The following is a 57,671-nucleotide window of genomic DNA, read 5'->3' on the forward strand; positions in this document are numbered from 1 at the left end:
AATGGGCCTACCTGCGGCCCTACACCAGCAACGACGAACGCACGGCCGCCCTGGACGACTTCCTCCACGGCTACAACTACCATCGCTGCCACACCGCCCTCGGAGGCCAGCCACCCATCAGCCGTGTGAACAACGCTGCGGGTCAATACACCTAGGCACTACAGCGAGTCGAGGAAGCCGAGTGCCACCTTCCAGGTGGCCTCGGCGGCCTCGGCGTCGTGGTCGGGGAGGTCCGGGTCGGTGTAGAGGTGCCCGGCGCCCGGGTAGCGGTAGATCTCCACGTCGGCCCCGGTTCTCCGCATCTGGAGATACCAGGCGCTCAGCCAGTCGTCCGTCTCGAACTGGTCCGGCTCGGCGACATGCAGCTGGACCGGAAGGTCGTCCACCGACGCGCTCTCGGCGATGTCCGACGTGCCGTGCAGCAGGAGCAGCCCGCGCGCCTTCTCGTCGCCGAGGGCCAGGGTCTGGCCCACCGAGGCGCCCAGCGAGAAGCCCGCGTAGACCAGGCCGCGGTCGGAGTAGGGCGCCGCGGCCAGGACCGCCCGCTTCAGCAGCTCGTCCTTGCCGATCCCCTCGCCGAAGGCCATGCCCTCCTCGACGGTCTCGAAGGTGCGCCCCTCGAACAGGTCGGGGGTCCACACCTCGTGGCCCGCGGCCCGCAGCCGGTCCGCCGCCGCGCGCACCGCGGGACGCAGGCCGTAGGTCGAGTGAAAGAGCATGATGTTCATAAACTCCATGGTGCCAGCCCGCACCGACGACGCCCGGCCGGGCGTGCCCCCGCGGCGGCTCCCTGGGATACCCCGTTCCGGCCCGAGAACACATGTTCATCATGCCGAGGGCCGGTTACGTTCTCAGGCATGGAGAACGTACTGCGCCCGGTGATCGTCGTCGGCGGCTCGGTCGTGCTCACCCTGCTCATCGGATGGTCCGTGGACCGTCTGCTGGGCCGGGCTGCCGACCGGCACAGCGAGACCTCCCTGTGGGGTCTGCTCCGCCGCGGCCGTGTCCCCTTCCAACTGGTCCTGTTCGCGGCCCTGCTCAGAGGCTCCTACGGCCAGGTGCGGGTCCTGGTCGAGCACCGGACCGGCATCGGCAGGACCCTGACCCTGATCCTCATCGGCGCCGCCGCCTGGCTGGTGGTGAGCATCGCCACGGCGGTCGTCGAGACCTCGTACAGCCGCTACGCGAACGCGCACCGCGACCCGGCCAGGATCCGCCGGGTCCGCACCCAGGTCGCGCTGATCCAGCGGGTGGTCACCGCGGTCGTGGGTGTCGTCGCGGCCGCCGCGATGCTGCTCACGTTCCCCGCGATGCGCGCGGCCGGTGCCTCGCTCCTGGCCTCGGCCGGGATCCTCGGCATCGTCGCCGGTGTCGCCGCCCAGTCCACGCTCTCGAACCTCTTCGCCGGACTTCAGATCGCCTTCGGCGACATGGTGCGGCTCGGCGACACCGTGGTGGTCGACGGCGAGTGGGGCACGGTCGAGGAGATCACCCTGACGTTCCTGACGGTCCGGACGTGGGACGAGCGCCGGATCACCATGCCGGTCTCGTACTTCACCTCCAAGCCCTTCGAGAACTGGTCGCGGGGCACTCCCCAGATGACCGGGATCGTCTTCCTGCACCTGGACCACTCCGCCCCGCTGGAGGCGATGCGCGGGAAGCTGCGCGACATCCTGCGCGCGTGCCCGGCCTGGGACGGCCGCGACTACGGCCTCGCCGTCACCGACTCGACGCCCAGCACCATGCAGGTGCGCGCCCTGGTCACCGCGAAGGACGCGGACGACATCTGGACGGTACGGGTCACGGTCCGCGAGCAGCTGCTCCGCTGGCTGGGCGAGCAGCACCCGTACGCGCTCCCCCGCGTCGCCACAGCCGAGGCCGCGCTGCTCCCGGGGCAGGCCCCGCGGACAGGCCGTACGGAGGCGGAGGCGGTGACGGCCCGCACGAACCACGGCCGGCACGCCCACGAGCCGCCCCGCACCGGCCCCGGCCGCGGCTGACCCCCACACCGTCCCTGCCCCGCCCCTGCCGCCGGCGCCGAACCGGGGCCCGGCCGAACCTGCCGGACCCCGGGGCCCGGCAGCGCCACACCTCAGGCGTCACGCCTCAGGCATCAGGCATCAGCGCAGGCTGCGGACGTCGAGATGCCGCAGGACCCGGTCCACGATCTCCGGGTCGGCCCCGGGCTCGCTTCGCGCGGACAGCACCTCGTGCCGGGCCGCGCTCATCATCTCCCCCTGGATCCGCCGCATCCGCTTCATCCGCCGGACCCGCTGCACATGCGCCTCGCGGCGCTCCTCGTCCCCCATGTCGGGACTGATCCGCACACCGATCTCGAAGGCTCGGCGCAGCAACTGCTCGGAGAGCTCCTCCGGCAGCTCCTCGACCTCCTCGATCTCCCGGAGCCTGCGCCGCGCGGCCTTGGCGGCCCGTACCGCGAGCTCCTTCTCGAAGGCCTTCTCGACGTCCTCGTCGGCCCGCACGCCCAGCTTCCTGACCAGCCACGGCAGGGTCAGCCCCTGGAGCACCAGGGTCGCCATGATCACACCGAAGGCGATGAACACGATCTCGTCCCGGTCGGGGAACGGCGACCCGTCGTCCATCTTCAGCGGAATCGCGAGCGCCAGGGCCACGGAGGCGACCCCACGCATCCCGGCCCACCACATGACCACGGTCTCCCGCCACGAGGTCGGGATCTCCTCGTCGTAGTCCCGTTTGGCGTGCAGCCGTTTGGTCAGCCAGGTCGCCGGCAGCAGCCAGGCCAGGCGGACGAACACGACCACCACGACGATCGTGGCGGCCCAGCCGAGCAGCTCGCCCCAGCGCCCCGACGCCGTACGGATCGCGTTGTGCAGTTCGAGGCCGATGAGCCCGAAGGCGACCCCGGTGACGAGCGTGTCCACCACCTCCCAGACGGTCGCCCCGGCGAGCCGGCTCATGACGTCGTCGGCGTCGGTGGCGTACTCGGCCAGGAACAGGGCGGTGACGAGGACGGCGAGGACGCCCGATCCGTGCAGTTCCTCGGCCAGCACGTACGCGGCGTACGGCACCAGCAGGGTGAGGCCGACCTGGAGGGAGGCGTCGCCGACCAGGGTCATCAGCTGGTTCGCGGCCCAGCCGAGTGCCAGCCCGACGGCGAGCGCGACGACGGCGGAGAGAACGAAGTCGAGCCCGGCCCGCCAGGCCGAGAAGCTCCCGCTGACGGCGGCGGCGATGGCGACGTGGTACAGCACGATGGCCGTGACGTCGTTGAAGAGCCCCTCGCCCTCCAGGATCGAGACCAGGCGGCGCGGCAGCCCGAGCTGACCCGCGACGGCGGTCGCCGCGACCGGGTCGGGGGGTGCCACCAGGGCGCCGAGCGCGAAGGCGGCGGCGAGCGGCAGGCCCGGCACGATCGAGCTCGCGACCCCGGCGACGGCCAGCGTGGTGACGAACACCAGGGCCACCGCGAGCAGGAAGATCGGGCGTCGGTTCGCGGCGAACTGTCGCCACGAGGTGCGGCGCACCGCGGCGTACAGCAGCGGCGGCAGCAGCGCGGGCAGGATCAGTTCCGGCGGGATGTCCACGTTCGGGACGAAGTCCAGCACGGCCAGCACCATGCCGAGCAGGGTCATCAGGACCGGCGGGGGAAACCCCCACCGCTCTCCGAGCGGGACGCTGACCACGGCTCCGAGCAGCAGCACGAACAGCAGGGCCAACTGATCCACGGTCAGAGCTCCGACGGGTCTAGACGATCACAGGCGAACCAGACCCCAAGCGTGCCACGCGGCTAGCGCGATCCCCCGCTCACAGCGCCTTGCGCATCGCGCGGTGCGGCATTCCCGCGTCCGCGAACTCCGGACCGTACGCCACGTATCCCAGCCGTTCGTAGAACCCCAGCGCGTGGGTCTGCGCGTGCAGGTCGACCGCGGCCAGTCCCCGCGCGCGTGCCGCGTCCTCGATGGCCCGCACCAGCGCCGCGCCGACGCCGAGCCCACGCGCCTCGCGCGTCACGGCGAGCCGTCCGAGGGAACCGACGGCCGGGTCGCCGCCGACCTTCGCCGTGGCCGCCTCGCCCTCCAGGAGCCGCCCGGTGCCGAGCGGTACGCCGTCCTCGCGGATCGCCAGCACGTGCAGGGCACCGGCGTCGTAGGCGTCGTACTCGATGTCCTGCGGGACGCCCTGCTCGCCGACGAAGACGTCCTTGCGCACCGCGAAGCAGGCCTCACGGTCGCCGGCGTCCTCGGCGACCCGCACGGCGTACACACCCGCCGGGGAGACGTCCGTGTCCGGGGCGCCGCTCACGCGTTGCTCTCCTCGCGCACCTTGTCGAGCGACCGCTGGAGGTCCTCGGGGTAGTCGCTCTCGAACTCCACCCACCGGCCGTCCGCGGGGTGCTCGAAGCCGAGCCGCACCGCGTGCAGCCACTGGCGGGTGATGCCGAGGCGCTTGGCGAGTGTGGGGTCGGCGCCGTACGTCAGGTCGCCGACGCAGGGGTGGCGGTGGGCCGACATGTGGACGCGGATCTGGTGGGTGCGTCCGGTCTCCAGCTTGATGTCGAGCAGGGAGGCGGCGCGGAAGGCCTCGACCAGGTCGTAGTGCGTGACCGAGGGCTTGCCCTCGGCCGTGACCGCCCACTTGTAGTCGTGGTTCGGGTGGCGTCCGATGGGCGCGTCGATGGTGCCGCTGGTCGGGTCCGGGTGGCCCTGCACGAGCGCGTGGTAGCGCTTGTCGACCGTGCGCTCCTTGAACTGGCGCTTGAGCGAGGTGTACGCGTACTCCGACTTGGCGACCGTCATCAGGCCCGAGGTGCCCACGTCCAGGCGGTGGACGATGCCCTGGCGCTCCGCGGCGCCCGAGGTCGAGATGCGGTAGCCGGCGGCCGCGAGACCGCCGATGACGGTCGGGCCCGACCAGCCGGGGCTGGGGTGCGCGGCGACACCGACGGGCTTGACGATCACGAGCACGTCGTCGTCGTCGTGGATGATCTCCATGCCCTCGACGGGCTCGGCGACGATCTGTACGGGGGCGGGGGCGCCGGGCATCTCCACCTCGAGCCAGGCGCCGCCGTGCACGCGCTCGGACTTGCCGACCACCGAGCCGTCGACCGTGACCTTCCCCGCAGCGGCGAGCTCAGCGGCCTTGGTACGGGAGAAGCCCAGCATGCGGGAGATGGCGGCGTCGACGCGCTCGCCCTCCAGGCCGTCGGGCACGGGCAGGGTGCGGATCTCGGGAACGGTGCTCACCCGTCGAGTATGCCGGACGGCTCGGACACCGCCGGACCACGTCCCGAACGTCCGTGCCCGTCCGGAGCCGCCCCGGGGCGTCGTACAGGCCGTGGGAGAGCCGTACGACGGGCCCCGGGCGGGCCCGCGCCGGGGTCAGTCCTTGTGGACGGTGCCGTCCGGGTCCAGGCCGCGGAAGGACAGCAGCACGATCAGGATGCCGCCGCAGACGATCGCCGAGTCGGCGAGGTTGAAGACGGCGAAGTGCTTGGGCGCGATGAAGTCCACGACCGCGCCCTCGAAGACGCCGGGCGAACGGAAGATCCGGTCGGTCAGGTTGCCGAGCGCGCCGCCCAGCAGCAGGCCGAGCGCGATGGCCCACGGCACGCTGTACAGCTTGCGGGCGAGCCGCGCGATGACGACGATAACCGCCGCCGCGATCACCGTGAAGATGACCGTGAACGCCTGGCCGAAGCCGAAGGCGGCGCCCGCGTTGCGGATCGCCTCGAACTTCAGCCAGTCCCCGAGGATGTCGATCGAGTCGTGGTGCTCCAACTTCGCCACCACGATCATCTTGCTGACGAGATCGAGGGCGTACGCCAGCACGGCCACCGTGAAGAGCACGGCGATCCTGCGCCTGCCCCTGGGCCGCTCGGCCGGGACCGGCGCGTCGGCCCCGGGCCGGTCGCCGGACGCCGTGTTCCCGCCGGACCGCTCCGGTTCGGCCCCGGCCGCCCCTGGAATGTCCGGCGTACCGATGATGCGCTCCGCCTCTGCCACGTGAGTGAGTCCCTCGACCTAGGTTCCTGACTGAGGACGAGGGTACGGCACACGCCCGCGGGCCCACGTGCTCAGGATCACTCACGCGCGCGAGGCGGCGCGCCCCCTCGGCGCGCCCCGCCTCGCACCGGGGTGCTCAGTGCCTTCGTTCCTGCTTCTGCTTGCACTCGACGCACAGGGTGGCGCGCGGGAAGGCCTGCATCCGGGCCTTGCCGATGGGGTCGCCGCAGTTCTCGCAGAGCCCGTAGGTGCCCGCGTCGAGCCGGTCCAGGGCGTGCTCGGTCTGCTCCAGCGTCTCGCGCGCGTTCGAGTTGAGCGCCATCTCGTGCTCACGGGTGATGTTCTTCGTACCGGTGTCCGCCTGGTCGTCGCCCGCGCCGTCGCCCGAGTCCCGCATCAGGCCCGCGAGAGCCTCCTCGGACGAGGAGATCTCTGCGCGCAGCCGCAGCGCCTCCGACTGGAGCTCCGCGCGGGCCTCCCCGACCTCCTCCGGCGTCCAGGGGTCCTCGCCCGGCCGCACCGCGAGCTCTCCGGGCTCCACCGCGGCGATCCTCGCCTTCGGTACCGCGGTGGCCTTCTTCGCGGCCGTGGCCGCGCCACGGGTCTTCTTCGCAACCACCGTCGTGGCTCCCGTCGTCTTCGCGGCCTCGGCCGCGCCCTGGGCCGCCGAGGCGGCCGTCTTCCCGGCCCTGCCGGTGCTCTTCCGGGCCGTGCCCGCGCTCTTCGCCGCCGACGCTGCCGGTTTCTGGGACGTGTGCTTCCGCGCCGCCGCCGTCTTCCTGGCGCCGGCCTTCCTGGTGGCCGTCTTCCCGCCCGCGGCCTTCACGGGGACGGTCCCCGAGGACGCCGCCTCCGTGCCCGCCGCCTTCGTCCCCTGCGTCTTGTCGGGCGCCGTCCCGCCGGCCGGTTCGGCCGCCCCGGTGGCCGGGCCCACCGGCTCCGTCCCGTCGGCCGCGTGCGCGCTCTTCGTCCCGTCCATGTCCTTGGCCGCCGCTCTCGTGGATCTGCCCGACGCCGACTGCTGTACGGCGGTCTTCTTCGCCACCATGGCCGCGGCCCCTTCACATATCGTGATCTTGCTCGCGAATCGTGCTGGGACGATAAATCGACCTCCGGCCCGCGGCAACGGGACCCGGCCACGATTCGCCCGCCGCGCGAGCCCCGCGCGGCGAGTCTGCCTGCGTTGTGCCCAGCTCCCCGCCGGGTAATCCGCCGGGACGGGCGTCCCGGGATCCGGACGCGCCCGCCTCGCCATTCGGGTCATCGCGCAGGCCACGGCGGTGACCGGGAAAACCGGTCGGCCGCGCGCCCCGGGGCGCCGTACACTGGGCGCAGCGAGAAGCATGGATGGGGACGAGTAGCGGCGTACGCGGCCAGGAGCGACCCGGGGACGGTGGAAGCCCGGGGGCGAGCGCGACGCGAAGATCACCCCGGAGCCGCCGGCAGAACACCCCTGTGGGGCCAGTAGACCCGGCATCGCGACCCCAATGAGGGGGCTCACCGGCGCGAACGGCGCATCGGGGGGCCAAGGAGGGTGGTACCGCGGGAGCGCGCCGCACACGGCGTCCGTAGCAACACGGCTCTCGTCCCTCCGACGGAAGGCAGAAAGTCCGTTGGAGGAAGCTCGCCGATGACAGCGCCGACGTACCGCCAGGTGCCCGCCCAGGTCGACCTGCCCGCACTCGAGCACGCCGTGCTCGACTTCTGGCGTGAGCAGAAGATCTTCGCCAAGAGCCTGGAGCAGTCCGAGGGCCGGCCGGAGTGGGTGTTCTACGAAGGCCCGCCCACCGCCAACGGCATGCCCGGTGCCCATCACATCGAGGCGCGCGTCTTCAAGGACGTCTTCCCGCGCTTCCGCACCATGCGCGGCTACCACGTGGGCCGCAAGGCCGGCTGGGACTGCCACGGCCTCCCGGTGGAGCTGGCGGTCGAGAAGGAGCTCGGCTTCACGGGCAAGCAGGACATCGAGGCGTTCGGCATCGCCGAGTTCAACGACCGGTGCCGCCAGTCCGTGACCCGCCACACCGACGCGTTCACCGAGCTCACGAACCGCATGGGCTACTGGGTCGACCTCGACGACGCCTACCGGACGATGGACCCCGAGTACATCGAGTCCGTGTGGTGGTCGCTCAAGGAGATCTTCAACAAGGGCCTGCTGGTCCAGGACTACCGCGTGGCGCCCTGGTGCCCGCGCGACGAGACGGGCCTGTCGGACCACGAGCTGGCCCAGGGCTACGAGACGATCGTCGACCCCTCCGTGTACGTCCGTTTCCCGCTCACCTCCGGTCCGCTGGCCGGCCGCGCGGCGCTCCTGGTGTGGACGACCACTCCGTGGACGCTGGTGTCCAACACCGCGGTCGCCGCCCACCCGGGCGTCACCTACACCGTCGTGACGAACGGCGAGGAGCAGCTCGTCGTCGCGCAGCCGCTCGTGGAGAAGGCGCTCGGCGAGGGCTGGGAGCCCACCGGCGAGTCCTTCACGGGTGCCGAGATGGAGCGCTGGACGTATCAACGTCCGTTCGAGCTCATCGAGTTCCCCGAGCCCGCGCACTTCGTGGTCAACGCCGAGTACGTGACGACCGAGGACGGTACGGGTCTGGTCCACCAGTCCCCCGCCTTCGGTGAGGACGACCTCAAGGTCTGCCGCTCGTACGGCCTCCCCGTGGTGAACCCGATCCGCCCGAACGGCACCTTCGAGGAGAGCGTTCCGCTCGTGGGCGGTGTCTTCTTCAAGAAGGCGGACGAAAAGCTCACGGAGGACCTCCAGAGCCGCGGCCTGCTCTTCAAGCACGTCCCGTACGAGCACAGTTACCCGCACTGCTGGCGCTGCCACACCGCTCTCCTGTACTACGCGCAGCCCTCCTGGTACATCCGCACGACGGCCGTCAAGGACCGTCTCCTGGAGGAGAACGAGGGGACCAACTGGTTCCCCGAGTCGGTCAAGCACGGCCGCTTCGGCGACTGGCTGAACAACAACATCGACTGGGCGCTCTCGCGCAGCCGTTACTGGGGCACCCCGCTGCCGCTGTGGACCTGCGAGGAGGGCCACCTCACCTGTGTCGGCTCGCGCGCGGAGCTGTCCGAGCTGACCGCCACCGACCAGTCGGAGCTCGACCCGCACCGCCCGTACATCGACGCGGTGACCTTCCCGTGCCCGCAGGGCGACTGCGGTCTGACCGCGACCCGCGTCCCCGAGGTCATCGACGCCTGGTACGACTCGGGTTCGATGCCGTTCGCGCAGTGGGGCTACCCGTACAAGAACAAGGAGATCTTCGAGAGCCGTTACCCGGCCCAGTTCATCTCCGAGGCGATCGACCAGACGCGCGGCTGGTTCTACACGCTGATGGCCGTCGGCACCCTGGTCTTCGACAAGTCCTCGTACGAGAACGTCGTGTGCCTCGGCCACATCCTCGCCGAGGACGGCCGCAAGATGTCCAAGCACCTGGGCAACATCCTCCAGCCGATCCCGCTGATGGACCAGCACGGCGCCGACGCGGTGCGCTGGTTCATGGCGGCCGGCGGTTCCCCGTGGGCGGCCCGGCGCGTGGGCCACGGCACCATCCAGGAGGTCGTCCGCAAGACGCTCCTCACGTACTGGAACACGGTCGCCTTCCAGGCGCTGTACGCCCGCACCAGCGACTGGGCGCCCAGCGCGGCCGACCCGGCCCCGGCGGACCGTCCGGTCCTGGACCGCTGGCTGCTGTCCGAACTCCACGCGCTCACCGACCAGGTGACGCAGGCTCTGGAGGCGTACGACACCCAGCGTGCCGGAAAGCTCCTGTCGGCCTTCGTCGACGACCTCTCGAACTGGTACGTGCGCCGCTCCCGGCGTCGCTTCTGGCAGGGCGACAAGGCCGCGCTGCGCACGCTGCACGAGGTCGTGGAGACCGTCACGCGGCTGATGGCCCCGCTGACCCCGTTCATCACCGAGCGGGTCTGGCAGGACCTGGTCGTCCCGGTCACGCCGGACGCGCCCGAGTCGGTGCACCTGTCGACCTGGCCCGAGGCGGACCTGTCCGTCATCGACCCGGAGCTGTCGCGCCAGATGCTGCTGGTGCGCCGTCTCGTGGAACTCGGCCGGGCCACGCGCGCGGAGTCCGGGGTCAAGACGCGTCAGCCGCTGTCCCGCGCGCTGATCGCGGCGACCGGCTTCGCGGCGCTCGACCGCGAGCTGCACGCGCAGATCACCGAGGAACTGAATGTGAGTTCCCTCGCGTCGCTCTCCGAGGTCGGCGGTTCACTGGTCGACACCACGGCGAAGGCGAACTTCCGCGCCCTGGGCAAGCGCTTCGGCAAGGGCGTCCAGGATGTGGCGAAGGCCATCGCCCAGGCCGATGCCGCCGCCCTGTCGCTCGCCCTGCGCGAGGGCACCGCGTCGGTCGAGGTCGGCGGCGAGACCGTGACCCTGGCCCCGGACGAGGTCATCATCACAGAGACTCCCCGTGAGGGCTGGTCGGTGGCCTCGGACTCCGGCGCGACCGTCGCGCTCGACCTGGAGATCACCGAGGAGCTGCGGCAGGCGGGTCTCGCCCGCGACGCGATCCGGCTGATCCAGGAGGCCCGCAAGAACAGCGGCCTCGACGTCGCCGACCGCATCGCGCTCCGCTGGACCTCCACGGACCCGGCGGTCCTCGCGGCGCTCGGCGAGCACGCCGGCCTCATCGCCGACGAGGTCCTCGCCACGGACTTCGCCCAGGGCGAGGCCGACGACGCGTACGGGGAGCCGTTCACCGACGAGGGCCTGTCCCTGGTGTTCCGCCTGCGCAAGGCGTGACGCGGACACCCCTCCCGCGCCGAAGGCCCGGGGCCGCCAGGATCTCCTGGTGGCCCCGGGCCTTCGTCGTTCCCGTCCCCGGGACTCCGCTCCCCGAACGCCGGAGGGGCTGAGACCTCCCCGCGCGCGAACGGTGGGCCGGCGGTGCTGAGCCTTTCCCCCCTCGGTTCCGCAGGGCGCCCGTACGGAGTGTCCGGGGCCCTCGGGTCACAGAAGGCCCACGCGACGCCACCGGCGCCTCCTGGGCCCCGTACAGCCCCGTGGCGGGCAGGCAAAAGGGCGGGGCCCCCGGATCTCTCCGGGGGCCCCGCCCTGAATGCCGCCGACGCCTATGGCGTGCGAGCCGCCGTCAGTTGTCGTCCTCGTCGATGAGGAACCCGCGCATCGGCGAGGGCGCCTGCTGCATCGGCGACGGGCCCTGGGGCCGCACCGGAGCCATCGGCTGGGTCATCGCGGGCGACATCTGCTGCTGCCCGCCGTAGGAGGGTCCGCCCTGCGGCGGTCCGCCCATGCCCTGGTTGCCGCCGTAGGACGGCGCACCGGCACCCGCGGGAGCCATCGACGGCGCGGAGGACGCCGGCAGGGAAGCGGCGGCCGGGGTGCGCGGCGGGGCGAGCGAGTCGTCCGCCTGCGTCTCCAGCTGGCGCAGCTGCGACTCCAGGTAGGACTTCAGACGCGTGCGGTACTCGCGCTCGAAGCCGCGCAGGTCCTCGACCTTGCGCTCCAGCGTGGCGCGGGCGGACTCCAGGGAGCCCATCGCGACGCGGTGCTTCTCCTGCGCGTCCCGCTCCAGGGCGTCGGCCTTGGCACGGGCGTCGCGCTCCAGACCCTCGGCGCGGCTGCGGGCCTCACCGACGATCTTGTTCGCCTCGGAGCGTGCCTCGGCGATCGCCTGGTCGGCGGTCTGCTGAGCCAGCGAGAGGACACGGGCGGCACTGTCGCCACCGGGGCCCTGCTGCTGCATCTGCTGACCGGGACCGCCCATGGGACCGCCCATCGGGCCACCCATCGGACCGCCCATGGGGCCACCCATGGGACCGCCCATCGGGCCACCCATCTGCTGCATCTGGCCGGGGCCACCCTGGCCCATGGGGCCACCCATCTGCTGCATCTGGCCGGGACCGCCCTGGCCCATGGGGCCGCCCATCTGCTGCATCTGGCCGGGGCCACCCTGACCCATGGGGCCCTGGCCCATCGGACCCTGACCCATGGGGCCCTGACCCATCGGACCCTGGCCCATCGGGCCCTGACCCATCTGACCCTGGCCCATGGGGCCCTGGCCCATCTGACCCTGACCCTGAGGGCCGCCCTGACCACTGGGACCCGCGGGAAGCGCGGGGGCACCGCTCGGCAGCTGGGGCGGGCCGCCCATGGGACCACCCATGGGACCGCCCATGCCCTGCGGCGGACCTGATATCCCCGCGGGCACAGGAGCGCCGGGCCCGCGCATACCCTGCGGCGGTCCCTGCTGGTCCTGCTGCTCGGGCGGTTTGCGCATACCCTGCTGCTGCTGGTTCTGCGCGGCCGCGCGCGTGGCCGCGGCCAGCTTGGCGCGCAGGTCCTCGTTCTCGCGGAGCAGGCGGGTCAGTTCGGCTTCGACCTCGTCGAGGAAGGCATCGACCTCGTCCTCGTCATAGCCTTCTCGGAGGCGGACGGTCGTGAACTGCTTGTTCCGCACGTCCTCGGGGGTCAACGGCATCTCTTCACCTCAACGTAGTCGTCGGCATTCGGCAAGACCGTATCGTTCACATCGCTCACATCAAGTTCTGCGTAAGTCTGATCAAGATGAAGACGATGATCATCAGCACGAAGAAGGACAGGTCGAGCGCCACGCCCCCGAGACGCAGCGGCGGAATGAACCGCCGCAGAAGCTTGAGCGGTGGATCGGTGACAGTGTAGGTGGCCTCCAGAACGACCACCATCGGCTTGCCGGGTTGCCATGAGCGGGCGAACTGGAAGACGTAGTCCATGACCAGCCGGAAAATCAGCACGATGAGGAAGCACATCAGCGCGATGTAGAAGACCTGCCCGACCACGCTCATGATCCGTGCTTCCCTCTCCCCTGTTTCCTACGGTGTTCCCGGTACTGCGTCTCAGCTCTGGTTGAAGAACCCGCCCTCTGCGATGCGAGCCTTGTCCTCCGCCGTGACATCGACGTTAGCAGGCGACAACAGGAACACCTTCTGCGTCACCCGCTCGATGCTGCCGTGGAGACCGAACACCAAACCGGCGGCGAAGTCGACAAGTCGCTTCGCGTCAGTGTCGTCCATCTCCGTCAGGTTCATGATCACCGGGGTGCCCTCACGGAAGTGTTCCCCGATGGTACGGGCCTCGTTGTAGGTCCGGGGGTGCAGCGTGGTGATCCGGTACGGCTCTCGTTCCGACACGACCTTGGGCATGATCACCGGGGCGTTCTTCTCCAGGCTCTGACGTTCTTGTGTGATGGACGCCACGGGGGCGATACGCGCCGGACGCCCGGACTCCGCGGCGAGCGAGGCGGAATGCGGCACCGGGTCACGAGGCGCCGGAGGCTGTACCACTCGTACCGGTTCGTCCCTTTGGGACGAGTGCGCCTGATGTGACTGGTGCGACGGCTCATGCCGCCGCCGGTCGCGCTCGGGCTCCGGGTCGAGCTCGGGCTCGAAGTCGTCGTCGGGGTCGAATCCTCTGCCGTCGTACCCATCGTCCTCCACGAGGCCGAGGTAGACCGCCATCTTGCGCATCGCGCCGGCCATGCTCTGAGTCCTCCGCTCTGTGGTGGATCGGCTGACGAATTGCCAAGTGCCCGCGATCCACGAGGTCGTTATGCCCGCATTTGGCGGTAATGACCATATTTTCTGCTGTGGTCCGACTTCTTGGCGACGTTACCGGAGGCCGGGTCGGACTCCGAGTACCGCAGTACCGACGCGTACATGTGTCGCTCCGGCCGCCACAGCCTGTTCGAGATCCGAGCTCATCCCTGCCGAGACCATGTTCGCAGCCGGATGGGTCCGGCGCAGGGCAGTCGACAAATCCATCAGCCGCTCGAACGCCTGTCGTTGGTGCCCCGCGTACTCGCCGGTGAGCGGGGCCACGGTCATCAGCCCGTCGAGCCGCAGACCCGGGGAGTCCGCCACGAGTCCGGCCAACTCCTCCACCCCGCCGACTCCCACGCCGCCCCGCTCGCCCCGTCCGCCCTCCTCGGCGTCCAGTGCGACCTGGATGAGGCATCCCACTTCGCGTTCCGCCCGCACCGCTTCCTTCGAGAGGGCGGCGACAAGCCGGGCCCGGTCGACGGACTGCACGAAATCCGCATAACCGACCACAGAACGCACCTTGTTGGTCTGCAATTGTCCGACGAAATGCCACAACAGGGGCAGATCCGAACACTCCGCGCTCTTGGGCGCGGCATCCTGGTCCTTGTTCTCGGCCACGTGCCGTACACCGAGTTCCGACAGGATCCGCACATCGTCGGCGGGATAGGTCTTGGTGACCACGATCAGGGTCACCTCTTCGCGCTTGCGCCCGGCGGTCACACAGGCCGCCGTGATGCGCTCTTCCACTTTCGCCAGGTTCGCGGCGAGTTGCGCCTTACGGTCCGTCATGCCCTATCAGTCCAGCCAGACATATCCCGCGAGCCGCCCCGTGGTGCGGTCCCGTCGGTACGAGAAGTGGTCCTGCGATTCGAGCGTGCACACCGCCGACTGCTCCCGATCGCGCACCCCGAGCCGTTCGAGCTGCGCGTGCACCCCGGCGGTCACGTCGACCGCGGGCGTTCCCCAGCTCGTCACGGCGTACGCCGCGGGCTCCACGGCGGCGACCTCGGCGCGCATCGCGTCGGGCACCTCGTAGCACCGTCCGCAGACGGCGGGTCCGGTGCGGGCGACGATCCTGGCCGGATCGGCGCCGAGTTCCACCATGGCCCGTACGGCCGCGGGAACCACGCCGACGACCATGCCGGGCCGTCCCGCGTGGGCGGCGGCCGCCACTCCGGCGACCGGGTCGGCCAGCAGGACCGGGGTGCAGTCCGCGGTGAGCACCGCGAGCGCGAGCCCCCGCCGTGCCGTGACGACCGCGTCGACGGCGGGGATCTCCGAGGCGCCCCAGGGCTCCTCGACGACCGCCACGTCCGGCCCGTGCACCTGGTTCATCCAGACGACCCGGGCCGGGTCGAGCCCGAGCGCCTTCGCGGCCAGTTCCCGGTTGGCGCGCACGGCGCCGGGGTCGTCGCCGACCGCCCCGCCGAGGTTGAGCTCCTCGTACGGAACGGCGCTCACCCCGCCCCACCTGTCGGTGAAGGCGAAGTGGGCGCCGCTCACGGTGCTCGCAGCGGAGCGCTGTCCTATCACTTCAGGAAGTCCGGCACGTCCAGTTCCTCGGCCGCGCTGTCCGAGTAGGAGCGGGACGGCGGGACCGGCGGGGAGACCGGCAGCTCGCTGACCGGCTCGGGGGCGGGCTCCGGAGCCGGCTCCTTGGGCGTCACGCTGCCGAGCGACCCGAAGGACGGGCGGCTCTCGGCCTGGCGCGCCGGGGCGGGCTCCTCGCGCCGGGCCGTGGCCGAGCCGAGGACGTTCTCCCGCTTGGCCGGCGGCTGCCCGCCGTCGAAGCCGGCGGCGATGACGGTGACACGCACCTCGTCGCCGAGGGCGTCGTCGATGACGGCGCCGAAGATGATGTTGGCCTCGGGGTGGGCCGCCTCGCTGACCAGCTGGGCCGCCTCGTTGATCTCGAACAGGCCGAGGTCGGAGCCGCCGGAGATGGACAGCAGGACGCCGCGGGCGCCGTCGATGGAGGCTTCGAGCAGCGGCGAGGAGATCGCCATCTCGGCCGCCGCCACCGCGCGGTCGTCGCCGCGGGCCGAGCCGATGCCCATGAGGGCCGAACCGGCCTCGGACATGACCGACTTGACGTCGGCGAAGTCGAGGTTGATCAGACCGGGCGTGGTGATGAGGTCGGTGATGCCCTGGACGCCGGAGAGCAGGACCTGGTCCGCCGACTTGAAGGCGTCGAGGACGGAGACCTGGCGGTCCGAGATGGACAGCAGCCGGTCGTTCGGGATGACGATGAGGGTGTCGACCTCTTCGCGGAGCTCCGCGATGCCGTCCTCGGCCTGGTTGGCGCGGCGCCGGCCCTCGAAGGTGAACGGACGGGTGACCACGCCGATGGTGAGGGCGCCCAGCGAGCGGGCGATGTTGGCCACGACGGGCGCGCCGCCGGTGCCGGTGCCGCCGCCCTCGCCGGCCGTCACGAAGACCATGTCGGCCCCCTTGAGGACCTCCTCGATCTCCTCGCGGTGGTCCTCGGCGGCCTTGCGGCCGACTGCCGGGTTCGCTCCGGCCCCGAGGCCGCGCGTGAGTTCACGGCCGACGTCGAGCTTGACGTCGGCGTCGCTCATCAACAGCGCCTGCGCGTCGGTGTTGATGGCGATGAACTCGACGCCCTTGAGACCGACCTCGATCATCCGGTTGATGGCATTGACACCACCGCCGCCGACACCGATGACTTTGATGACTGCGAGGTAGTTCTGCGGTGCTGCCACGTCGAAGGCCTCTCGCCTCGAGTTACGTGTCGTCGCCTCGCACGCTCGCGATCCGACGACTGATGCCGAGTGGGACGGTCCGAACGCCGACCCGAACCCTAACGCTGAAGTTTAGGGTTACCAGTGTGTCTGTTCCTTGGACTCTTCCGAACAGGACACTAAGTCGACAAGTGGCGCGCGTTCAACGAACACGCCGAACCTCCCGTTTTTCTTTTCACCCTATGTGATCAGGCGCGGCACTGCCCAACCAGGGTGCTGGCCTGCGCGGATGCGGGTCAACTGCCCGACGACGCGGGGGCGGTGGGGGCACTCACATCGAAGTGCCGGGCCCCGGAATCGGCTTTCATGAGAGCGAGGAGTGTCCTGGCCTTGGCCGGGCCCTTCTCGACGCTGCCCCACTCGACGGTCCGGCCACCGCTCAACTCCAGGGAGACGGCGTCGTACGAACGGACCCTGACGGTACGGGTGTCACGGGCGACCCGGGCCGGGAGGTCCCCCGCGATCCGCACCGCCTCGCGCACCAGCCGGTCGGCGGGGAAGCGGCTCGGCGCGCTGCTCCTCGGCACCGCCAACTCCAGGACGGGCACGCCCTTCGGGGCGTCGGGCACCGTCGCGAACCGCACGCCGCCTGCGTCCACTTCGACGAACTTCGCGCCTTTTCTGATGATCAGGACGGGAGTCCGTTCGGTCACGTTCAGACCGATTCCGTGCGGCCAGGACCGGACGACGTCGACCGAGTCGATCCGGGGCAGTCGCTTCAGCAGCCGTGCCTCGATCGCGTCCGTGTCGACGGAGACCAGCGGGGATCCGACCGGCACACCGGCCGCCTGCCGCACCTGCGCGTCGGTCAGCACCCGCGTCCCGGAGACGGACACGCGCTCGGTGCGCAGCCAGGGGGAGCCGTAGAGAACCCACATGGCGGCCGCCCCGGCCAACACCAGGGCGAACAAAAGGATGATGAGCCTATGAAGGCGGCGGAGCCGCCCCACGAGGGGCGGCCGGGGCGGGCCGGACTCCAGCTTCTGGCGTTCACCGCGCTCGGCGGTCGACGGTCCGGCCACGCTCCCTGCCTTCCCTCATGCGGTCCTAGGGGCTACCGCTCGGATCATGCGCGCGACGCCGTGAGCCGGGCCGGCCCGATCCGAGCGGCGGACCCTAGCGGTGGCGCGAGGCGATCGCCTCGTACACCATGCCGACGAGCAGGTCGTCGGCGTCACGGCGGCCGAACTCGCTGGCGGCGCGCGACATCTCGTACAGCCTGTGCGGGTCGGCGAGCACGGGCAGCACGTTCTGCTGCACCCACTGCGGGGTCAGCTCCGCGTCGTCGACCAGCAGTCCGCCGCCGGCCTTGACCACCGGCTGGGCGTTCAGCCGCTGTTCGCCGTTGCCGATGGGCAGCGGGACGTAGGCGGCGGGCAGTCCGACGGCGGAGAGCTCGGCGACGGTCATCGCGCCCGCGCGGCAGAGCATCATGTCGGCCGCGGCGTACGCGAGATCCATCCGGTCCACGTACGGTACCGGGATGTACGGGGGCATCCCCGGCATCTGGTGCACCTGCGGCAGTTCGTTCTTCGGGCCGACCGCGTGCAGGATCTGGATCCCGGCCTGCTGGAGGTACGGAGCCGCCTGCTGGACCACCTCGTTGAGGCGGCGGGCGCCCTGCGAGCCGCCCGACACCAGGAGCGTGGGCAGGTTCGGGTCGAGCCCGAACGCGGCGCGCGCCTCGGGGCGTACGGCGGCCCGGTCGAGGGTGGCGATGGAGCGGCGCAGCGGGATGCCGATGTAACGGGCCCCGCGGAGCTTGCTGTCGGGCGTGGAGACGGCCACCTGGGCCGCGTACCGCGATCCGATCTTGTTGGCGAGTCCGGGCCGGGCGTTGGCCTCGTGGATGACGATCGGCACGCCGAGCCGCTTGGCGGCCAGATAGCCGGGCAGCGCCACATAGCCGCCGAAGCCGACGACGGCGTCCGCCTTGGTCCGCTCCATGATCTGCTCGACGGCCTTGATCGTGCCGCGCAGCCGCCCGGGAACCGTGATCAGCTCGGGGGTGGGCTTGCGCGGCAGCGGCACGGCCGGGATCAGCGCGAGTTCGTAGCCGCGCTCGGGCACGAGCCGCGTCTCCAGACCCCGTTCCGTGCCCAGGGCCGTGATCCCCACGGTCGGGTCCTGCCTGCGCAGGGCGTCCGCGAGGGCGAGCGCGGGCTCGATGTGGCCGGCGGTCCCCCCGCCGGCGAGTACGACATGCACCGAAATTCACCGCTCTCCGGACGAACGCGCCGCAGAGGCACGCCGTCTCATCGTGTTCCATCTCCGGGGCCCCGCGGCCCTTGCGGACTCTCTCACCGCACCCCGCTTTCTGCCAAAGCGGGGTTGTCGCAGCGCGAGAGCCGCCCGCGCAGCGGGGTCGTCACGCGCGAAGGCGATCAGCAACCCGATGGCGAACATGGTCGGCAGCAGGGCGGAACCCCCGTAGGAGAACAGCGGGAGCGGGACACCGGCGATCGGCAGCAGACCGAGCACCGCACCGATGTTGATCACGGCCTGGGCCGTGATCCAGGTGGTCACGCCTCCCGCGGCATACCTCACGAAGGGGTCCTCCGTGCGTCCGGCCACGCGGATACCCGCATAGCCTAGAGCCGCGAAGAGGGCGAGCACCGACAGCGTCCCCGCGAGGCCCAGTTCCTCCCCGGTGACGGCGAAGATGAAGTCGGTGTGCGCTTCGGGCAGTTGTCCCCATTTCTCCACGCTGGCGCCGAGGCCGGAGCCGAACAGGCCGCCGGAGGCGAGGGCGTAGATGCCGTGCACGGCCTGCCAGCAGGTGTCGTGCGGCCCCGGCTCGGTCGCCCCGATGCAGGCCAGCCTGGACATGCGGTTGGGGCTGGTCTTGATGAGCACGAAGCCGATCGCCAGGGCGACGGACAGCACGCCCACGAACAGCCGGGTGGGCGCTCCGGCCAGCCACAGCAGGCCGAACAGGATGGCCGTGAGGATGATCGCCGTGCCCATGTCGCCGCCGAGCATGATCAGTCCGAGCAGCATGAAGGCGGCGGGCACCAGCGGCACGAGCATGTGCTTCCACTGGGTCAGCAGCCGCTTGTCCTGCTTGCGGGCGAGCAGATCGGCGCCCCACAGGACGAGCGCGAGCTTGCCGAACTCGCTGGGCTGGATCTGGAACGAGCCGCCCAGGGAGATCCAGTTCTGGTTGCCGTTGACCGAGAGTCCTATCCCGGGCACCTGCACCAGGGCCATCATGAAGACGGCGCCCGCCAGGATCGGATAGGCCAGCGCCCGGTGCAGTCTCACCGGCATCCGTGAGGCGGCGAACAGCAGCACACCGCCGATCAGGGCGGCCAGGAACTGCTTGCGGAAGAAGAACGACCCGGGCAGCGACAGCTGGAGCGCCGTGATCTGCGAGGCCGAGTAGACCATCACGAGTCCCAGCACGGTGATCAGCAGGCTGCCGCCGAGGATCAGGTAGTACGCGGTGAGCGGCCGGTCCCAGGCCTTGCGGGCGCGCAGGTAGAAGCGGCGTACGGGGTTGTCGCCCGGCGCCCCGGCGGCGGGCCGGCCGGCCCGGCGCACGGGAGGGCGGCCGGTGCGGCTAGTCGGCATCGGAGTCTTCGGTCCACAGCGATGTCACGGGTCCGTCCCTCCCAGGTTGGCCCGGCCAGGCAACCGGGTCAGGCGCCGAGTTCGCGGACCGCCTCCGCGAACGCGTCACCGCGCTTGTTGTAGTTGGCGAACATGTCCATGGACGCGCAGGCCGGGGCCAGCAGCACCGTGTCCCCGGGCTCGGCGAGCCTCCTGGCCTCCTGGACAGCCGCGAGCATCGCCCCAGTGTCGGTCCGGTCGAGGTCGACGACCGGTACCTGGGGGGCGTGTCGCGTGAGGGCTTCGCGGATCAGCGCGCGGTCCGCGCCGATCAGGACGACGCCCCTCAGCCGCTTCGCCGACCGTGCGACCAGTTCGTCGAAGGTCGCGCCCTTGGCGAGGCCTCCGGCGATCCACACGATCGACTCGTAGGCCGCCAAGGAGGCTTCCGCCGCATGCGTGTTGGTGGCCTTGGAGTCGTCGACGTAGGCGACCTCGTCCACGTCGGCCACGTGCGCGATGCGGTGGGCGTCGGGGGTGAAGTCCCGCAGTCCGTCCCGAACGGCCCGCGCGGGCACCCCGTAGGCGCGCGCGAGGGCCGCCGCGGCAAGGGCGTTGGCGATGTTGTGCGGGGCGGCCGGAGTGACGTCGGAGACCTCGGCGAGCTCCTGGGCGTTCTTCTGCCGGTTCTCGACGAAGGCGCGGTCGACCAGGATGCCGTCCACGACGCCGAGTTGGGAGGGCCCGGGGGCGCCGAGGGTGAAGCCGACGGCCCGGCAGCCCTCCTCGACGTCCGCGGCGCGCACCAGGTCCTCGGTGGCCTTGTCGGCCACGTTGTAGACGCAGGCGACGCGATTGCCTTCGTAGATACGGCCCTTGTCGGCGGCGTACGCCTCCATGGAGCCGTGCCAGTCGAGGTGGTCGGGCGCGAGGTTCAGCACGGCCCCCGAGTGGGCGCGCAGCGAGGGCGCCCAGTGGAGCTGGTAGCTGGAGAGTTCGACGGCGAGGACGTCGTACTCCCGCTCGCCGAGGACCGCGTCGAGCAGGGAGACGCCGATGTTGCCGACCGCGGCCGTGCGCAGGCCCGCCGCCTTCAGGATGGAGGCGAGCATCTGCACGGTCGTGGTCTTGCCGTTGGTGCCGGTGACCGCGAGCCAGGGTGCCGGCTTCCTGCCGTCCAGTTCCCGCAGCCGCCAGGCGAGTTCGACGTCGCCCCAGACCGGGACGCCGGCCGCGGCTGCCGCGGCGAACAGCGGCTTGTCCGGCTGCCAGCCGGGCGCGGTGACGATGAGCTCGGTGCCCTCGGGCAGGGTCGCGCCGTCACCGAGGCGCACGGTGACGCCGAGTGCCTCCAGGTCGGCTGCCTGTGTCCGGGCCCGTTCGTCGTCGCCGTCGTTGACGACGGTGACGCGCGCGCCGAGGCCGTGCAGGACCCTGGCCGCCGGAATTCCCGAGACGCCGAGGCCGGCGACGGTGACGTGCTTTCCCTGCCAGTCGGTCACTTCTGGGCTGCCCATCCTGCGTAGAAGAGGCCGAGTCCGACGATCACGCAGATGCCCTGGATGATCCAGAAACGGACCACCACGAGGACCTCGGACCAGCCCTTGAGTTCGAAGTGGTGCTGGAGCGGTGCCATTCGGAAGACGCGTTTGCCGGTCAGCTTGAAGGAGCCGACCTGGATGACCACCGACATGGTGATGAGGACGAACAGGCCGCCCATGATGGCCACCAGCAGCTCCGTGCGGGAGAGGATGGCCAGGCCGGTGAGGACACCGCCGAGGGCGAGCGAACCGGTGTCGCCCATGAAGATCTTCGCGGGCGAGGTGTTCCACCACAGGAAGCCCAGGCAGGCGCCCATCAGGGCGGAGGCCACCACGGCCAGGTCGAGCGGATCGCGCACTTCGTAGCAGGCGCCCGGGTTGGTCAGGGTCGTCGCGTTGGCGCAGGACTCCTGGAACTGCCAGACACCGATGAACGTGTAGGCGCCGAAGACGAGCACGGAGGCGCCGGTGGCGAGTCCGTCCAGACCGTCGGTCAGGTTCACGCCGTTCGACATCGCGAGGATCATGAACAGCGCCCAGATCACGAACAGCACCGGGCCGATCTTCCAGCCGAAGTCGGTGATGAACGACAGCTTGGTGGAGGCCGGGGTGTTGCCTCGGTTGTCCGGGAACATCAGGGCCAGCACCGCGAAGGAGATGCCGACGATCAGCTGTCCGGCCATCTTCGCCTTGGCCCGCAGACCGAGCGAACGCCTCTTGACGATCTTGATGTAGTCGTCCAGGAACCCGACCATGCCCATGCCGAACATCAGGCCGAGGACGAGCAGACCCGAGTAGGTCGGCGCGTAGCCGGTGATGAGCTTGCTCAGGAAGTACGCGGCGATCGTCGCCAGGATGAAGGCGATACCACCCATGGTCGGTGTACCGCGCTTGCTGGCGTGCTCGCGCGGGCCGTCGTCGCGGATGTACTGGCCGTAGCCCTTGCGGGCCAGCAGCTTGATCAGCAGCGGAGTGCCGGCCAGGGTCAGGAACAGACCGAGTACACCCGAGAACAGGATCTGCTTCATCATCGGGCGGAAACCTCACCCTCGGTACCGTCGGAGAGCAGCGCGAGCGCCACCCGTTCCAGCCCGACGGACCTGGACGCCTTCACGAGCACGACGTCCCCTGGGCGCAGCTCGCTGCGCAACAGGTCGACAGCCGCCTGTGCGTCGGACACGTGCACCGACTCCTCACCCCACGAACCCTCGTTATATGCGCCCAGTTGCAGCCAGGACGCTTCCCTGCCCCCGACCGCGACGAGCTTGCCGACATTGAGCCGGACGGCAAGCCGTCCGACCGCGTCGTGCTCGGCGAGCGCCTCGTCCCCGAGCTCGGCCATCTGACCGAGCACCGCCCACGTACGACGCCCCTGGCCCATCGCCGCGAGCGCGCGCAGGGCGGCTCGCATGGACTCGGGGTTCGCGTTGTAGGCGTCGTTGACGACCGTCACGCCGTCCGGACGCTCGGTGACCTCCATCCGCCAGCGGGAGAGGGAGCCCGCCTCGGAGAGCGCGCGGGCGATCTCGTCTGCGGACATGCCCAGCTCATGGGCGACGGCGGCCGCGGCGAGCGCGTTCGACACGTGGTGCTCACCGTACAGGCGCATGGTCACATCACTGCACCCGGAGGGTGTGCGAAGACTGAAGGAAGGCTGTCCGCTCTCCGTGAGCCGGACGTTCTCGGCCCGTACGTCCGCTTCGCCGGACTCTCCGAAGAGGATCACGCGTGCCTTGGTGCGCGACGCCATGGCGCGTACGAGGGGGTCGTCCGCGTTGAGGATCGCGGCACCGTCCTCGGGAAGGCTCTCGACGAGCTCTCCCTTTGCTTGCGCGATCTGTTCGCGGCCGCCGAACTCGCCGATGTGGGCGGTGCCGACGTTGAGGACGAGACCGATCCTCGGCGGGGTGAGCTCCGTCAGATAGCGGATGTGGCCGATGCCGCGGGCGCCCATCTCCAGCACGAGGAACTTCGTCTCCGCGGTGGCGCTGAGCGCGGTGAGCGGCAGCCCGATCTCGTTGTTGAGGGAGCCGGGGGTGAAGACGGTCGGCGCCTTGCTCCGCAGCACCTGGGCGATCAGGTCCTTGGTGCTGGTCTTGCCCGCGGAGCCGGTGAGGGCCACGAGGGTCGCGCCGAGCCGTTCGACGACGTGGCGGGCGAGGGCACCGAGTGCCGTCTGCACGTCGTCGACGACGATGGCGGGCACGCCGACGGGGCGGGACGCCAGGACGGCGGCCGCTCCGGCCTCGATCACCGCCTCGGCGTAGTCGTGGCCGTCCACGCGTTCGCCGACGAAGGCGACGAAGAGGCTGCCGGACTCCACTTCACGGGAGTCCCTGACGACCGGTCCGGTGACCTGTAGCTCCGGATCCGGTATGTCGTACGTCTGCCCGCCGACGACTGCTGCGATCTCGGCGAGGGAGAGGGCGATCACAAGTTCATCCCTGGGTCTGCTGGATAGCTTCGCGGAGCACCTGGCGGTCGTCGAAGGGACGCACCACCCCGGCGATGTCCTGGCCCTGCTCGTGGCCCTTGCCCGCGACCAGCACGGTGTCGCCCGGCTTTGCGCGCGCGACGGCCGCGGCGATGGCGGCGGCCCGGTCCTCGAAGACCTGGACCTCGCCCCGCTCGTGGGCCGGTACCTCGGCGGCTCCCGCGAGCATGGTGGCGAGAATCGCGAGCGGGTCCTCGGAACGGGGGTTGTCGGAGGTGAGGACGGCGGTGTCGGCGAGCCGGGCCACGGCCGCGCCCATCGGCTTCCGCTTGGTCGTGTCCCGGTCGCCACCGCAGCCGAGCACCACGTGCAGTTCGCCCTCGGTGACCTTGCGCAGGGCGCGCAGGACGGATTCGACGGCGTCCGTCTTGTGGGCGTAGTCGACGACGGCGAGGTAGGGCTGGCCCTCGTCCACGCGCTCCAGCCGGCCCGGCACCCCGGGGACGGCGGCGATGCCGTCGGCCGCGGTTTGCGGGTCGATCCCGGCGGCCGCGAGGGCGACGATCGCGGCGAGGGTGTTCGCCACGTTGAAGGGGCCGGCGAGCGGCGAGCGGGCGGTGACCCGCTCGCCCTTGGGGCCGACGGCGGTGAACGTCGAGTCCATCGGGCCGACTTCGACCTCCTCGGCGCGCCAGTCGGCGTCCGGGTGGCCCTCGGCGGAGAAGGTGACGACCGGGACGGTGGCCTCCCCGGCGAGCCTGCGGCCGTACTCGTCGTCGAGGTTCACGACGCCGAGCCGGCTGCGCCTGGCCGTGAACAGCTGGGCCTTGGCCTGGAAGTAGTCCTCCATGCCCGTGTGGAACTCCATGTGTTCCGGGCTGAGGTTGTTGAAGACGGCGACGTCGAAGACGCAGCCGTCGACGCGGCCGAGGACCAGGGCGTGGCTGGAGACCTCCATCGCGACCGAGTCGACCCCGCGCTCGCGCATGACCGCGAACAGGGCCTGGAGGTCGGTGGCCTCGGGCGTGGTCCGCTCCGACTTGATGCGCTCGTCCCCGATGCGCGTCTCGACCGTGCCGATCAGCCCGGTGGAGCGGACCGTCTTCAGGCCGCCCTCGACGAGGTAGGCCGTGGTGGTCTTGCCGGAGGTCCCGGTGATGCCGATCTGGAGGAGATCGCGGCCCGGGTGGCCGTAGATGGTGGCCGCGAGCTCGCCCATCGATCCGCGCGGGTCCTCGACGACGAGGACCGGCAGACCGGTGGCCGCGGCGCGGCCGGCGCCGGTCGGGTCGGTGAGCACGGCGACGGCTCCGAGGCCGGCCGCCTGGGTCACGAAGTCGGCGCCGTGCAGCCGGGCTCCGGGCAGAGCGGCGTACACGTCACCGGGGCGCACCGCTCGGGAGTCATGGGTGATGCCCGTGACCCCGGCGTCGCTCCCCGGGTCCTCGGCGCCCAGCTGATCGGCCAGCTCCGCGACGGGGGTGGCGGAGACGTGAACCGGACGCGGCGGCCCCGGATATGTCACAGGAACGCCCTTCTGGGTGGTTTGGGACTGATCAGCTTGTGGCACGGCGGTGAGCGTACCGGGCTCACCCCCGCCGGGGCGAAGCGAGGGCGCGGACGGGGTGCGCGGGGAGGGCTGGTTCCCGGGGTCCGGGGGGATCGTTGTCACGAGTGGTTCCTGGTCCGTTGTGCGTACGTGCTGATCAGGGCGTGCGGTCGGGGACGGTCACGGCGTGAACTCGACGGGCAGCCGGGCCGCGGGTGCTCCGGTGGGCGGGACCTGAAGGGTCTTCAGGGCGAACTCCATCACCTGCTTGAAGACGGGACCGCAGATCTGGCCGCCGTAGTAGCTGCCCTTCGTGGCGTTCTGGATCGCGCAGTAGACGGTGATCCGGGGCTTGTCCGCGGGGGCGAACCCGGCGAACGACGAGGTGTAGCCGTGGTACTTGCCGGTGGCCGGATCCACGCGATTGGCCGTACCGGTCTTGCCCGCGACCCGGTAGCCGGGAATGCGCGCCTTGATGCCGGTGCCCTGTTCGTCGTCCACCACGGACTCCAGCATCTGGGCGAGCGTCTTCGCCGTCTTCTCGCTCACGACCCGGTTCTTCTTCGGCGCGGGCGCCGGGGTGAAACGGCCGTCGGGCCCCTTCGTGCCGCGCACCAGGGTGGGCTCGACGCGGACGCCGCCGTTGGCGATCGTCGAGTAGACGGAGGCCGCCTGCATCGCGTTGATCGACATGCCCTGGCCGAAAGGGATCGTGTACTGCTGCGAGGTCGACCACTTGTCGGCGGGCGCGAGGATGCCCGCCGTCTCGCCGGGGAAACCGAGCCCGGTGTGACTGCCGATGCCGAACTTGCGCAGATACGAGTACAGGACCTGGTTGGCCTGTTTCTGGGTCTTGCCGAGCTGGCCGGTCGCCAGGATGGTGCCGATGTTGCTGGACCTGGCGAGCACGCCGTTGAGCGTGAGGTCCCAGGTCTTGTGGTCGACGTCGTCCTGGAAGAGCCGGTCGCCGCGGTGCAGCCGGTTGGGGACGACGACATGGGTCCTGGGGGTCGCCACGTCCTCCTGGAGGACGGCGGCCATCGACATCAGCTTGGCGGTGGAGCCGGGCTCGTAGGCGTCCTGGAGGGCCGCGTTGCCCATGGCCGCGGCGTTGGCCTGGGTGAGGTCGTTGGGGTCGAAGCCGGGCGCGTTGGCCATGGCCAGGACCTGTCCCGTCCTCGTGTCCTGCACTATCACGTAGCCGCGGTCCGCCCGTGAGGCCTTCACCTGCTGGGTGATGGCGTCCTGCGCGGCCCACTGGATGTCCCGGTCGATGGTGAGCTCGACGTCGGCACCGGCCACGGCCGGTGTCTCGGTGGAGCCCACGGTCGGCACCTGGCGGCCTCCGGACTGGGCGTAGCGGATCTTGCCGTCCTTGCCGGTGAGATCCTTGTTCAGCTGCTGCTCGACGCCGCCGCCGCCCTTGCCGTCGGCGTTGACCCAGCCCAGTATCCCGGCGGCGAGGTCTCCGTTCGGGTACACGCGCTTGCTGGCCGGCACGGCGAGGACGCCGGCCAGGACGTTGACCGTGCTCCGGTCGGTCCCGGCCTTGGCCGCGAGCGTGCTCTTGAGGTCCTTGATCTGCTGCCAGACCTGGGGGGTGCGGCGGTGGGCGAGGAGCGTGTAGCGGGTGTTCGGGGTCCGCAGCTTCCTGGCGACGGTGTCCACGTCCTGGCCGATGATCGGGCCGAGGAGGGCGGCGGCCTGCTCGGGGGCGTCCCCGACCTTCGTGGCCTCGCGGGTGAACATCGTCGGGTCCGCGGTGATGTCGTACGCGTCCACGCTCGTCGCCAGCTCGACGCCGTCGCGGTCGGTGATCCCGCCGCGCTCGGCGGCCAGGGTGCGCCCGACGTAGCGGTTCTGCTCGGCCTTGGCGGCGTAGGTGCCCGCGTCCACGGCCTGCACCTGGAGGAGCCGCACGACGAACGCGATCATCACCAGCGTCAGCGCGAGGCTGACCATGCGCAGCCGGGGGCGGGGGCTGCCGAGGCGGATGACGCGCGGGCCGCCGGGACGGGCCGGGGCCGGGCGGCGCACGGGGCGGCCGCCAGGACCGGGGCGGCTCCGGCCGGCCGGGCGTGCGGGCCTGGCGGGTCCTGGCACCCGGCGGCGCGGCGGTTCCCTGTCGGACACTTCCGTCACCTGCCGTGGGTCGTGGAGGGCTGTGCGGACGGGACGGGGCTCCGGGTCGCGGACGCTCCCGCGGAGGGCTGCCGCGAGGCGGGGGACGCCGCCGGGGCCGGGGTGGAGGGGACCGGGGCGAGGACGTCGGGCGGGGGCGTCACCGGGGACCGCGCGGCGGATCCGGCGGCTCCGGGAACGCCCTTGACCGTGCCGTCGGGACCGAGGAAGGCCGGGTCGCCGCCTGGGACCATGCCGAGTTCACGGGCGCGGCGCTGGAGCGCGTCGGGGGCGGAGTAGGCGTCCACGTCCCGCTGGAGGGCCTGTTCCTCGTCGGTGAGGTTCTTGGTGTCCTTCTGGAGGTCGTCGAGGCGGAACGCGCCCTCGCTGAGGGCCGAGTTCAGCACCAGGAGCCCGATGAGGCCGCCGGCGAGGAGAAGGACCACCAGGAGGACGAAGGGGGTGCGGGCGGCCTGCCTCGCTCCGGACGGAAGGAGCCGCGCGAGTCTGGCGGCCCGCCCCCTGAGTTCGGGTGTGCCGCTCACGCGCCCTCCCTGTGGCTCTGGTGTACCGGTGTCACGGCCGCTCCATGGGTCCGGTTCCCCTACTCACGAAACCATCGCGGATCCGGTTCCCGGACTCACCGAACGGCCGGGCTCCGTGGTTCCCGGCCCCCGCCGCCGTGCGGGCCGGGGAAAGGGGTGCATGGCGTCGCGGGCGTCCGCCTTCGCGCCTCACGTCCCCTCCTTCTCCCCGCACCTCACTCGGCGGATTCCTCGCGGATGCGCTCCGCCCCGCGCAGCCGGGCGGGAGCCGCCCGGCGGTTCTCGGCGACCTCTTCCTCGGTGGGAAGTTCGGCACCGCGGGTGAGGAGCTTGAGCCGCGGCTGGTAGCGCTCGGGCACGACCGGCAGTCCGGGCGGTGCGGTGTTGGCGGCACCGGCCGCGAACACCTGCTTGACCAGCCGGTCCTCCAGCGAGTGGTACGACAGCACGGCGACGCGTCCGCCGACGGCGAGCGTCTTCACGGCCGCGGGGATCGCCCGTTCCAGGACGCTCAGTTCGCCGTTGACCTCGATGCGCAGTGCCTGGAAGGTGCGCTTGGCGGGGTTGCCGCCGGTGCGCTTGGCCGCCTGGGGCAGCGCGTCACGGATCAGTTCGACGAGCCGGGCGCTGTTGGTGAAGGGCTCCTTGTCGCGCTCGCGCACGACCGCGGAGACGATCCGCTTGGCCTGCTTCTCCTCGCCGTACGCCCGCAGGATCCGGACCAGCTCGCCCGGCGGGTAGGTGTTGAGCACCTCGGCGGCACTCATGCCGGTCGTCTGGTCCATGCGCATGTCGAGCGGGGCGTCCTGCGCGTAGGCGAAGCCGCGGTCGGCCTCGTCGAGCTGCATGGAGGAGACGCCGAGGTCGAACAGGACGCCCTGGACACGCGGGATGTCCAGACGGTCGAGCACGTCGGGGAGTTCGTCGTAGACGGCGTGCACCAGGGTGGCGCGCTCGCCGTACGGGGCGAGCCGCTCCCCGGAGAGGCGCAGCGCCTCCTTGTCCCGGTCCAGGGCGACGAGCCGTGCCTCGGGGAACCGGGTGAGCAGTGCCTCGCTGTGACCGCCGAGCCCGAGCGTGCAGTCGACGACCACGGCTCCCGGCTCGGCGAGGGCCGGGGCCAGCATGTCCAGGCACCGCCTGAGCATGACCGGGACGTGTCGGTTCCGTCCGTCCGGCCGCCCGCTGTCACCCTCGTCGGGAAGCGCTTCGCGCCCTTGCATTCCGGGCCCTCTCAGGTCCGGCGCGGCCCTACGCACCGCCGGGTCCCCACCCGCTCGGGAAGGGGAGGCCCGCCGACGCCGGTTGAATGGCGTCGGCCGACCGGGAGCGGGAGGAGGCCGAGCCGTACGTACGCGCCGCGCACGCGGGGAGACTCCGGAAAGTCGCCGGGTCTCCTGGGAAAAACAGTCCATCGGGGAGAGCCTCGCCTCCCGCTTCGCGTCACTTTAGTCCACGGTGTCTCGCGGTCAATCAACCGGCATGCGCGTCGCGGACGGCGCTCGGACCGAAGCGGCGGATCCGGAAGAATCACCCGAACGGGCACGTCGTCACCGCCCGTGTGGATTACCTCACAACAAGACGCGATGACATTCTTTGTCCCCTCTCACAGCAGGACCGCTCCGGGCGTGACCAGTAACGTCATGGGTATGACGACTTCCGCATCTGTTCCCACCGAACCCGAAGACGCCATAGCCCCAGAGCGCACGGTCACCGACCGCCTCGTGGAGTCGAACGGGCAGTACGCCGCCGCCTTCACCGACCCGGGCATGGACGCACGCCCCGTGCTGCGGGTCGCCGTGGTGGCCTGTATGGACGCCCGGCTCGACCTGCACCGCGCCCTCGGCCTGGAACTGGGCGACTGCCACACCATCCGCAACGCCGGCGGCGTGGTCACCGACGACGTGATCCGCTCGCTCACGATCAGCCAGCGAGCCCTCGGCACCCGCAGTGTGGCGCTCATCCACCACACCGGCTGCGGCCTGGAGTCCCTCACCGAGGAGTTCCGGCACGACCTGGAGATGGAGGTCGGCCAGCGCCCCGCGTGGGCGGTGGAGGCCTTCCGCGACGTCGACCAGGACGTACGGCAGTCGATGCAGCGTGTGCGCACCTCCCCGTTCCTGGTGCACACCGACGACGTACGCGGCTTCGTCTTCGACGTCACGACCGGCCTGCTGCGGGAGATCGACCCCGCCTGATCCGCCGCTGCCGCAACCCCCGGTCGCCGGTCCTCCGCAGCTCGTGGGACCCTCGCTTCACAAAAAACCCCGGCCGTCCGGTGCCCAAAGAGCCGTAAGAACTGACATATCGCGGCCACTTGTCCACAGGCGGATGACACGAACCGGTAACGGCAACAAGAATGCGGGTGTGGCGTCACGCGGAACCTTTCGCGCGTGGTGCCCGTGTTTCGGGGTGGGCCGGTCCGCACAGGGCGTCGGCCCGAACGGGCCGAGGAGGGCCGGGTGACGACCTATGACGATCGAGCGAGCCTTACAGATCTGACCGCCACTGCGGAGCGTGTGCGCAGTTCGGTGGAAGGAGTGATCGAGGGCAAGCCAGAGGTCGTACGGCTTTCGCTGACCGTGCTGCTGGCCGAGGGGCATCTTCTGATCGAGGATGTCCCCGGCGTCGGCAAGACCATGCTCGCCAAGGCGCTGGCGCGCTCCATCGACTGTTCGGTGCGGCGTATCCAGTTCACGCCCGACCTGCTGCCCTCGGACATCACGGGTGTGTCCATCTGGGACCAGCAGCGCCGGGACTTCGAGTTCAAGCCGGGAGCGATCTTCGCGCAGATCGTGATCGGCGACGAGATCAACCGCGCATCGCCCAAGACGCAGTCCGCGCTCCTGGAGTCGATGGAGGAGCGGCAGGTCACCATCGACGGGCAGACCTACGAACTGCCCAGCCCGTTCATGGTGGTGGCCACCCAGAACCCGGTCGAGATGGAGGGCACCTACCCCCTGCCCGAGGCCCAGCGCGACCGCTTCATGGCCCGTGTCTCCATCGGCTACCCGAGCGCGGAAGCCGAACTCCAGATGCTGGACGTCCACGGCGGGGTGAGCCCGCTGGACGACCTCCAGCCGGTCGCCCACGCCCACGACATCGTGAAGCTGATCGACGCGGTCCGCACCGTGCACGTCGCCGACCCGGTGCGCCGCTACGCGGTGGACCTGGTGGGCGCGACGCGCAACCACCCCGACCTGAGACTCGGCGCCTCACCGCGCGCCACGCTGCATCTGCTGCGCGCGGCGAAGGCGTCCGCCGCTCTCAGCGGCCGGGAGTTCGCGCTGCCGGACGACGTGCAGGCACTCGCCGTCGCGGTCCTGGCCCACCGCCTGCTGCCCACGGCCCAGGCCCAGTTGAACCGGCGCACGGCCGAGCAGGTCGTCCAGGAGATCCTCCAGCGCACCCCGGTGCCCGCCGCTCCCCAGCAGTCCGGCCTGTCGATGGGCCGGGGCGCGCCCACCTACGGTCAGCAGCCGCCCCGGAGGCTGTGATGACACAGGCGAGCACGGGGCAGACCGCCGAGGACAAGGGCGGGCTGCGCACCGCGCTCGCCGGTCTCACCACGCGCGGCCGCTCGTTCCTGGCCGCCGGAGTGGCCGCCATGATCTGCGCGTACGTCCTGGGGCAGAGCGATCTGCTCCGGGTCGGCCTGCTCCTCGCGGTGCTGCCGCTGGTCTGCGCGATCGTGCTGTACCGCACCCGCTACCGGGTCGCGGGCAGCCGCAGGCTCTCCCCCGGGCGCGTGCCCGCGGGCTCCGAGGCCCGCGTGCATCTGCGCATGGACAACATCTCGCGGCTGCCCACCGGTCTGCTGATGCTCCAGGACAAGGTGCCCTACGTCCTCGGTCCGCGGCCCCGCTTCGTGCTGGATCGGGTGGAGGCGGGCGGCCGCCGCGAGGTGTCCTACCGCGTGCGCTCGGATCTGCGCGGCCGCTACCCGCTGGGCCCGCTCCAGCTGCGGCTGACCGACCCGTTCGGCATGTGCGAGCTGACCCGCTCCTTCTCCGCCTACGACACCCTGACCGTCATCCCGCGCGTGGAGGCGCTGCCGCCGGTGCGGCTGGCCGGTGAGGCGAAGGGGTACGGCGACGGGCGGCAGCGCTCGCTCGCGCTGGCCGGGGAGGACGACATCATTCCGCGCGGGTACCGCTACGGCGACGACCTGCGCCGGGTGCACTGGCGGCTGACCGCCCGTTACGGCGAGCTGATGGTCCGCCGCGAGGAACAGCCCCAGCGCTCCCGCTGCACCGTGCTGCTGGACACCCGGGGCATCGCCTTCCAGGGCGCGGGACCCGACTCGGCCTTCGAATGGGCCGTCTCGGGGACGGCGTCCACCCTGCTGCACATGCTCGAACGGGGCTTCTCGGTCCGCCTTCTGACGGACACCGGCAGCTCCGTGCCCGGCGAGGGCTCCGACGGGTTCGCGGGCGCGAGCCAGGAGTCGGCGGACGCCGCCGGGATGATGATGGACACGCTCGCGGTCGTCGACCACTCGAACGGCACGGGTCTCTCCCGGGCGTACGAGGTGCTGCGCGGCGGCAACGAAGGACTGCTGATCGCCTTCCTCGGCGATCTCGACGAGGAGCAGGCGACCGTGCTCGGCAAGATGCGTCAGCGCAGCGGCGGGGCCGTCGCGTTCCTGCTGGACAGCGAGTCCTGGGTGCGGGAACCGGCCGATGTGCCCGGTCCGCCGGACGAGGGCGCGGACCCGCTGCGCATGCTGCGCGAGGCGGGGTGGACCGCCGTCGCGGTACCGCGGGGGGCGTCGCTCGCCGACCTGTGGCGCGAGGCGGACCGTCAGCGCACCCACCTGGCGTCGACGGGGACGAACACGGGGGGTGAGGGCGTATGAGCGGGCGGGCCCGGCTGGCGCTGTGCGCGGCGGCGGCCACACTGATGACGTCCTGCGCGCTGCTGCCGCTGGTGAACCCGGCGACCTGGATCTTCCAGGCGGCGTTCCTGCTGGCCGTGCAGACCGGTGTCGGCGCGCTGACCCGGCGGGTCCCGCTGGCCCGGCCGCTGACCGTGGCGGCCCAGGCGCTGGTGACGCTGATGATGCTGACGCTGGTCTTCGCCCGGCATCAGTCCCTCGCCGGGATCGTTCCCGGGCCCGAGGCCTTCCAGCACTTCTCGGACCTGCTCCGGGCGGGCGCCGACGACGTCGGCAGATACTCGATCCCGGCCCCGCTGTCGGACGGGATCCGGCTGATGGTGATCGGCGGTGTCCTGGTGATCGGGCTCGCGGTGGACACCCTCGCGGTGACCTACCGCAGCGCCGCGCCCGCCGGCCTTCCGCTGCTCGCCCTGTACTCGGTCGCCGCGGGCCTGTCCGGCGGCGGCGCGGCCTGGCTGTGGTTCCTGCTCTCGGCCGCCGGCTATCTGATGCTGCTGCTGGCCGAGAGCCGGGACCGGCTCTCGCAGTGGGGCCGTGTCTTCGGCGGAGCGGCCCGCGCGCCCGGCCCGGCGCCCGCGAGCGGTGCGGTCGCGCCCGTGCGCACCGGACGGCGGATCGGCGCGGTCGCGCTGGGTGTCGCCCTGTTCGTCCCGCTCGTTCTGCCCTCGTTCGACGGAGGTCTGCTGGACGGCGCGGGCCGGGGCATCGGCAACGGCACCGGAGGCGGCGGCACGATCTCCGCGGTGAACCCGCTGGTCTCCCTCCGCGACAGTCTGAACGTGGACGAGGACCGCACGGTCATGACGTACCGCACGGACACCGCGGACACACCGAACCTGTATCTGCGGATCGTCTCGCTGGACGACTTCGACGGCACGGCGTGGAAGCCCGCACAGCGTCACATCGTGGACGTGCCGAAGACGTTCCCGGCGCCGGTCGGACTGTCGGGCGAGGTCAAGCGGGCGACGATCCGGACCCGGATCGCCGCGGCCGACTGGTACGCGCAGGACTGGCTGCCGATGCCGTACCCGGCCAGCAAGGTGGACATCAAGGGCAACTGGCGCTACGAACCCGTGGGCCGCACCCTCGTGGGCGACCACGGGCAGAACACCCGTGGTGCGCAGTACGAGGTCACGAGCCTGATGGTGGAGCCGACGGCGCAGCAGCTGGCGAACGCCCCGGAGCCCTCGCCCGCTATGAAGCGCGAGTACACCAAGGTCCCGGCCTCGCTGCCCGAGGTGGTGGCGAGAACGGCCCGCAAGGTCACCGCGGGCTCGGCCAACCACTACGAGCAGGCGGTCAAGCTCCAGGACTACTTCGCCGTCAGCGGCAACTTCCGCTACAACACCCAGGTGCGGGCCGGCACCGGCTCCGCCGCCATCGCGAACTTCCTGAAGGAGAAGGAGGGCTTCTGCGTCCACTTCTCCTTCGCGATGGCCTCGATGGCGCGGACGCTCGGGATTCCGGCCCGCGTGGCGGTGGGCTTCACGTCGGGGACCCCGCAGGCGGACGGCTCGATGTCGGTGGGGCTGCGGGACGCGCACGCCTGGCCCGAGCTGTATTTCGAGGGCGTGGGCTGGACCCGCTTCGAGCCGACCCCGAGCCGGGGTTCGGTGCCGTCGTACACCCAGACGAACACGCCGGGCGACACCGAGTCCGCCGCCCCGAAGCCGTCGTTCTCGACGTCGGCGGCGCCTTCGTCCGAGCCGTCGGCGAGCGAGAGCTGCTCGCCCCAGCTGCGGAAGCTGGCGGCCTGCCCCGACCAGTCCTCGGCGGTGGCGGTCGGCCCCCAGGACGACGACTGGCCCTGGACGAAGATCCTCGGACTGACGCTGGCCGGGCTCCTGGGCCTGGGCGTGCCGCTGCTGCCCATGCTGTGGCGGACACGGGTGCGGGCGATGCGGCTCGGCGGCCACGGCCGGAGCGAGGCGGATGTCGCGGCGTACACGCTGGGGGCCTGGGCGGAGGTGACCGACACGGCGTGGGACCACGGGATCGCGCCGGAGGAGTCGCAGACGCCGAGGAAGGCGGCCGAGCGGATCGTGAGACTGGGCGGCCTGGATGCGGAGGCCGAGGCCGCGGTGCACCGACTGGCCGCGGCCGTGGAGCAGGTTCTCTACGCTCCGCACCCCCGGCCGGTGGCGGGCCTCGCGAACGACGCGCGTCAGGTCGGGAGCTCCTTCAGGACCTCCGCGAGCCGGCCCGCCCGGCTGCGCGCTCTCCTCGCGCCGCGTTCGGCCGTCCGGGTGATCTGGATGGCCTCCGCCGCCCGGACGGCGCTGGGAGCCCGTCTGGCGGCCCGTCGACAGGCCCTGTTCCGCCGCCCGTCGGGCCAGAACAGCTGACACGGAACGGCCCCCGCTCCCGCCCCCGCAGGGCTCGAACGTCCCGCGGCCCGGGCGGGGGCCGTCCCGTCCGTCGAGGGTGACCGGACCGGGGCGGCGGCGCCAGGGGCTGTGCTCCGGAGGGGGTGACCGCACATACGCGTGAGGGGGTGTCCACCCGGATCCGGGTGGACACCCCCTCACGTATGTCTGCGGTGGCGACGCCGACGGCTCAGTTGCCGCCCTGCTCGTCGCGCCGGCGCTGCCAGCGTTGTTCGATCCGGTCCATCATGGAACGGCGCTGTCGGCCCTGCCGACGGGAGGCGGGTGTCGCACCCGGCACGGTCGGCTGCTCACCCGGCTTGGGAGCTTTGCGCCAGCCGGTGACGGCGAGCACCGCACAGCCCAGCATGACGAGGAAGCCCACCACGCTCAGCCAGATCAGGACCGCGACCATTCCGGCCATGAGGAGCGCGATACCCACTAGGAAGCCCGCGACCGCTTGGTAGACCCGTCGCCGGGTGTACGTACGCAGTCCGCTTCCCTCAAGCGCTGTCGCGAACTTGGGATCTTCGGCGTACAGCGCTCGCTCCATCTGCTCGAGCATTCGCTGCTCGTGCTCCGAGAGCGGCACGGAGTCCTCCTCATCGTGCAGTCGCCGGGGCGACCGGGGGTCCCCTTCAGGATAGGCAGGGAATCGGCCCCGTGAAACCCGCCCTCTACGCCAATTCACCGACCGAGACCCTTCATGGCGCCCCGATGCGCTGAGGCGTGCATTCCCCAGCGAACGGTCCGTCATGCCGGACGGTCTCCCCCGATCATACGGCGCCGAGCACTCGATCGGGTGGTCTGTGGCGTACTCCATCTGCCGTCGAGCCCCTGATCAGCGGCGCGCCACGGGAGCGACTCCGTCCCGTGAAGCCCCCCGGGCCTCGCCGAGCACATGGAGCTGTGTGGCCACCGAGTGGAACGCGGTGAGCTCGGCCGCCGCCGCCTCCAGCTTCAGCAGTGCCTCCAGGGCCCCCGGCTCGGTGTCCACCAGGACGCCCGGCACCAGGTCGGCGAAGACCCGTACCCCGTGCACGGCGGCGACGTGCAGGCCGGCGCCCGCGACCAGGGAGGTGAGCTGATCGGCGGTGAACCGGTGCGGCACGGGATCACTCTCGCCCCAGCGTCCGTCCGGGTCGTCGAGCGCGTGCCGGGCCTCCTTGAAGTGCCCGGCGAGCGCACGGGCCAGCACGGCTCCGCCCAGGCCCGCGGCGAGGAGGCTGAGGACACCCTCGGGGCGCAGCGCGTCCACGACGTTGCGCACGCCTTCGGCCGGGTCGTCGACGTACTCCAGGACGCCGTGGCACAGCACCGCGTCGTAGCGGCCGCGCTCGACCACGTCGAAGAGGCCGTGCGCGTCACCCTGGACACCCTGGACGCGGTCGGCGACGCCAGCCTCGGCGGCACGGCGCTCCAGGGCGAACAGCGCGTTCGGGCTGGGGTCGACGACGGTGACACGGTGACCGAGGCGGGCCACGGGGACGGCGAAGTTGCCGCTGCCGCCGCCCGTGTCGAGTACGTCGAGCGACTCCCGTCCGGCCGCCTTGACCTGACGGTCCAGGGCGTCCTTGAGGACCTCCCAGACGACGGCGGTACGGAGAGAAGCGCGGGGGCGCATCGGGTCCGACACGGCAGTTGACTCCTCGGCGCGGCACCGCCTGTCGAACGGCGGAGCGATCTTCGAGCCTCCCGGCGGGGAGGCAGCAGGCGCCTCCACCCTATTGCCTCCGCCCCCGTGACCGGTCCCCCGTCTCACGCGCGCCGGAACACCTGACGAGCGGGCGCGGGACGGACGCCCGGACGTGGCCCCTCGCGCGCTCCTGCCCCGGTCCCCCGCCGGTCAACCCGCGTCCGGCACCTCCCCGTCCGCCCCGCGCCCGCCCGGGCCCTCACCCCGGTCCCCGTCCTGGCGGGGCTGGGGCAGGACGGGCTGGAGCAGCAGCATCCGCTCCACCAGGCGCAGGAACATGGCGACATCGCGTATCAGGTCGTCGGCGTCGCGGGTGCTGGCCGCTCCCTGGATGCCGGCCTCGGCGCGGGCGCGGCGGGTGGCGCCGGAGGCGAACAGCGCGCTCCACTCGGTCAGTTCGGGCGCGATCTCCGGAAGCACCTCCCAGGCGCTGCGGATGCGTGCCCTGCGCCGCGCGGCGGGCTCCGGGTTGGCCCGCACGGCGAGGACGGCGGCGGCGGTGCGCAGGGCGGCCAAGTGGGCCGTCGCGTAGCGCTCGTTGGATGTCTCCAGGGCCGCCGCCTCGTCGAGTCCGGCGCGGGCCTGGGAGAGCAGGTCGAGGGCGGCGGGCGGGGCCGTGGCCCGGCGGAGCACGGGGTGCACGTCGCCCGCCGGTCCGGTCGGTGAGGGGGCAGGGCCGGTGGCGCGGCGCCGACGGGCGGCGGCTGCGGAAGAGCTGGCCATGACGAACCTCCTGTCGTCGTGTGACGGCACTGTGGCCGTATGCGCCCATCGTGCGGTATGCCACTGACAATCCGTTCTGACCTGCGGTTTTGCTTCGATCGCAAGTTCGGGATAGTTTTGCACTGACCAGTCAGTTCAAAGAGTTCGAATGTGTTCCAGGAAATCGGGGAAACTGTGGACGTTCCGCATGGAGTGGGCGTCACAGCCCGGGACTTCGGACTCGAAGGGCCCCGCGGGTGGGCGTTCCGCGGGGTCCTTCTCGAAGCGGAACCCGGATCGCTCATCGCGGTCGAGGGGCCGTCCGGATCGGGCCGCACCTGCCTGCTGCTCGCCCTCACGGGCCGGATGAAGGCCACCGAGGGAACGGCGTCCGTGGGGACGTCGGAGCTGCCGAAGCAGATGGCCGCGGTGCGCCGGACCAGCGCGCTCGCCCACGTTCCCGGGGTCACCGACCTCGACCCCGCGCTGACCGTCGGCGAGCATCTGCGCGAACGGGCTCTGCTGCAAAGGCGGTTCGGGAGTTCACTGCGCGCCCTGCTGCGGCCTCGCCGCGAGCGGAGGGGCGAGGCCGAGTCGCGGATCGCCGCCGCGCTGGCCGCCGCCGGGCTCGACCCGGACACCCTGCCCAAGGGACCGAGGACCGCCGTACGGGACCTGGAACGGCTGGAGAAGCTGCGCCTGTCCCTCGCGCTGGCCCTGATCGGCCGCCCGCGACTGCTCGGGGTCGACGACACCGACCTCAAGCTGTCGGACGCCGAACGGTCACAGGCCTGGGCCCTGTTGAGGTCGCTCGCCGAGTCCGGCACCACCGTCGTGGCGGTGTGCAGCGAGGCTCCCGAGGGTGCGGTGATCGTGTCCACCGCACCGGCCACCGGCACCGCGACGGCCGCCGGCGGACAGGACGACGACAGCGGCACCGACACCGACAGCCGTGACAGCGACAGCGACAGCGACAGCGACAGCGACAGCGACAGCGACAGCGACAGCGACAGCGACAGCGGGAAACTCGACAGGAAGACGGCCGATGCGCTCGCCTGAATTGGCCTTTCTCGAACTCCGCCGCTTCGGCCGGGGCAAGCTCCCGCGCGCCGCCCTGGTCGCGCTCCTGCTGCTGCCCCTGCTCTACGGCGCCCTCTACCTGTGGTCGTTCTGGGACCCGTACGGCCGTCTGGACCGCATCCCCGTGGCGCTGGTGAACGACGACAAGGGCGCGACGGCCGGCGGCCGCAGGGTCTCCGTCGGGGACACCATCACCGAGGGGCTGCGCGACAGCGACACCTTCGAGTGGCACGAGGTCGGCTCGGCCGAGGCCCGCCGGGGCGTGGAGGACGGCACGTACTACCTGTCGCTGACCATGCCGGGCGACTTCAGCCGCAGGATCGCCTCCAGTTCCGGGGGTTCGCCCGAGACCAGCGCGCTCCAGGTGCGCACCAACGACGCGAACAACTACATCGTCGGCCAGATCTCCCGGACGGTGTTCAGCGAGGTGCGCACGGCCGCCTCCACGAAGGCCTCGCGTTCGTTCCTCGACAAGATCTTCATCTCCTTCTCGGACATCCACGGGAAGACCGTGAAGGCGGCCGAGGGCGCCGACCGGCTCAACGACGGCCTCGGCACGGCGAAGAAGGGCTCCAAGGCGCTCGCGGACGGCCTGAAGGAGGCCAAGAAGGGCAGCGGAACGCTCTCCGGGGGCGTAGGGAAGCTCACCACCGGCGCGGGCGACCTGGAGGACGGTTCGCGCCAGGTCGCGGACGGCACCCGGGCCCTGGCCGGCAAGGTCGACGGGGTCGCGGACAAGGTGGGCCCGTTCCTGAAGGACAACCAGAAGTCGATCGGCGACACGGCCCGGCTGGTCGCCGACTCCGCCTCGGGCATCCGCCACAACCTCGCCACCCTGGTGAAGACGGCACCGGCCGCGGCCAAGGGGGCGCGGGCCGCCTCCGACGCCCTGGACTCGGTCCACCGCGCGCGGTGCGAGACCCTGCCGGTCCCCGACCCGGCGTGCCCCGAGCTGACCAAGGCCGCGGAGGCCGCCGCGGACGTCGTCAAGGTCACCGACGACGTGAACGCGCTGATCGGCGACCAGGACGGCGACCTCGACGAGCTCGACAAGAACCTGGCGACACTGGAGAAGCAGGCGAACGCCCTCGCCGACCGCTCACCGCATCTCTCCGCCGATCTCGACGACGCCGTCTCCAAGATCGACAAGCTGAACGACGGGGCCGCCGCGGTCGCCAGGGGCGCGAAGCGGCTGCACGAGGGTCTCGGCACCGCGAGGACCGGCGCCGCGGACCTCGACAAGGGCGTCGGCCGCCTGAGGACCGGGGCGGGGCACCTCGACGGCGGCCTGTACAAGCTCGTCGGCGGGTCCGGGAAGCTGGCGGGCGGCCTGCACGACGGAGCCGGCAAGATCCCCGACTACGACAAGCCCGACCGCGACCTGCGCACCGAGGTCATGGCCGACCCGGTGCGCATGGCCTCCAGGGACCTGCACAAGGCGCCCAACTACGGCACCGGTTTCGCCCCCTACTTCATCCCGCTGTCCCTGTGGGTCGGCGCGATGGTGGCGTACATGCTGATCCAGCCGCTGAACCGGCGCGCGCTCGCTGCGGGCGCCCCGGCGTGGCGTATCGCGCTCGCGGGCTGGCTGCCGGTCGCCGCCGTCGGCGTACTCCAGACGGCCGCCCTGATGGCGGTGCTGCACTGGGCGATCGGCCTCCAGATGGCGCGGGCGGCGGGAACGGTCGGCTTCCTGTTCCTGGTGACGGCCTGCTTCGCGGCGATCGTGCAGTGGCTGAACGCCCGCTTCGGAGCGGCGGGCCGGATTCTCGTCCTGGCCCTCCTGATGCTCCAGCTGACGTCGGCGGGCGGCACCTACCCCGTCCAGACCAGTCCCGGGTTCTTCAACGCGATCCACCCCTACCTGCCGATGAGTTACGTCGTCGGGGCCCTCCGCAGGCTCATCACCGGCGGCGGCTTGGAGCCGGTGGGGACGGCCTGTCTCGTGCTGACCGCCTTCACGGCCGGCGCGCTCGCCCTCACCGCCCTGACGGCCCGCCGCAGACAGGTGTGGACCCTCGACCGGCTGCATCCGGAGCTGAGCCTGTGACTCCGCGCGCGGGTGCTCCTGTGACAATCGGTGCCATGGAAAGCAGCAGCACCACGGCGGGCGGTGGCAGCCGCCGCGAGGCGACCCGGCAGAAGCTCTACGAGGCGGCCGTCACCCTGATCGCCGAACAGGGGTTCTCCGCCACCACGGTGGACGAGATCGCCGAGCGGGCCGGGGTCGCTAAGGGCACGGTCTACTACAACTTCGCGAGCAAATCGGTCCTCTTCGAAGAACTGCTGCGCCATGGCGTGGGGCTCCTGACCGCCTCGCTGCGGGAGGCGGCGGAGAAGACCGACCGGGACGGCGGCAGCAAGGTCGACGCGCTGGACGCGATGATCCGGGCCGGGCTCGTCTTCATCAACCGCTATCCGGCGTTCACCCAGCTCTACGTGGCGGAGCTCTGGCGCACCAACCGGGCCTGGCAGTCCACCCTGATGGTGGTGCGGCAGCAGGCGGTGGCGGTCGTCGAGGGCGTTCTGCGCGACGCGGTGGCGGGCGGGGAGCTCAGCGACGAGATCGACATCCCGCTGACGGCGGCGGCGCTGGTCGGGATGGTCCTGGTGGCCGCCCTGGACTGGCAGGCGTTCCAGCCGGAGCGTTCCCTGGACGAGGTCCACGCGGCACTGTCCCGGCTCCTCCAGGGGCGCGTGAGCGGCCACGGCTGAGGCGGGGCACCGTACGCACGAGAGCGCCGGTCCGGCCGCCCGCGTCCCCCGCGGGCCGTCCGTACCGGCGCTTCGCCGTGCTCTCCCCCGTACCCCGTCGGGCCCCCGTTCGGTCGTCCCCCGGGTTCCCCCGTGTCTCGCTCCCGCCGGCCGAGCCGGCGGAAGGAGCGGCCAAGGGCGCGGGTTCCGTTCCGCCGCCCCGTGTCGGCGGTGCCGGAGCCGCGCCCCTTTCCGTGCCTCCACTCTCCCGTTCGCGCAGGTCGCACCCATCCGTACGCCTACTCATCTCACCCTGTAGGTACGGATACTCAGGCATACGTGCTCAGACCCAGGACGCCGCCGTCGCGCACTGGTTACGATCCCCTCCGTGTCGGTACTCCCCCTCGTCTTCACCAGCGGCTGGGCCAGCGGCATCAACGCGTACGCGGTGGTGCTGCTCCTCGGTGTGTTCGGCGCCACCGGGCTCAGCGACGAGGTCCCGCAGGCCCTGCAACGCCCTGAGATCCTGGTCACAGTCGGAATTCTGTTCCTCTGCGAGGCGGTCGCGGACAAGATCCCGTACGTCGACTCGGTGTGGGACTCGGTGCACACGGTGATCCGGCCGGCGGCGGGTGCCTGGGTCGGGGCGCTGCTCGCGGGGCAGAGCGGGTCGGTCTCGGATCTGACGGCGGCCGTGCTCGGCGGTTCGACCGCCCTTGCGAGCCACGCGGTCAAGGCCGGGGCCCGGATGGCGGTCAACACCTCGCCGGAGCCCTTCAGCAACATCGTGATGAGCACCGCCGAGGATCTCGGGGTCGCGGGGATCGTCACCCTGGCGATCTTCCATCCCTGGGCCGCGGCGAGCATCGCCGGCGCCCTGCTGTGCGCGGGACTCGCGGTGCTCTGCTTCCTCGTCTCGCGGATCAGACGCTTCCTGCGCCGCCGGGCCCTGCGCCGACAGGAGCGGCGGACGGCCGCGACGGCGGGGCGTCCGCCCGGCCGGACTCCGTGGGCGGACGGCGGCTGACCGGACCGCCGCGGGAGAGGACCGCGGCCGACCGGACTGTCGGTGGGGGCCGATAAAGTCGCCGGCATGGGACGGATTGCGGTGATCGGCGCCGGGATGGGCGCGATGGCGGCCGCCGCCCGGCTGGCCGTCGCGGGCCACCGGGTGGTGGTGTACGAGCGGACGGACACGTACGGCGGTGCGGTGCGCCGCTTCGAGCGGGACGGCTTCGTCTTCGACACGGGCCCCGGCCTGGTGCCGGTGCCCGCGGTCCACCGCGACCTGTTCGTCAAGACCGGGAAGCGGCCCCTGGAGGAGTGCGTCGATCTGGTGCAGGTCGACCCGGCGGCCTGTCATGTCTTCGCGGACGGCACCCGGGTGTCGCTGCCGAACGCCTCGCGCGCGGGTGTGGTCGGCGCGCTGGACGAGGCGCTCGGCGGCGGTGCGGGCGCCCGGTGGGGCGAGTTCCTGGTGCGGGCCCGGGATGCCTGGGACCGTGCGCGCCGGCCGCTCCTGGAGGAGCCGCTGTGGCCCGACTGGGCGGTGCTGGCCGAGCGCGACCCCTACCCCTCGGTGCCGCACAAGAGGCTGCTGCGCACCCGCCGGGCCGGGACCCTGGCCGAGGTCGCCGCCTGGGAGCTGCGCGACCCGCGTCTGAGGGCCCTCCTGGAGAGTCACGCGCTGGCGTACGGTCTCGATCCGCGCGCCACCCCCGCGAGCGCCTCCGTGCTGCCGTACATGGACCACGCCTTCGGCACCTGGTACGTGCGCGGCGGCATCCGGGAGCTGGCACGCGCCGTGTACGAGCGGTGCCTGGAGCGCGGGGTCGAGTTCCGGTTCGGCACCCGCGTCGGACGGATCGTCGAGAAGGACGGTCGGGCCGCCGGTGTGGAGCTCGCTCCGGACGGCACGTTCGAGCGGGCCGACCTCGTGGTCGCGGGCGTGGCACCGGACGGACTCGTCGCCGGGGCCGGGCTCCGGGGCGCCGGCGAGGTGCCGTCGCGGCCCGGCGCGGCCAGCCGGCTGACCCTGCTGCTCGCGCTGCGCGACGGACGGCCCGAGGGCGTGGCGCACCGGACGGTGGTCCACTCGGTGGACCGCGACGGCGAGCTGGAGCGGCTCTTCGGCGAGCGCCCCGGGGTGCCCGCGGCCCCGACCGTCGTGATGACGCGTCCCGACGACCCCGCGCTCGTGCCGGACGCGGAGCACGAGGCGCTGACACTGACCGTCACGGTGCCGTCCGGCGCGCAGGTGTCGGAGGAGGACGTGGAGCGGGTCGTGGACGCCGCCGGGCGGGCCGTGCCGGGTCTGCGCGACCGGCTGCTGTGGCACGAGGTCCGCACCCCGGCCGACATCGCGGAGGAGACCGGCGTGCCGGACGGCGCGGTTCCCGCTCCGGCGCTCGCCGCGGCGGACGGCCGGCTGCTGTACCCGTCGAACACCACGCGGATACCGGGGCTCTTCGCGGCCGGAGGCTGGGCACACCCGGGGGGCGGTCTGCCGCACGCGGGCATGTCGGGCGCGCTGGTGGCCGGGTTGATCGTGGAAGGACCGGACTTCCAGGGCTCTCAGTGACCGGAGCCGGGGGCCGGAACGGCGGGGCGGTTCAGTAGCGGTACTGCTCGTCGTACCCGGCGTTGCCGTTGCTGTTGCCGTTGCCGTTGCCGTTGCCCTGGTACGGGTACTGCTGTTGCTGTTGCTCGGGCGGGAGTTCGCCGCCGTACTCGTCGGTGCGCTGCTGCGGCACCCAGACGCCGCCGGCCGGGGTCTCGCCGCCGTACGTGCCGGTGGCGTACTGCTCCTGGCCGTAGTTCTGCTGCTGCGCGTACTGCTGCTGGTCGCCGCCGTTGTAGGCGTTCTGGTCGTACGTGGCGCCCGTGTACTGCTGGCCGGTGTACGGGTCCGTGTAGCCGGCGTACTGCTGCTGACCGTTGCCGTAGGCGTACTGCTGCTGGTCGTAGCCCGAGTAGCCGTCGTACGCGTAGGCCTGCTGGTTCTGCCCGGTCGCGTAGGCCTGCTGGTTCTGGCCCGTCGAGTAGGCCTGCTGGTCCTGGGACGGGGAGGCTCCGGCGTAGGACTGGTCGCCCGCGCCGGAGTAGGCGGTGGTGTCGTAGACGCCGTACGAGCCGGTGTCCTCGGGCAGGGGCTGCGGCTCGTAGACCGAGGTGGGCTCTCCGGCCGGGGCCTCGGCCGGCTCCGGGGGCGCGAAGCGGTCGGACGGGGTGGGCGTGAAGACGTCGTCCTCGTCGGCGGCGTACGGGTCCTCGCGCCGGTAGGCGGCCACCTCGACCTCTTCGAGCTCCTGGCTCTCGTCGAGCTCGTCGGCCTCCTCCGGCTCGCTGCGGCGGCGCTTGCTGAGCTTGCCGAGCTTGCCGGGCCCGTCCTCCGCGCCGGGGCCCTTGATGGCCCAGCCCTGCGCGAAGCCCTGGCGGAACGACAGCGTCACATAGGTCTGACCGACCGTGAAGGCGGCCGCGCCCAGGCCGATGACCGGGATCGAGTGCATCAGGACGCCGAGAACCACACCGAGGAAGCCGACGAAGGCGAGCAGCCGGAAGCGCAGCCGCGCCTTGTACTGCAACAGCACCTCGCCGAGCAGCCACAACGCGACGATGCCGAATGCCAGATAGAGGACCGTCAAGCCCATGTACGCCCCTCTCCCAGTGGCCGCTACGCAGTGTGTCGTACGCGGGTGCGACCGGTCTAGGCCTGCTGCGGGTGGTGCAGGCCCAGATTCTCGTAGATTTCCAGCGTCGCCGTGGAGTTGTTGAGCGTGATGAAGTGCAGTCCGGGGACTCCCTCGGTCAACAACCTCGCGCAGAACTCCGTCGCGAACTCGATCCCCATGGAGCGTACAGCCGCCGGATCGTCTTTGACTGTGAGGATCCGCTCTTTCAGGACGTCCGGGAACGAAGCATTCGAGAGTTTGGGCAGCCGTTCCAACATCTTCACACTTGTCACGGGCATGACCTCCGGGATGACCGGAGTGGCGCAGCCCGCCGCGTCGACCCGGTCACGCAGACGCAGGTAGGACTCCGGCTGGAAGAACATCTGCGTGATCGCGTAGTCGGCGCCGGCACGGCACTTGTCGACGAAGTGCGAGACGTCCAGGTCCCACTCCGTGGAGCGGGGATGCATCTCGGGGAAGGCCGCGACGCCGACGCAGAAATCGCCGGATTCCTTGATGAGACGCACCAGTTCGGCCGCGTAGGTCAGGCCCTGGGGGTGCGGGACCCACTCCCCCATGGGGTCGCCGGGCGGGTCGCCGCGCACGGCGAGCATGTTGCGGATGCCCGCGTCCGCGTACTGCCCGATGATGTTGCGCAGCTCGGCGATCGAGTGGTTGACCGCGGTGAGGTGCGCGACCGGGGTGAGGGTCGTGTCGAGCACGATCTGCTCGGTCTCCTTGACCGTGCCGGCCCGCGTCGAGCCGCCGGCGCCGTAGGTCACGGAGACGAAGTCGGGCGCCACGGCCTCCACCCGCCGCAGGGCGTTCCACAGGTTCCGCTCGCCCTTGGGGGTCTTCGGCGCGGAGAACTCGAAGGAATAGGTCTGTTTGCCGGTCGCGAGCATGTCGCGCACGGTGCGAGCGCGATCAGTCCTGGTGGAAGCGGATCCGAGGGCCATACTGGCAGGTTAGCCAGAGGGCGCCGGTCCCCCAACCGAACCGCTGACTTTTGTCCGATCTGTCGCGTTCTTGTCCACCCCTCGGACAGCGGCCCCTCCGGGACGCCCGCGCGGGTGTTCCGGCGCCGCTACGCCGTGCGCAGCCGCTCGGCGAACTCCGCCGCCGCCGCGCCCGGGTCGTCCGCCTCGGTGATCGCCCGGACGACGACGACCCGGCGGGCACCGGCTTCGAGCACCTCGTCCAGCCGGCCGAGGTCGATGCCGCCGATCGCGAACCAGGGACGGTCGGTGCCGAGGGCCGCCGTGTGGCGGACCAGGCCGAGTCCGGGTGCGTGGCGGCCGGGCTTGGTGGGGGTGGGCCAGCAAGGGCCGGTGCAGAAGTAGTCGACGCCCTCCTGGAAGGCGGCCGCCTCGGCCTCGGCCTCGGCGTGCGTGGAGCGGCCGACGAGCACCTCGTCGCCGAGGATCGCGCGGGCCGCGGGGACCGGGAGGTCGCCCTGGCCCAGGTGCAGGACGTCGGCGCGGGCCGCGTGGGCGACGTCCGCGCGGTCGTTGACCGCGAGGAGCCTGCCGTGCCGGGCGCAGACGTCCGCGAAGACCTGGAGGTGCTCCAGCTCCTCCCCCGCCTCCATGCCCTTGTCGCGCAGCTGCACGATGTCGACGCCGCCCGCGAGGACCGCGTCGAGGAACTCGGCGAGGTCGCCCTGGCGTCGGCGGGCGTCCGTGCACAGATAGACGCGGGCGTCGGCGAGGCGCTCCCGGGCGGTCGTGGCGGCGTACTCGGGCATGCGTGGGTCCCCCGTGGTCGGTGCGCGGGGAGCGCGGCGGCCGGAATGGTCCCGCCGTCGTGCTCCCCGTGCCGGACGGTCTCGAACAGGTCAGACGGCGAGCGCCTGGGCGCGGCGCTTCACCTCCGTGCCGCGATTCTCGCTCAGCGCCTGCGCGGGGGTGCCGGGCAGGGTCGGGTCGGGGGTGAAGAGCCACTCGAGGGCCTCTTCGTCGGAGAAGCCGTCGTCCCTCAGGAGCGTCAGGGTGCCGGCCAGGCCCTTGACGACCTTCTGCTCGTCCACGTCGATGAAGTCGGCGGGGACGTGCAGCGCGCGGTTCTCACCACGGCGTACGGCGATCAGCTGGCCTTCCCTGACCAGCTGCCGGACGCGTGTCACCTCGACGCCGAGCTGTTCGGCGATGTCGGGGAGGGTGAGCCAGGCGGGGACGAGAGCATCGATCTTTGCGTCAATCTCGGTCACGGGACAAGCCTGCCATCCCGCACCGACAGTCGGAAGCCGAGGGCGTCCGACCCGGGGTCTGGGATCAGGCCGTGGCGCCCTTCAGCGGCCTCGCCGGGTCCACGATCAGCTCCGGGTCCATGACCGCGCCCGCCTCGATCAGCCGGCGGCCCTGGGCCAGATCCCTCGGACGGCCCACCGCGAGGAGGGCGACGAGACGCGTCGCGCGCAGCCAGCACACCGACCAGGAGACGCCCGCGGGGTCGCCGCGCCACACCAGGGTGTCGGCGGGGGTGTGGTGGCCGACGTACTGCACGAAGCGGCCGAACTGCTCGGACCAGAAGTAGGGCACCGGGTCGTAGGCGGCGGGTGTCTCCCCGACGATGTTCAGGGCGACCGTGCGGGGGCCCTGGAGGGCGTTGTCCCAGTGGTGGACGAGGAGGCGTTCCCCGTAGCGCCCGGACGGGAAGGAGGCGCAGTCGCCGACCGCGTAGACGTCCGGCAGGGAGGTGCGCAGATGGTCGTCGGCGACGATCTCCCGGTGGGCGCCGAGTTCGATGCCGGAGCCGGCGGTCCAGGCGGTGGCGGGGCGCGCGCCGATCCCGACCACGACGGCGCCCGCGGGCACCCGGGATCCGTCGTCCAGGACCACCGCGCCCGGCTCGACGCGCTCCACTCTCGCGCGGGTGCGCAGCGAGGCCCCGCTGTCCGCGTACCAGGCGGCCATCGGGGCGGCGACCTCGGCCGGCAGCGCGCCGGCGAGCGGCCGGTCGGCGGCCTCGACGACGGTGACCGCGCAGCCCGCCTCCCGGGCGGCCGTGGCGAACTCGGCGCCGATCCAGCCCGCTCCGACCACCACGATGTCGTGCTGCCGTGCGAGAACGGGACGCAGCCGGTCCGCGTCGTCCAGGGTGCGCAGCAGATGCACTCCGGGCATGCCCTCGGCGCCGGGGAGCCGGATCGGCTCGGCCCCGGTGGCGACGACCAGGACGTCGTACGGGACGGGTCCCGCGGCGGTGTCCAGTTCGTGCTCGCCGGGGCGCACGCCGAGCGCCTCATTGCCCAGCCTGAGATCGATGTCCAGGGACTCGAAGTCGACGTCGAAGGCGGAGCCCTCGGCCTTGCCGAGCAGGACGGCCTTGGAGAGCGGCGGCCGGTCGTAGGGCTGATGCGGCTCCGCGCCGATCAGTGTGACGGTGCCCGTGAAGCCCTGTTCGCGCAGGGCGACCGCGGTCTGTACCCCGGCCATGCCCGCGCCCACCACGACGACCCGTCGTGCCGCGGTGCTCCGCGACGGGGACTGTGCCTGCGTCTGATCGCTCACCCGGTCACCATAGACACGTGACGATCCGTCAGTCAGCGGACGTGCGCGGTGACCTGTTCCACACGACCGGTGCCGGGCGCTTCCCCGGCCGCGCCCCTCCCGGCGCCGGGGGCGCGGACGGGGCGGCGGGCGGTGGCGCCACGGGCGCGGGCTCCCTTACCGGCACGGACGGGGGCGGGCTAGGGTGGCCGACGTAAAGCACTCGCGGGAGCCCGGACGCACCGGGCTGAGAGGGAGGCTGGGCGGCCTCCGACCGTACGAACCTGATCCGGGTCATGCCGGCGAAGGGAGGGGCTGGACGCCCATGCTGTCTGCACGTACGTCGGACGTCCTCGTCGTCGGGGGCGGGATCATCGGTCTGGTGACGGCCTGGCGGGCCGCGCAGCGCGGGTTCACGACCGCGCTCGTGGACCCCGAGCCGGGCGGTGGGGCCGCCCAGGTCGCGGCCGGGATGCTGGCCGCCGTCACGGAGCTGCACTTCGGCGAGGAGACCCTGCTGGGCCTCAACCTCGCCTCGGCGCGCCGCTATCCGGACTTCGCCGCCGAGCTCACCGAGGCGAGTGGCCAGGACCTCGGCTACCGCAGGTCGGGCACGCTGGCCGTCGCGCTGGACGCCGACGACCGCGCCCATCTGCGGGAACTGCACGCGCTCCAGGTCCGGTGCGGGCTGGAGTCGGAGTGGCTGAGCGGCCGGGAGTGCCGCCGGCTGGAGCCGATGCTCGCGCCCGGCGTGCGCGGAGGCCTGCGCGTGGACGGCGATCACCAGATCGACCCGCGGCGCCTCGCGCGCGCCCTGGTCACCGCGTGCGAGCGGGCCGGGGTGAGCGTGCACCGGACCTGGGCGGAGCGTCTGACCGTCGTACGGGAACGGGCCGCCGGGGTCGTCACCGCCGAGGGCACCGAGCTCGGCGCGGACCGGGTGGTGCTCGCCGGGGGCAGCCTCAGCGGGCGTCTGGCGGGCGTCCCGGACGAGGCCGTGCCGCCGGTGCGCCCGGTCAAGGGGCAGGTACTGCGGCTGACCGTGCCCGGGCCGTACGCCCCGTTCCTCAGCCGGACCGTGCGGGCCGTCGTGCGCGGCAGCCACGTCTATCTGGTGCCGCGCGAGAACGGCGAACTCGTGGTCGGGGCGACCAGCGAGGAGCTGGGCTGGGACACCACGGTGACGGCCGGCGGCGTGTACGAGCTGCTGCGCGACGCGCACGAACTGGTCCCCGGGATCACCGAACTGCCGCTCACCGAGACCCGCGCGGGGCTGCGCCCCTGCTCGCCCGACAACGCTCCGCTGCTCGGCCCGAGCGCCTTGGACGGCCTGCTGCTGGCCACCGGCCACCACCGCAACGGTGTGCTGCTGACGCCGGTGACAGGCGACGTGATGGCCCATGCCCTGACCACCGGCGAACTCCCCGCCGAGGCCCGCCCCTTCACCCCGCTGCGCTTCGGCGCCACGGCCCGCACGGAGCTGCCCGTATGAACATCGTCGTCAACGGGGAGCTCCGGCGGATCGCCGCGGGTACCGCGCTGGATGCGCTCGTCGCGACCCTCACCCCGTCGTCGTCCGGGGTGGCCGCCGCCCTGAACGAGACCGTCGTCCCGCGCGCGCGGTGGTCGTCCACCGCGCTCGCCGAGGGCGACCGCGTCGAGGTCCTCACCGCCGTCCAAGGAGGCTGACCCATGGCAGACGATCCCTTCGTCCTCGGCGGTACGGCCTACGGGTCCCGGCTGATCATGGGGACGGGCGGCGCGCCCAGCCTCGACGTGCTGGAACGCTCCCTGGTGGCGTCCGGCACGGAGCTGACGACGGTCGCGATGCGGCGCGTCGACGCGTCCGTGCACGGTTCGGTCCTGTCGGTGCTGGCCCGTCTCGGCATCCGGGTCCTGCCGAACACGGCCGGCTGCTACACCGCGGGCGAGGCCGTGCTGACCGCCCGTCTGGCGCGCGAGGCGCTGGGCACCGATCTGGTGAAGCTGGAGGTCATCGCCGACGAGCGCACCCTGCTGCCCGATCCGATCGAGCTGCTGGACGCGGCGGAGACACTGGTCGACGACGGTTTCACCGTGCTGCCGTACACGAACGACGACCCGGTGCTGGCGCGGAAGCTGGAGGACGTGGGCTGTGCGGCGATCATGCCGCTCGGCTCGCCCATCGGGTCCGGGCTCGGGATCCGCAACCCGCACAACTTCGAGCTGATCGTCGAGCACGCGCGGGTGCCGGTGATCCTGGACGCGGGGGCGGGTACGGCCTCGGACGCCGCGCTCGCGATGGAGCTGGGGTGCGCTGGGGTGATGCTCGCCTCCGCGGTGACCCGGGCGCAGGAGCCCGTGCTGATGGCGGGGGCGATGCGGCACGCGGTGGAGGCGGGGCGGCTGGCGCGGCGGGCGGGGCGCATCCCCCGGCGGCACTTCGCCAGGGCGTCCTCCCCCGTGGAGGGCATGGCGGAACTGGACCCGGAGCGCCCGGCGTTCTGACCTCACGGGGCGTGCGCCCGGAGCGCCCGGCGCTCGAACCGGCCGGGGCGGAGCCCTGCGCTCCGGCCGCCCGGGGCGCCCGGCCGCGCTCCGAGCGCCGGGACACCCGCCGTCGGTTTCCGGCCGGGGCCCGCGCAGGTTGTCGTGTTGTGGCCTTGCGGTGACAGACGGGGGCTGATCGGACATCTGTGCGACGAACGGATCTTCGTACGGGCCGCGCTCGTCACAGCTCGGATGCAGTCGGGCCCCTGAATCGCCCGAACGGGGCGCCGTGACAGTGGCGGCTCGTAGACTCACCTGCGTGGATACGACCCTTCAGGACCCGCTTGTCGGACACGTGCTCGACGGCCGGTATCGCGTCGAGGCACGGATCGCCGTCGGCGGCATGGCCACGGTCTACAGGGCCTTGGACACCCGCCTCGACCGTGTGCTCGCGCTCAAGGTGATGCACCCGACGCTCGCCGCCGACGCCTCGTTCGTCGAGCGGTTCATCCGCGAGGCCAAGTCGGTGGCACGGCTGGCGCACCCGAACGTGGTGCAGGTCTTCGACCAGGGGGCGGACGGGTCGTACGTCTACCTGGCCATGGAGTACATCGCCGGGTGCACCCTGCGCGACGTGCTGCGCGAGCGCGGCGCCCTCCAGCCGCGGGCCGCGCTCGACATCCTGGAGCCGGTGCTCGCGGCGCTCGGCGCCGCCCACCGCGCCGGGTTCGTGCACCGTGACATGAAGCCGGAGAACGTCCTGATAGGGGACGACGGCCGGGTCAAGGTCGCGGACTTCGGCCTCGTGCGCGCCGTGGACACGGTGACCAGCACGACGGGCACCGTCCTCGGCACCGTGTCGTACCTCGCCCCCGAGCAGATCGAGCACGGCACCTCCGACACCCGGGTCGACGTCTACGCCTGCGGAGTCGTCCTGTACGAGATGCTCACCGGCGCCAAGCCGCACACCGCCGACTCCGCCGCCCAGGTTCTCTACCAGCACCTCCACCAGGACGTGCCGCCTCCCTCGGCCGTCGTGCCGGGTCTGGCGTACGCGCTGGACGAGCTGGTCACCGCGGCCACGGCCCGCAATCCCGAACTCCGTCCCGGCGACGCCGTGGCGCTGCTCGGCCAGGTCCTGGAGGCGCGGGCCGGTCTCACCGCCGAGCAGCTCGACGCGGTTCCGCCGGGCGCCCTGTCCGTGGGCCACGACAACGCCGACGACCGTACGAGCGTGATCCCGCGCTCGCTGTCCGTCCCCCGGCTGCTGCCGGTGAACGAGGACGACGGCGCCGTCGACCGGACCAGCCGGTTCGAGCAGAGCAGCCCCTTCACCACCGCGCCGGTCATGCCCGCGCAGCCTCCGGGCCCGCGGCCACGGCGCGGGATGTTCCTGGTCGTCGCCGCGATCGTGCTGGTCCTCGGCCTCGGCGCCGGTGTCTGGTACATCAACTCGGGCCAGTTCACCAAGGTCCCGCCCGTCCTGGCGAAGTCGGAGCAGCAGGCCAGGAAGCAGCTCCAGGGCGCCGGGCTCGACGTCAAGGCGGTCAGACACGCCTACAGCGACACCGTGAAGCGGGGCACGGTCATCAGCACCGACCCGGGTGTCGGCCAGCGGATCCGCGACAACGACTCGGTGACACTGACCGTCTCCGACGGCCCCAGGACCGTGAAGGTGCCGGACCTGAAGGGAATCGCGCTGTTCAAGGCGAAGGACGTGCTCAAGGGTGACGGGCTCGCCCCTGGCATGGTCACGCGCGCGTTCAGCCAGGACGTGCTCAAGGGCTTCGTGATCGGTACGGATCCGGCCGCGGGCACCGAGCGGCACTCGGGTTCGGCCATCGCGATCGTCGTGAGCAAGGGCGCTCCCGTGGACCTGCCCGACGTGACCGGCTTGTCCGTCGAGGACGCCACCACGCAACTGGAGGGCGCGGGTCTGAAGGTGAGGATCGCCGCGGAGCGGGTCAACTCGGAGTTCGACAAGGGGCAGGTCGCCCAGCAGTCCCCGGGCGCCGGGGGCGAGGCCGCCACGGGCGACACGGTGACGCTGACGCTCTCCAAGGGCCCCGAGATGGTCGAGGTCCCGGACGTCGTGGGCGACAGCGTGGACGACGCCAAGAAGGCGCTGGGGGACGCCGGGTTCAAGGTCGACGAGGACCGCGGACTGCTCGGGCTCTTCGGCGACACCGTCAAGAAGCAGTCGGTGCACGGCGGTGACACGGCGCCCAAGGGCTCGACGATCACGATCCAGATCCGCTGAGCACAGCCGCCGGGACCGGGGGACACGGGTCCGCCCGCGGGGTGCCTGGCGGCGCGTGACACCCTGGCGGGTGTGACCGGCAAGAAGCTCCGCAACCCCGTCGGCGGCCACGTCCCCGTGGCCGGCGGCCTCAGCTCCGTGGGCCTGGCCTACGCCCGTGACCTCGCGGCCGAGACCGTGCAGGTCTTCGTCGCCAACCCGCGCGGCTGGGCGACTCCCGCGGGGAACCCGAAGCAGGACGAGGACTTCCGCGCCGCGTGTGCCGCCGGTTCGATCCCCGCGTACGTCCACGCCCCGTATCTGATCAACTTCGGCTCGCACACCGAGGCGACGGTCGAGAAGTCGGTGGAGTCGCTGCGGCACTCACTGCGGCGCGGGCGGGAGATCGGCGCCCTCGGGGTGGTCGTGCACACCGGCAGCGCCACCGGCGGCCGGGAGCGCTCCGTCGCCCTGAAGCAGGTCCGCGACCGTCTGCTGCCGCTCCTGGACGAGCTGACCCACGACGACGACCCGTTCCTCCTGCTGGAGTCGACGGTCGGCCAGGGCGCCTCCCTGTGCTCGCGCACCTGGGACTTCGGGCCCTACTTCGAGGCCCTGGACGCCCACCCCAGGCTGGGCGTCTGTCTCGACACCTGCCATATCTTCGCGGCGGGCCACGACCTGACCGGACCGAGCGGCATGCACCAGACCCTCGATCTGCTGGTCGACACCGTCGGCGAGGGACGGCTGAAGCTGATCCACGCCAACGACTCCAAGGACGTGGTCGGCGCACACAAGGACCGCCACGAGAACATCGGCTCCGGCCACATAGGCGAGGACCCGTTCCGCGCCCTGATGACGCATCCCGCGACGGAGGGCGTTCCGCTGATCATCGAGACGCCCGGCGGGAAAGAGGGCCACGCGGCCGATGTGGAGCGGCTGAAGAAGCTCCGCGACGGCTGAGCCCGGGGCCCGGGAGCGGGTGCCCGGAGTGCGGCGGGGCTCGGAGTGCGCGGCCGGGAGCGAGGGCTCAGAGTTCGGGGCCGTCCCCGGGTTCCTCCTGGTAGGAGTAGCGCTGCTCGCGCCACGGGTCACCGACGTTGTGGTAGCCGCGCTCCTCCCAGAAGCCGCGGCGGTCGGCGGTCATGTACTCGACGCCGCGGACCCACTTGGGGCCCTTCCACGCGTACAGATGCGGGACGACCAGGCGCAGCGGGAACCCGTGCTCGGCCGTCAGCAGCTCGCCGTCCTTGTGGGTGGCGAAGATGGTGCGCTCGGAGGCGAAGTCCGCGAGGCGCAGGTTGGAGCTGAAGCCGTACTCGGCCCAGACCATCACATGGGTGACGGTCGGCGCGGGCGGGGCTATCTCCAGGATCGCCCGGGCGGGCACCCCACCCCATTCGGCCCCCAGCATGCTGAACTTCGTCACGCAGTGCAGATCGGCCACGACGGAGGCGTACGGGAGGGCGGTGAACTCCTCGTGGTTCCAGCACTGCTTCCCGCCGTCGGCGGTGGCGCCGAAGACCCGGAACTCCCAGCGCTCGGGGCGGAACTTGGGGACGGGCCCGTAGTGCGTGACCGGCCAGCCGCGCTGAAGCCGCTGTCCCGGCGGAAGCTCCGACTGGGCCGTTCCTCCTGACGCGCGCTCCACCGGCTGACCCATGACTCCATCCTGACAGACCCGGAACAGTGCCCATGACCAGCACAGTCCGGATCGGGGCAACTCGGAGTAAGCGTGCACTTACTGGACGCTCCGGGACACCGGTGCAAGGATGCGGCGCAATCTGCCCAGTACCCCGCTTGGAAGGAGCCTCTGCGATGCAGGGCGACCCCGAGGTCATCGAATTCCTCAACGAGCAGCTGACCGGTGAGCTGACCGCGATCAACCAGTACTTCCTGCACGCGAAGATGCAGGAGAACTTCGGCTGGACGAAGCTCGCGAAGTACACCCGGCACGAGTCGTTCGACGAGATGAAGCACGCGGAGGTGCTCACCGACCGCATCCTCTTCCTGGACGGGCTGCCGAACTACCAGCGGCTCTTCCACGTCCGGGTGGGGCAGACCGTCACCGAGATGTTCCAGGCCGACCGTCAGGTGGAGGTCGAGGCGATCGACCGCCTCAAGCGCGGGATCGAGGTGATGCGCGCGAAGGGCGACATCACGTCGGCCAACATCTTCGAGTCGATCCTCGAGGACGAGGAACACCACATCGACTATCTGGACACGCAGCTGGAACTGGTCGAGAAGCTCGGTGAGGCGCTGTACCTCGCGCAGCTGATCGAGCAGCCGGAGAGCTAGGGCCTGCCTTGCGACCTGATCCAAACGACAGGCCCTAGGCGGCTTCCCTGCGGTCGGCCCCCGCGTGTTCGAGGACTTCGGAGAGCACCGGCATGCCCTGGTCCGCCAGCTCACGGCGCGGGCACGAGCCCCTGCCCAGCAGCGCCTGGATCCGGCGCACGCACGAACCGCAGTCCGTGCCCGCCTTGGAGGCCGAGGCTATCTGCCGAGGAGTGCAGGCGCCGTCCTCCGCGTGCTTCTTCACCTGCTGTTCGGTGATCCCGAAGCAGCTGCATACGTACACGCGGTCCACCTCCCGCCGGAATCGTTGGGTCGTGCCGTCCCGATGATCGGTGAGGCTAACCTAACCTTACCCGCCGCGCAGAAACCGCAAAAGTGGCGTGGGGCGCGGATCGTATGTGATCCGCGCCCCACTTCAGGTGCCGGTAACAGGCTCGGAGCCTGTTGATCTGCTACTGGTCGCGGTACATCTCGGCGACGAGGAAGGCCAGGTCAAGGGACTGGCTGCGGTTCAGACGGGGGTCGCAGGCCGTCTCGTAGCGCTGGTGCAGATCGTCGACGAAGATCTCGTCGCCGCCGCCCACGCACTCGGTGACGTCGTCACCGGTGAGCTCGACGTGGATGCCGCCCGGGTGCGTGCCCAGACCCTTGTGGACCTCGAAGAAGCCCTTGACCTCGTCGAGCACGTCGTCGAAGCGGCGGGTCTTGTGGCCCGAGGCCGCCTCGAAGGTGTTGCCGTGCATCGGGTCGGTCACCCAGGCCACGGTCGCGCCGGAGGCGGTGACCTTCTCGACCAGCTCGGGCAGCTTGTCGCGGACCTTGTCCGCGCCCATGCGCACGATGAAGGTGAGCCGGCCCGGCTCGCGGTCCGGGTCGAGGCGGTCGATGTACTGGAGCGCCTCCTCCGCCGTCGTCGTCGGGCCGAGCTTGATCCCGACGGGGTTGCGGATCTTCGACGCGAACTCGATGTGCGCCCCGTCCAGCTGGCGGGTGCGCTCACCGATCCACACCATGTGGCCCGAGACGTCGTACAGGTTGCCGGTGCGCGAGTCGACGCGGGTCAGCGCCGACTCGTAGTCGAGGAGCAGCGCCTCGTGCGAGGAGAAGAACTCGACGGTCTTGAACTCCTCCGGGTCTGTGCCGCAGGCCCGCATGAAGTTCATCGCGTTGTCGATCTCACGCGCGAGCTGTTCGTAGCGCTGACCGGACGGGGACGACTTCACGAAGTCCTGGTTCCAGGCGTGCACCTGGCGCAGGTCGGCGTAACCGCCGGTGGTGAAGGCGCGCACCAGGTTGAGCGTGGAGGCGGACGCGTTGTACATCCGCTTCAGGCGCTCGGGGTCCGGGATGCGGGACTTCTCGTCGAAGTCGAAGCCGTTGACCGAGTCGCCCCGGTAGGTCGGCAGGGTCACGCCGTCGCGGGTCTCGGTGCCCTTGGAGCGGGGCTTGGAGTACTGGCCGGCGATCCGGCCGACCTTCACCACGGGAACCGAGGCGGCGTACGTGAGGACGGCGCCCATCTGGAGCAGCGTCTTGAGCTTGTTGCGGATGTGGTCCGCCGACACGGCGTCGAAGGCCTCGGCGCAGTCGCCGCCCTGGAGAAGGAACGCCTCTCCCTTGGCGACGGACGCCATCCGGGCGCGCAGCTGGTCGCACTCGCCCGCGAAGACGAGCGGCGGATACGACTCGAGGTCCGCGATCACATCGCGCAGAGCCTCGGCATCGGGGTACTCGGGCTGCTGCGCCGCGGGCAGGTTTCGCCAGGTGTTGCCAGCGCTCGCGCTGGGCTTAGCGTTCACGGTCACCCGGACAACACTACGGGGTCGTGTCGGGCGTCCCGTCCACATGCTCATCAAGTGAGACGAACCGCGCTCGATCGGTGACTCCCCGGGCGGGGGGGGGGGGGGGGGGGGGGCGGGGGGGGGGGGGGGGGGCCGGGGGGGGGGGGGCGGCGGGGGGGGGGGGTGCGGGGGCGGGGGGCGGGGGGTGGGGAGGGCCCGCGGCC

At 71.6% G+C, this 57,671-nt stretch carries 50 protein-coding genes, 1 pseudogene and 1 riboswitch; of the genes and pseudogenes, 18 read left to right on the plus strand and 33 right to left on the minus strand.

The annotated features are described in order from the left end of the window. Positions 1-155 (plus strand): annotated as a pseudogene (locus ACZ4AA_RS00005) (IS481 family transposase); the annotation flags it as partial. 3 nt (positions 156-158) lie between these two features. On the opposite strand, the gene ACZ4AA_RS00010 reads toward ACZ4AA_RS00005, so the two are convergent. Next, complete coding sequence (locus tag ACZ4AA_RS00010; RefSeq protein ID WP_467592771.1) at positions 159-728, minus strand: dienelactone hydrolase family protein; 570 nt, start codon at positions 726-728, stop codon at positions 159-161. Positions 729-857: 129 nt separating this feature from the next. On the opposite strand from ACZ4AA_RS00010, the gene ACZ4AA_RS00015 reads away from it, so the two are divergent. Beyond that, entirely contained in the window at positions 858-2,000 is a 1,143-nt protein-coding gene (locus tag ACZ4AA_RS00015) for a mechanosensitive ion channel family protein (protein ID WP_467592774.1), read from the plus strand. Positions 2,001-2,120: 120 nt separating this feature from the next. On the opposite strand, the gene ACZ4AA_RS00020 is transcribed toward ACZ4AA_RS00015, so the two are convergent. The 5 genes from ACZ4AA_RS00020 to ACZ4AA_RS00040 form a co-directional block, all read right to left on the minus strand. Next, on the minus strand, positions 2,121-3,707 hold the full coding sequence (locus ACZ4AA_RS00020; protein WP_467592777.1) for a Na+/H+ antiporter: 1,587 nt from the start codon (positions 3,705-3,707) through the stop codon (positions 2,121-2,123). Between the two features lie 79 nt (positions 3,708-3,786). Next, positions 3,787-4,245: a GNAT family N-acetyltransferase gene (locus tag ACZ4AA_RS00025; RefSeq protein ID WP_467595039.1), complete on the minus strand. Its 459-nt coding sequence runs from the start codon at positions 4,243-4,245 to the stop codon at positions 3,787-3,789. A gap of 35 nt (positions 4,246-4,280) precedes the next feature. Next, complete coding sequence (locus ACZ4AA_RS00030; protein ID WP_467592779.1) at positions 4,281-5,225, minus strand: RluA family pseudouridine synthase; 945 nt, start codon at positions 5,223-5,225, stop codon at positions 4,281-4,283. Between the two features lie 135 nt (positions 5,226-5,360). Next, positions 5,361-5,984 carry a signal peptidase II gene (gene lspA / locus ACZ4AA_RS00035; RefSeq protein ID WP_467592782.1) on the minus strand — a complete coding sequence of 208 codons (624 nt, stop codon included), beginning with the start codon at positions 5,982-5,984 and terminating at the stop codon, positions 5,361-5,363. A gap of 136 nt (positions 5,985-6,120) precedes the next feature. Further along, a complete protein-coding gene (locus ACZ4AA_RS00040; RefSeq protein ID WP_467592785.1) occupies positions 6,121-7,032 on the minus strand; it encodes a TraR/DksA family transcriptional regulator in 912 nt (303 codons plus the stop codon). Positions 7,033-7,614: 582 nt separating this feature from the next. Here ACZ4AA_RS00040 and ileS point away from each other — a divergent pair. Then, positions 7,615-10,758 carry an isoleucine--tRNA ligase gene (gene ileS, locus ACZ4AA_RS00045; protein ID WP_467592788.1) on the plus strand — a complete coding sequence of 1,048 codons (3,144 nt, stop codon included), beginning with the start codon at positions 7,615-7,617 and terminating at the stop codon, positions 10,756-10,758. 349 nt (positions 10,759-11,107) lie between these two features. Here the strand turns inward: ileS and ACZ4AA_RS00050 are convergent, their stop codons facing one another. The 16 genes from ACZ4AA_RS00050 to rsmH all read right to left on the minus strand — a co-directional run bounded on the left by ACZ4AA_RS00050 (position 11,108) and on the right by rsmH (position 29,280). Further along, positions 11,108-12,457: a DivIVA domain-containing protein gene (locus ACZ4AA_RS00050; protein WP_467592791.1), complete on the minus strand. Its 1,350-nt coding sequence runs from the start codon at positions 12,455-12,457 to the stop codon at positions 11,108-11,110. Positions 12,458-12,512: 55 nt separating this feature from the next. Further along, positions 12,513-12,800 carry a YggT family protein gene (locus ACZ4AA_RS00055; RefSeq protein ID WP_467592794.1) on the minus strand — a complete coding sequence of 96 codons (288 nt, stop codon included), beginning with the start codon at positions 12,798-12,800 and terminating at the stop codon, positions 12,513-12,515. A gap of 51 nt (positions 12,801-12,851) precedes the next feature. Continuing rightward, positions 12,852-13,493: a cell division protein SepF gene (locus ACZ4AA_RS00060; protein ID WP_467592797.1), complete on the minus strand. Its 642-nt coding sequence runs from the start codon at positions 13,491-13,493 to the stop codon at positions 12,852-12,854. A 129-nt stretch (positions 13,494-13,622) separates the two neighbouring features. Then, positions 13,623-14,342, minus strand: a complete 720-nt coding sequence (locus ACZ4AA_RS00065) for a YggS family pyridoxal phosphate-dependent enzyme (RefSeq protein ID WP_467592800.1) — start codon at positions 14,340-14,342, stop codon at positions 13,623-13,625. Between the two features lie 6 nt (positions 14,343-14,348). Further along, on the minus strand, positions 14,349-15,086 hold the full coding sequence (pgeF, locus tag ACZ4AA_RS00070; protein ID WP_467592803.1) for a peptidoglycan editing factor PgeF: 738 nt from the start codon (positions 15,084-15,086) through the stop codon (positions 14,349-14,351). Continuing rightward, entirely contained in the window at positions 15,083-16,276 is a 1,194-nt protein-coding gene (gene ftsZ, locus ACZ4AA_RS00075) for a cell division protein FtsZ (RefSeq protein WP_385406656.1), read from the minus strand. Before ftsZ ends, pgeF begins: the two co-directional genes overlap by 4 nt. A 275-nt stretch (positions 16,277-16,551) precedes the next feature. Continuing rightward, positions 16,552-17,337 (minus strand): cell division protein FtsQ/DivIB, encoded by a 786-nt coding sequence (locus tag ACZ4AA_RS00080; protein ID WP_467592807.1) that lies wholly within the window; start codon positions 17,335-17,337, stop codon positions 16,552-16,554. Between the two features lie 94 nt (positions 17,338-17,431). Then, entirely contained in the window at positions 17,432-18,523 is a 1,092-nt protein-coding gene (gene murG, locus ACZ4AA_RS00085; RefSeq protein ID WP_467592810.1) for an undecaprenyldiphospho-muramoylpentapeptide beta-N-acetylglucosaminyltransferase, read from the minus strand. A gap of 6 nt (positions 18,524-18,529) precedes the next feature. Further along, a complete protein-coding gene (ftsW, locus tag ACZ4AA_RS00090; protein WP_467592813.1) occupies positions 18,530-19,888 on the minus strand; it encodes a putative lipid II flippase FtsW in 1,359 nt (452 codons plus the stop codon). Positions 19,889-19,956: 68 nt separating this feature from the next. Further along, positions 19,957-21,384, minus strand: coding sequence for a UDP-N-acetylmuramoyl-L-alanine--D-glutamate ligase (gene murD / locus ACZ4AA_RS00095; RefSeq protein WP_467592816.1), 1,428 nt, complete (start codon positions 21,382-21,384; stop codon positions 19,957-19,959). Continuing rightward, positions 21,366-22,436: a phospho-N-acetylmuramoyl-pentapeptide-transferase gene (mraY, locus tag ACZ4AA_RS00100; RefSeq protein WP_385406670.1), complete on the minus strand. Its 1,071-nt coding sequence runs from the start codon at positions 22,434-22,436 to the stop codon at positions 21,366-21,368. The genes murD and mraY overlap by 19 nt, the downstream gene beginning before the upstream one ends. After that, positions 22,436-23,842, minus strand: a complete 1,407-nt coding sequence (locus ACZ4AA_RS00105) for a UDP-N-acetylmuramoyl-tripeptide--D-alanyl-D-alanine ligase (protein WP_467592819.1) — start codon at positions 23,840-23,842, stop codon at positions 22,436-22,438. Before ACZ4AA_RS00105 ends, mraY begins: the two co-directional genes overlap by 1 nt. Before the next feature lie 4 nt (positions 23,843-23,846). Beyond that, the gene (locus ACZ4AA_RS00110) at positions 23,847-25,367 is read right to left on the minus strand and encodes a UDP-N-acetylmuramoyl-L-alanyl-D-glutamate--2,6-diaminopimelate ligase (RefSeq protein ID WP_467592820.1); all 1,521 of its coding nucleotides are present in this window, start codon (positions 25,365-25,367) and stop codon (positions 23,847-23,849) included. A 204-nt stretch (positions 25,368-25,571) separates the two neighbouring features. After that, on the minus strand, positions 25,572-27,524 hold the full coding sequence (locus ACZ4AA_RS00115; RefSeq protein WP_467592822.1) for a peptidoglycan D,D-transpeptidase FtsI family protein: 1,953 nt from the start codon (positions 27,522-27,524) through the stop codon (positions 25,572-25,574). A gap of 5 nt (positions 27,525-27,529) precedes the next feature. Next, complete coding sequence (gene ftsL / locus ACZ4AA_RS00120; protein ID WP_467592824.1) at positions 27,530-28,057, minus strand: cell division protein FtsL; 528 nt, start codon at positions 28,055-28,057, stop codon at positions 27,530-27,532. A gap of 215 nt (positions 28,058-28,272) precedes the next feature. Beyond that, positions 28,273-29,280: a 16S rRNA (cytosine(1402)-N(4))-methyltransferase RsmH gene (gene rsmH, locus ACZ4AA_RS00125; protein WP_467592827.1), complete on the minus strand. Its 1,008-nt coding sequence runs from the start codon at positions 29,278-29,280 to the stop codon at positions 28,273-28,275. Positions 29,281-29,706: 426 nt separating this feature from the next. Here rsmH and ACZ4AA_RS00130 point away from each other — a divergent pair, with 426 nt between their 5' ends. The 4 genes from ACZ4AA_RS00130 to ACZ4AA_RS00145 all read left to right on the plus strand — a co-directional run bounded on the left by ACZ4AA_RS00130 (position 29,707) and on the right by ACZ4AA_RS00145 (position 35,302). Continuing rightward, on the plus strand, positions 29,707-30,255 hold the full coding sequence (locus tag ACZ4AA_RS00130; RefSeq protein WP_467592829.1) for a beta-class carbonic anhydrase: 549 nt from the start codon (positions 29,707-29,709) through the stop codon (positions 30,253-30,255). A gap of 264 nt (positions 30,256-30,519) precedes the next feature. Further along, a complete protein-coding gene (locus ACZ4AA_RS00135; RefSeq protein ID WP_467592832.1) occupies positions 30,520-31,554 on the plus strand; it encodes an AAA family ATPase in 1,035 nt (344 codons plus the stop codon). Next, positions 31,554-32,915 (plus strand): DUF58 domain-containing protein, encoded by a 1,362-nt coding sequence (locus ACZ4AA_RS00140; protein ID WP_467592835.1) that lies wholly within the window; start codon positions 31,554-31,556, stop codon positions 32,913-32,915. Before ACZ4AA_RS00135 ends, ACZ4AA_RS00140 begins: the two co-directional genes overlap by 1 nt. After that, entirely contained in the window at positions 32,912-35,302 is a 2,391-nt protein-coding gene (locus ACZ4AA_RS00145) for a transglutaminase TgpA family protein (protein ID WP_467592837.1), read from the plus strand. The genes ACZ4AA_RS00140 and ACZ4AA_RS00145 overlap by 4 nt, the downstream gene beginning before the upstream one ends. Positions 35,303-35,513: 211 nt before the next feature. Here the strand turns inward: ACZ4AA_RS00145 and ACZ4AA_RS00150 are convergent, their stop codons facing one another. The 3 genes from ACZ4AA_RS00150 to ACZ4AA_RS00160 form a co-directional block, all read right to left on the minus strand. Then, positions 35,514-35,915, minus strand: a complete 402-nt coding sequence (locus ACZ4AA_RS00150; protein ID WP_467592840.1) for a DUF3040 domain-containing protein — start codon at positions 35,913-35,915, stop codon at positions 35,514-35,516. Positions 35,916-36,164: 249 nt separating this feature from the next. Further along, complete coding sequence (locus ACZ4AA_RS00155; protein WP_467592843.1) at positions 36,165-36,959, minus strand: class I SAM-dependent methyltransferase; 795 nt, start codon at positions 36,957-36,959, stop codon at positions 36,165-36,167. Positions 36,960-37,169: 210 nt separating this feature from the next. Continuing rightward, positions 37,170-37,742: an SAV_6107 family HEPN domain-containing protein gene (locus ACZ4AA_RS00160; protein ID WP_467592845.1), complete on the minus strand. Its 573-nt coding sequence runs from the start codon at positions 37,740-37,742 to the stop codon at positions 37,170-37,172. Between the two features lie 174 nt (positions 37,743-37,916). Between ACZ4AA_RS00160 and ACZ4AA_RS00165 the strand changes: the two genes are divergently transcribed. The 5 genes from ACZ4AA_RS00165 to ACZ4AA_RS00185 all read left to right on the plus strand — a co-directional run bounded on the left by ACZ4AA_RS00165 (position 37,917) and on the right by ACZ4AA_RS00185 (position 44,076). Further along, complete coding sequence (locus ACZ4AA_RS00165; protein ID WP_467592848.1) at positions 37,917-38,780, plus strand: ATP-binding cassette domain-containing protein; 864 nt, start codon at positions 37,917-37,919, stop codon at positions 38,778-38,780. Then, positions 38,767-40,851 (plus strand): YhgE/Pip family protein, encoded by a 2,085-nt coding sequence (locus ACZ4AA_RS00170; protein ID WP_467592850.1) that lies wholly within the window; start codon positions 38,767-38,769, stop codon positions 40,849-40,851. The genes ACZ4AA_RS00165 and ACZ4AA_RS00170 overlap by 14 nt, the downstream gene beginning before the upstream one ends. A gap of 35 nt (positions 40,852-40,886) precedes the next feature. Further along, a complete protein-coding gene (locus ACZ4AA_RS00175; protein WP_467592852.1) occupies positions 40,887-41,516 on the plus strand; it encodes a TetR/AcrR family transcriptional regulator in 630 nt (209 codons plus the stop codon). 367 nt (positions 41,517-41,883) lie between these two features. Then, complete coding sequence (locus ACZ4AA_RS00180) at positions 41,884-42,522, plus strand: DUF4126 domain-containing protein (protein ID WP_467592855.1); 639 nt, start codon at positions 41,884-41,886, stop codon at positions 42,520-42,522. Positions 42,523-42,588: 66 nt separating this feature from the next. Continuing rightward, positions 42,589-44,076, plus strand: a complete 1,488-nt coding sequence (locus ACZ4AA_RS00185) for a phytoene desaturase family protein (RefSeq protein WP_467592857.1) — start codon at positions 42,589-42,591, stop codon at positions 44,074-44,076. Positions 44,077-44,107: 31 nt separating this feature from the next. Here ACZ4AA_RS00185 and ACZ4AA_RS00190 read toward each other — a convergent pair whose 3' ends face one another. The 5 genes from ACZ4AA_RS00190 to ACZ4AA_RS00210 all read right to left on the minus strand — a co-directional run bounded on the left by ACZ4AA_RS00190 (position 44,108) and on the right by ACZ4AA_RS00210 (position 48,681). Beyond that, the gene (locus tag ACZ4AA_RS00190) at positions 44,108-45,148 is read right to left on the minus strand and encodes an SCO2102 family sporulation regulator (protein WP_467592860.1); all 1,041 of its coding nucleotides are present in this window, start codon (positions 45,146-45,148) and stop codon (positions 44,108-44,110) included. A 56-nt stretch (positions 45,149-45,204) separates the two neighbouring features. Next, positions 45,205-46,128, minus strand: coding sequence for a methylenetetrahydrofolate reductase [NAD(P)H] (gene metF / locus ACZ4AA_RS00195; RefSeq protein WP_467592863.1), 924 nt, complete (start codon positions 46,126-46,128; stop codon positions 45,205-45,207). A 128-nt stretch (positions 46,129-46,256) separates the two neighbouring features. Further along, the gene (gene thiE / locus ACZ4AA_RS00200; protein ID WP_467592866.1) at positions 46,257-46,916 is read right to left on the minus strand and encodes a thiamine phosphate synthase; all 660 of its coding nucleotides are present in this window, start codon (positions 46,914-46,916) and stop codon (positions 46,257-46,259) included. A gap of 90 nt (positions 46,917-47,006) precedes the next feature. After that, positions 47,007-47,378, minus strand: a complete 372-nt coding sequence (locus ACZ4AA_RS00205) for an Rv2175c family DNA-binding protein (RefSeq protein WP_467592868.1) — start codon at positions 47,376-47,378, stop codon at positions 47,007-47,009. 64 nt (positions 47,379-47,442) lie between these two features. Continuing rightward, complete coding sequence (locus ACZ4AA_RS00210; RefSeq protein ID WP_467592870.1) at positions 47,443-48,681, minus strand: NAD(P)/FAD-dependent oxidoreductase; 1,239 nt, start codon at positions 48,679-48,681, stop codon at positions 47,443-47,445. A 194-nt stretch (positions 48,682-48,875) separates the two neighbouring features. Next, positions 48,876-48,988, plus strand: a riboswitch (TPP riboswitch). Between ACZ4AA_RS00210 and thiO the strand changes: the two genes are divergently transcribed. The 5 genes from thiO to ACZ4AA_RS00235 all read left to right on the plus strand — a co-directional run bounded on the left by thiO (position 48,986) and on the right by ACZ4AA_RS00235 (position 54,331). Then, a complete protein-coding gene (thiO, locus tag ACZ4AA_RS00215; RefSeq protein ID WP_467592873.1) occupies positions 48,986-50,152 on the plus strand; it encodes a glycine oxidase ThiO in 1,167 nt (388 codons plus the stop codon). It overlaps the preceding riboswitch by 3 nt. Beyond that, positions 50,149-50,349, plus strand: coding sequence for a sulfur carrier protein ThiS (gene thiS, locus ACZ4AA_RS00220; protein WP_467592875.1), 201 nt, complete (start codon positions 50,149-50,151; stop codon positions 50,347-50,349). The genes thiO and thiS overlap by 4 nt, the downstream gene beginning before the upstream one ends. Positions 50,350-50,352: 3 nt before the next feature. Continuing rightward, positions 50,353-51,147: a thiazole synthase gene (locus ACZ4AA_RS00225; protein WP_467592878.1), complete on the plus strand. Its 795-nt coding sequence runs from the start codon at positions 50,353-50,355 to the stop codon at positions 51,145-51,147. A 301-nt stretch (positions 51,148-51,448) separates the two neighbouring features. Then, a complete protein-coding gene (gene pknB / locus ACZ4AA_RS00230) occupies positions 51,449-53,389 on the plus strand; it encodes a Stk1 family PASTA domain-containing Ser/Thr kinase (protein ID WP_467592881.1) in 1,941 nt (646 codons plus the stop codon). A 72-nt stretch (positions 53,390-53,461) separates the two neighbouring features. After that, entirely contained in the window at positions 53,462-54,331 is an 870-nt protein-coding gene (locus ACZ4AA_RS00235; RefSeq protein WP_467592884.1) for a deoxyribonuclease IV, read from the plus strand. Between the two features lie 67 nt (positions 54,332-54,398). On the opposite strand, the gene ACZ4AA_RS00240 is transcribed toward ACZ4AA_RS00235, so the two are convergent. Beyond that, entirely contained in the window at positions 54,399-55,031 is a 633-nt protein-coding gene (locus ACZ4AA_RS00240; protein WP_467592888.1) for a sulfite oxidase-like oxidoreductase, read from the minus strand. A gap of 155 nt (positions 55,032-55,186) precedes the next feature. Here ACZ4AA_RS00240 and bfr point away from each other — a divergent pair, with 155 nt between their 5' ends. Continuing rightward, entirely contained in the window at positions 55,187-55,666 is a 480-nt protein-coding gene (gene bfr / locus ACZ4AA_RS00245) for a bacterioferritin (RefSeq protein WP_351867538.1), read from the plus strand. Positions 55,667-55,700: 34 nt separating this feature from the next. On the opposite strand, the gene ACZ4AA_RS00250 is transcribed toward bfr, so the two are convergent. Both ACZ4AA_RS00250 and ACZ4AA_RS00255 read right to left on the minus strand, forming a co-directional pair. Then, positions 55,701-55,958 (minus strand): (2Fe-2S)-binding protein, encoded by a 258-nt coding sequence (locus ACZ4AA_RS00250; protein WP_467592890.1) that lies wholly within the window; start codon positions 55,956-55,958, stop codon positions 55,701-55,703. A gap of 160 nt (positions 55,959-56,118) precedes the next feature. Further along, positions 56,119-57,471, minus strand: coding sequence for a class II 3-deoxy-7-phosphoheptulonate synthase (locus ACZ4AA_RS00255; RefSeq protein ID WP_467592892.1), 1,353 nt, complete (start codon positions 57,469-57,471; stop codon positions 56,119-56,121). Positions 57,472-57,671: the final 200 nt, after the last annotated feature.

The organism is Streptomyces sp. NPDC024698 (assembly GCF_055559015.1).

Bases quoted from the DNA above. Each gene is read 5' to 3' on its own strand.
- mraY (WP_385406670.1), bottom strand. From the start codon at position 22,436: ATGAAGCAGATCCTGTTCTCGGGTGTACTCGGTCTGTTCCTGACCCTG.
- ACZ4AA_RS00240 (WP_467592888.1), bottom strand. From the start codon at position 55,031: ATGGGTCAGCCGGTGGAGCGCGCGTCAGGAGGAACGGCCCAGTCGGAG.
- metF (WP_467592863.1), bottom strand. From the start codon at position 46,128: ATGGCCCTCGGATCCGCTTCCACCAGGACTGATCGCGCTCGCACCGTG.
- rsmH (WP_467592827.1), bottom strand. From the start codon at position 29,280: ATGCAAGGGCGCGAAGCGCTTCCCGACGAGGGTGACAGCGGGCGGCCG.
- thiO (WP_467592873.1), top strand. From the start codon at position 48,986: ATGCTGTCTGCACGTACGTCGGACGTCCTCGTCGTCGGGGGCGGGATC.
- ACZ4AA_RS00040 (WP_467592785.1), bottom strand. From the start codon at position 7,032: ATGGTGGCGAAGAAGACCGCCGTACAGCAGTCGGCGTCGGGCAGATCC.
- ACZ4AA_RS00055 (WP_467592794.1), bottom strand. From the start codon at position 12,800: ATGAGCGTGGTCGGGCAGGTCTTCTACATCGCGCTGATGTGCTTCCTC.
- ACZ4AA_RS00065 (WP_467592800.1), bottom strand. From the start codon at position 14,342: ATGACGGACCGTAAGGCGCAACTCGCCGCGAACCTGGCGAAAGTGGAA.
- ACZ4AA_RS00185 (WP_467592857.1), top strand. From the start codon at position 42,589: ATGGGACGGATTGCGGTGATCGGCGCCGGGATGGGCGCGATGGCGGCC.
- ACZ4AA_RS00015 (WP_467592774.1), top strand. From the start codon at position 858: ATGGAGAACGTACTGCGCCCGGTGATCGTCGTCGGCGGCTCGGTCGTG.
- ACZ4AA_RS00145 (WP_467592837.1), top strand. From the start codon at position 32,912: ATGAGCGGGCGGGCCCGGCTGGCGCTGTGCGCGGCGGCGGCCACACTG.
- ACZ4AA_RS00190 (WP_467592860.1), bottom strand. From the start codon at position 45,148: ATGGGCTTGACGGTCCTCTATCTGGCATTCGGCATCGTCGCGTTGTGG.
- murD (WP_467592816.1), bottom strand. From the start codon at position 21,384: ATGGGCAGCCCAGAAGTGACCGACTGGCAGGGAAAGCACGTCACCGTC.
- ACZ4AA_RS00010 (WP_467592771.1), bottom strand. From the start codon at position 728: ATGAACATCATGCTCTTTCACTCGACCTACGGCCTGCGTCCCGCGGTG.
- thiE (WP_467592866.1), bottom strand. From the start codon at position 46,916: ATGCCCGAGTACGCCGCCACGACCGCCCGGGAGCGCCTCGCCGACGCC.
- ACZ4AA_RS00060 (WP_467592797.1), bottom strand. From the start codon at position 13,493: ATGGCCGGCGCGATGCGCAAGATGGCGGTCTACCTCGGCCTCGTGGAG.
- ACZ4AA_RS00225 (WP_467592878.1), top strand. From the start codon at position 50,353: ATGGCAGACGATCCCTTCGTCCTCGGCGGTACGGCCTACGGGTCCCGG.
- ACZ4AA_RS00170 (WP_467592850.1), top strand. From the start codon at position 38,767: ATGCGCTCGCCTGAATTGGCCTTTCTCGAACTCCGCCGCTTCGGCCGG.
- ACZ4AA_RS00175 (WP_467592852.1), top strand. From the start codon at position 40,887: ATGGAAAGCAGCAGCACCACGGCGGGCGGTGGCAGCCGCCGCGAGGCG.
- ftsW (WP_467592813.1), bottom strand. From the start codon at position 19,888: ATGCCGACTAGCCGCACCGGCCGCCCTCCCGTGCGCCGGGCCGGCCGG.
- ACZ4AA_RS00050 (WP_467592791.1), bottom strand. From the start codon at position 12,457: ATGCCGTTGACCCCCGAGGACGTGCGGAACAAGCAGTTCACGACCGTC.
- ileS (WP_467592788.1), top strand. From the start codon at position 7,615: ATGACAGCGCCGACGTACCGCCAGGTGCCCGCCCAGGTCGACCTGCCC.
- ACZ4AA_RS00160 (WP_467592845.1), bottom strand. From the start codon at position 37,742: ATGGCCAGCTCTTCCGCAGCCGCCGCCCGTCGGCGCCGCGCCACCGGC.
- ACZ4AA_RS00130 (WP_467592829.1), top strand. From the start codon at position 29,707: ATGACGACTTCCGCATCTGTTCCCACCGAACCCGAAGACGCCATAGCC.
- ACZ4AA_RS00140 (WP_467592835.1), top strand. From the start codon at position 31,554: ATGACACAGGCGAGCACGGGGCAGACCGCCGAGGACAAGGGCGGGCTG.
- thiS (WP_467592875.1), top strand. From the start codon at position 50,149: ATGAACATCGTCGTCAACGGGGAGCTCCGGCGGATCGCCGCGGGTACC.
- bfr (WP_351867538.1), top strand. From the start codon at position 55,187: ATGCAGGGCGACCCCGAGGTCATCGAATTCCTCAACGAGCAGCTGACC.